The 57,671-nt window shown below is 39.1% G+C and carries 51 protein-coding genes and 1 tRNA gene (1 of these 52 running past the window's edge); 29 read left to right on the forward strand and 23 right to left on the reverse strand.

The window, feature by feature from the left end; translation table 11 throughout:
- Positions 1-15: 15 nt before the first annotated feature.
- From AB8M93_RS08725 to mce, 3 genes are all read right to left on the reverse strand, one after another.
- On the reverse strand, positions 16-258 hold the full coding sequence (locus AB8M93_RS08725; RefSeq protein WP_373057189.1) for a helix-turn-helix domain-containing protein: 243 nt from the start codon (positions 256-258) through the stop codon (positions 16-18).
- A gap of 93 nt (positions 259-351) precedes the next feature.
- The gene (locus AB8M93_RS08730) at positions 352-1,182 is read right to left on the reverse strand and encodes a hypothetical protein (protein WP_373057190.1); all 831 of its coding nucleotides are present in this window, start codon (positions 1,180-1,182) and stop codon (positions 352-354) included.
- Positions 1,183-1,495: 313 nt separating this feature from the next.
- Positions 1,496-1,903: a methylmalonyl-CoA epimerase gene (mce, locus tag AB8M93_RS08735; protein WP_373057191.1), complete on the reverse strand. Its 408-nt coding sequence runs from the start codon at positions 1,901-1,903 to the stop codon at positions 1,496-1,498.
- Between the two features lie 69 nt (positions 1,904-1,972).
- Here mce and rbfA point away from each other — a divergent pair, with 69 nt between their 5' ends.
- Together rbfA and AB8M93_RS08745 are read left to right on the forward strand one after the other, a co-directional pair.
- Positions 1,973-2,368, forward strand: a complete 396-nt coding sequence (gene rbfA, locus AB8M93_RS08740; protein WP_373057192.1) for a 30S ribosome-binding factor RbfA — start codon at positions 1,973-1,975, stop codon at positions 2,366-2,368.
- A 1-nt stretch (position 2,369) separates the two neighbouring features.
- A complete protein-coding gene (locus AB8M93_RS08745) occupies positions 2,370-3,569 on the forward strand; it encodes an ABC transporter permease (protein ID WP_373057193.1) in 1,200 nt (399 codons plus the stop codon).
- Here AB8M93_RS08745 and dusB read toward each other — a convergent pair.
- From dusB to AB8M93_RS08760, 3 genes are all read right to left on the reverse strand, one after another.
- Complete coding sequence (gene dusB / locus AB8M93_RS08750) at positions 3,566-4,558, reverse strand: tRNA dihydrouridine synthase DusB (protein WP_373057194.1); 993 nt, start codon at positions 4,556-4,558, stop codon at positions 3,566-3,568. The genes AB8M93_RS08745 and dusB overlap by 4 nt on opposite strands.
- A 119-nt stretch (positions 4,559-4,677) precedes the next feature.
- Positions 4,678-7,119: an outer membrane beta-barrel protein gene (locus AB8M93_RS08755; RefSeq protein WP_373057195.1), complete on the reverse strand. Its 2,442-nt coding sequence runs from the start codon at positions 7,117-7,119 to the stop codon at positions 4,678-4,680.
- 305 nt (positions 7,120-7,424) lie between these two features.
- Positions 7,425-9,221 (reverse strand): glycoside hydrolase family 3 protein, encoded by a 1,797-nt coding sequence (locus tag AB8M93_RS08760; RefSeq protein WP_373057196.1) that lies wholly within the window; start codon positions 9,219-9,221, stop codon positions 7,425-7,427.
- Between the two features lie 369 nt (positions 9,222-9,590).
- Between AB8M93_RS08760 and nagB the strand changes: the two genes are divergently transcribed.
- Positions 9,591-11,510, forward strand: a complete 1,920-nt coding sequence (nagB, locus tag AB8M93_RS08765) for a glucosamine-6-phosphate deaminase (RefSeq protein WP_373057197.1) — start codon at positions 9,591-9,593, stop codon at positions 11,508-11,510.
- Between the two features lie 94 nt (positions 11,511-11,604).
- On the forward strand, positions 11,605-12,543 hold the full coding sequence (locus AB8M93_RS08770) for an N-acetylmuramoyl-L-alanine amidase (RefSeq protein ID WP_373057198.1): 939 nt from the start codon (positions 11,605-11,607) through the stop codon (positions 12,541-12,543).
- Positions 12,544-12,812: 269 nt separating this feature from the next.
- Here the strand turns inward: AB8M93_RS08770 and AB8M93_RS08775 are convergent, their stop codons facing one another.
- The 7 genes from AB8M93_RS08775 to AB8M93_RS08805 all read right to left on the reverse strand — a co-directional run bounded on the left by AB8M93_RS08775 (position 12,813) and on the right by AB8M93_RS08805 (position 21,483).
- Positions 12,813-14,042 carry a C40 family peptidase gene (locus AB8M93_RS08775; protein ID WP_373057199.1) on the reverse strand — a complete coding sequence of 410 codons (1,230 nt, stop codon included), beginning with the start codon at positions 14,040-14,042 and terminating at the stop codon, positions 12,813-12,815.
- A 14-nt stretch (positions 14,043-14,056) separates the two neighbouring features.
- Positions 14,057-15,082 carry a dipeptide epimerase gene (locus AB8M93_RS08780; RefSeq protein WP_373057200.1) on the reverse strand — a complete coding sequence of 342 codons (1,026 nt, stop codon included), beginning with the start codon at positions 15,080-15,082 and terminating at the stop codon, positions 14,057-14,059.
- Between the two features lie 15 nt (positions 15,083-15,097).
- On the reverse strand, positions 15,098-16,717 hold the full coding sequence (locus AB8M93_RS08785) for a glycoside hydrolase family 10-like protein (protein WP_373057201.1): 1,620 nt from the start codon (positions 16,715-16,717) through the stop codon (positions 15,098-15,100).
- Positions 16,704-17,516, reverse strand: a complete 813-nt coding sequence (gene murQ, locus AB8M93_RS08790; RefSeq protein WP_373057202.1) for an N-acetylmuramic acid 6-phosphate etherase — start codon at positions 17,514-17,516, stop codon at positions 16,704-16,706. Before murQ ends, AB8M93_RS08785 begins: the two co-directional genes overlap by 14 nt.
- Positions 17,517-17,688: 172 nt before the next feature.
- Positions 17,689-19,323, reverse strand: coding sequence for a beta-N-acetylhexosaminidase (locus AB8M93_RS08795; RefSeq protein ID WP_373057203.1), 1,635 nt, complete (start codon positions 19,321-19,323; stop codon positions 17,689-17,691).
- A 97-nt stretch (positions 19,324-19,420) separates the two neighbouring features.
- The gene (locus AB8M93_RS08800; RefSeq protein WP_373057204.1) at positions 19,421-20,194 is read right to left on the reverse strand and encodes a creatininase family protein; all 774 of its coding nucleotides are present in this window, start codon (positions 20,192-20,194) and stop codon (positions 19,421-19,423) included.
- Entirely contained in the window at positions 20,191-21,483 is a 1,293-nt protein-coding gene (locus AB8M93_RS08805; RefSeq protein ID WP_373057205.1) for a sugar MFS transporter, read from the reverse strand. Before AB8M93_RS08805 ends, AB8M93_RS08800 begins: the two co-directional genes overlap by 4 nt.
- A gap of 482 nt (positions 21,484-21,965) precedes the next feature.
- On the opposite strand from AB8M93_RS08805, the gene lepA reads away from it, so the two are divergent.
- Entirely contained in the window at positions 21,966-23,762 is a 1,797-nt protein-coding gene (lepA, locus tag AB8M93_RS08810) for a translation elongation factor 4 (protein ID WP_373057206.1), read from the forward strand.
- Between the two features lie 121 nt (positions 23,763-23,883).
- Here lepA and AB8M93_RS08815 read toward each other — a convergent pair whose 3' ends face one another.
- Positions 23,884-24,261, reverse strand: a complete 378-nt coding sequence (locus AB8M93_RS08815; RefSeq protein ID WP_373057207.1) for a four helix bundle protein — start codon at positions 24,259-24,261, stop codon at positions 23,884-23,886.
- Between the two features lie 143 nt (positions 24,262-24,404).
- On the opposite strand from AB8M93_RS08815, the gene AB8M93_RS08820 reads away from it, so the two are divergent.
- The gene (locus tag AB8M93_RS08820; RefSeq protein WP_373057208.1) at positions 24,405-25,166 is read left to right on the forward strand and encodes a YebC/PmpR family DNA-binding transcriptional regulator; all 762 of its coding nucleotides are present in this window, start codon (positions 24,405-24,407) and stop codon (positions 25,164-25,166) included.
- Here the strand turns inward: AB8M93_RS08820 and AB8M93_RS08825 are convergent.
- On the reverse strand, positions 25,163-27,037 hold the full coding sequence (locus tag AB8M93_RS08825; RefSeq protein WP_373057209.1) for a cation:proton antiporter domain-containing protein: 1,875 nt from the start codon (positions 27,035-27,037) through the stop codon (positions 25,163-25,165). The two genes, AB8M93_RS08820 and AB8M93_RS08825, sit on opposite strands and share 4 nt — an antisense overlap.
- 158 nt (positions 27,038-27,195) lie before the next feature.
- Here AB8M93_RS08825 and AB8M93_RS08830 point away from each other — a divergent pair, with 158 nt between their 5' ends.
- The 5 genes from AB8M93_RS08830 (at position 27,196) to AB8M93_RS08850 (ending at position 33,866) form a co-directional block, all read left to right on the forward strand.
- The gene (locus AB8M93_RS08830; RefSeq protein ID WP_373057210.1) at positions 27,196-28,062 is read left to right on the forward strand and encodes an MBL fold metallo-hydrolase; all 867 of its coding nucleotides are present in this window, start codon (positions 27,196-27,198) and stop codon (positions 28,060-28,062) included.
- A gap of 9 nt (positions 28,063-28,071) precedes the next feature.
- Positions 28,072-29,766: a S8 family peptidase gene (locus tag AB8M93_RS08835; protein WP_373057211.1), complete on the forward strand. Its 1,695-nt coding sequence runs from the start codon at positions 28,072-28,074 to the stop codon at positions 29,764-29,766.
- A gap of 39 nt (positions 29,767-29,805) precedes the next feature.
- Entirely contained in the window at positions 29,806-31,713 is a 1,908-nt protein-coding gene (locus AB8M93_RS08840; protein WP_373057212.1) for a M1 family metallopeptidase, read from the forward strand.
- A gap of 153 nt (positions 31,714-31,866) precedes the next feature.
- Entirely contained in the window at positions 31,867-32,259 is a 393-nt protein-coding gene (gene rnpA / locus AB8M93_RS08845) for a ribonuclease P protein component (protein WP_373057213.1), read from the forward strand.
- On the forward strand, positions 32,235-33,866 hold the full coding sequence (locus AB8M93_RS08850; protein ID WP_373057214.1) for a S41 family peptidase: 1,632 nt from the start codon (positions 32,235-32,237) through the stop codon (positions 33,864-33,866). Before rnpA ends, AB8M93_RS08850 begins: the two co-directional genes overlap by 25 nt.
- Here the strand turns inward: AB8M93_RS08850 and AB8M93_RS08855 are convergent, their stop codons facing one another.
- The 3 genes from AB8M93_RS08855 to AB8M93_RS08865 form a co-directional block, all read right to left on the reverse strand.
- Positions 33,867-34,310: a GNAT family N-acetyltransferase gene (locus AB8M93_RS08855; RefSeq protein WP_373057215.1), complete on the reverse strand. Its 444-nt coding sequence runs from the start codon at positions 34,308-34,310 to the stop codon at positions 33,867-33,869.
- A 39-nt stretch (positions 34,311-34,349) separates the two neighbouring features.
- Entirely contained in the window at positions 34,350-34,790 is a 441-nt protein-coding gene (gene rpiB, locus AB8M93_RS08860; protein WP_373057216.1) for a ribose 5-phosphate isomerase B, read from the reverse strand.
- 516 nt (positions 34,791-35,306) lie between these two features.
- Positions 35,307-35,549 carry a DUF2007 domain-containing protein gene (locus AB8M93_RS08865; protein WP_373057217.1) on the reverse strand — a complete coding sequence of 81 codons (243 nt, stop codon included), beginning with the start codon at positions 35,547-35,549 and terminating at the stop codon, positions 35,307-35,309.
- Between the two features lie 444 nt (positions 35,550-35,993).
- Between AB8M93_RS08865 and rnr the strand changes: the two genes are divergently transcribed.
- From rnr to AB8M93_RS08885, 4 genes are all read left to right on the forward strand, one after another.
- Positions 35,994-38,195, forward strand: a complete 2,202-nt coding sequence (rnr, locus tag AB8M93_RS08870) for a ribonuclease R (protein WP_373057218.1) — start codon at positions 35,994-35,996, stop codon at positions 38,193-38,195.
- Positions 38,196-38,203: 8 nt separating this feature from the next.
- Positions 38,204-38,875: a head GIN domain-containing protein gene (locus AB8M93_RS08875; protein WP_373057219.1), complete on the forward strand. Its 672-nt coding sequence runs from the start codon at positions 38,204-38,206 to the stop codon at positions 38,873-38,875.
- A 30-nt stretch (positions 38,876-38,905) separates the two neighbouring features.
- Positions 38,906-39,625: a LysE family translocator gene (locus AB8M93_RS08880; RefSeq protein ID WP_373057220.1), complete on the forward strand. Its 720-nt coding sequence runs from the start codon at positions 38,906-38,908 to the stop codon at positions 39,623-39,625.
- Positions 39,626-39,843: 218 nt separating this feature from the next.
- Positions 39,844-40,617 (forward strand): hypothetical protein, encoded by a 774-nt coding sequence (locus AB8M93_RS08885; RefSeq protein WP_373057221.1) that lies wholly within the window; start codon positions 39,844-39,846, stop codon positions 40,615-40,617.
- 191 nt (positions 40,618-40,808) lie between these two features.
- Here AB8M93_RS08885 and AB8M93_RS08890 read toward each other — a convergent pair.
- Together AB8M93_RS08890 and folB are read right to left on the reverse strand one after the other, a co-directional pair.
- Positions 40,809-40,879 (reverse strand) — tRNA-Cys (locus AB8M93_RS08890).
- Between the two features lie 48 nt (positions 40,880-40,927).
- A complete protein-coding gene (gene folB / locus AB8M93_RS08895) occupies positions 40,928-41,284 on the reverse strand; it encodes a dihydroneopterin aldolase (RefSeq protein ID WP_373057222.1) in 357 nt (118 codons plus the stop codon).
- A 138-nt stretch (positions 41,285-41,422) separates the two neighbouring features.
- Between folB and AB8M93_RS08900 the strand changes: the two genes are divergently transcribed.
- The 5 genes from AB8M93_RS08900 to AB8M93_RS08920 all read left to right on the forward strand — a co-directional run bounded on the left by AB8M93_RS08900 (position 41,423) and on the right by AB8M93_RS08920 (position 44,421).
- Positions 41,423-43,105: a glutamine--tRNA ligase/YqeY domain fusion protein gene (locus AB8M93_RS08900; protein ID WP_373057223.1), complete on the forward strand. Its 1,683-nt coding sequence runs from the start codon at positions 41,423-41,425 to the stop codon at positions 43,103-43,105.
- A 132-nt stretch (positions 43,106-43,237) separates the two neighbouring features.
- The gene (locus tag AB8M93_RS08905; RefSeq protein WP_373057224.1) at positions 43,238-43,612 is read left to right on the forward strand and encodes a YtxH domain-containing protein; all 375 of its coding nucleotides are present in this window, start codon (positions 43,238-43,240) and stop codon (positions 43,610-43,612) included.
- An 8-nt stretch (positions 43,613-43,620) separates the two neighbouring features.
- Positions 43,621-43,965 carry a phage holin family protein gene (locus tag AB8M93_RS08910; RefSeq protein ID WP_373057225.1) on the forward strand — a complete coding sequence of 115 codons (345 nt, stop codon included), beginning with the start codon at positions 43,621-43,623 and terminating at the stop codon, positions 43,963-43,965.
- A gap of 6 nt (positions 43,966-43,971) precedes the next feature.
- Positions 43,972-44,205: a DUF6327 family protein gene (locus AB8M93_RS08915; protein ID WP_373057226.1), complete on the forward strand. Its 234-nt coding sequence runs from the start codon at positions 43,972-43,974 to the stop codon at positions 44,203-44,205.
- Between the two features lie 30 nt (positions 44,206-44,235).
- Positions 44,236-44,421 (forward strand): hypothetical protein, encoded by a 186-nt coding sequence (locus AB8M93_RS08920; protein WP_373057227.1) that lies wholly within the window; start codon positions 44,236-44,238, stop codon positions 44,419-44,421.
- 39 nt (positions 44,422-44,460) lie between these two features.
- Here the strand turns inward: AB8M93_RS08920 and gltX are convergent, their stop codons facing one another.
- Positions 44,461-45,975, reverse strand: coding sequence for a glutamate--tRNA ligase (gltX, locus tag AB8M93_RS08925; protein WP_373057228.1), 1,515 nt, complete (start codon positions 45,973-45,975; stop codon positions 44,461-44,463).
- Between the two features lie 149 nt (positions 45,976-46,124).
- Between gltX and AB8M93_RS08930 the strand changes: the two genes are divergently transcribed.
- The 7 genes from AB8M93_RS08930 (at position 46,125) to AB8M93_RS08960 (ending at position 54,091) form a co-directional block, all read left to right on the forward strand.
- The gene (locus AB8M93_RS08930; protein ID WP_373057229.1) at positions 46,125-49,361 is read left to right on the forward strand and encodes a hypothetical protein; all 3,237 of its coding nucleotides are present in this window, start codon (positions 46,125-46,127) and stop codon (positions 49,359-49,361) included.
- On the forward strand, positions 49,345-49,773 hold the full coding sequence (gene ybeY, locus AB8M93_RS08935) for an rRNA maturation RNase YbeY (RefSeq protein WP_373057230.1): 429 nt from the start codon (positions 49,345-49,347) through the stop codon (positions 49,771-49,773). The genes AB8M93_RS08930 and ybeY overlap by 17 nt, the downstream gene beginning before the upstream one ends.
- 17 nt (positions 49,774-49,790) lie before the next feature.
- Positions 49,791-51,662 (forward strand): tRNA uridine-5-carboxymethylaminomethyl(34) synthesis enzyme MnmG, encoded by a 1,872-nt coding sequence (mnmG, locus tag AB8M93_RS08940; protein ID WP_373057231.1) that lies wholly within the window; start codon positions 49,791-49,793, stop codon positions 51,660-51,662.
- A gap of 37 nt (positions 51,663-51,699) precedes the next feature.
- Positions 51,700-52,215 (forward strand): hypothetical protein, encoded by a 516-nt coding sequence (locus AB8M93_RS08945; protein ID WP_373057232.1) that lies wholly within the window; start codon positions 51,700-51,702, stop codon positions 52,213-52,215.
- Positions 52,169-53,038 carry a class I SAM-dependent methyltransferase gene (locus AB8M93_RS08950; RefSeq protein ID WP_373057233.1) on the forward strand — a complete coding sequence of 290 codons (870 nt, stop codon included), beginning with the start codon at positions 52,169-52,171 and terminating at the stop codon, positions 53,036-53,038. The genes AB8M93_RS08945 and AB8M93_RS08950 overlap by 47 nt, the downstream gene beginning before the upstream one ends.
- 239 nt (positions 53,039-53,277) lie before the next feature.
- Positions 53,278-53,790 (forward strand): OmpH/Skp family outer membrane protein, encoded by a 513-nt coding sequence (locus AB8M93_RS08955; RefSeq protein WP_373057234.1) that lies wholly within the window; start codon positions 53,278-53,280, stop codon positions 53,788-53,790.
- A gap of 151 nt (positions 53,791-53,941) precedes the next feature.
- Complete coding sequence (locus AB8M93_RS08960) at positions 53,942-54,091, forward strand: hypothetical protein (protein ID WP_373057235.1); 150 nt, start codon at positions 53,942-53,944, stop codon at positions 54,089-54,091.
- Between the two features lie 33 nt (positions 54,092-54,124).
- Here AB8M93_RS08960 and AB8M93_RS08965 read toward each other — a convergent pair whose 3' ends face one another.
- Together AB8M93_RS08965 and AB8M93_RS08970 are read right to left on the reverse strand one after the other, a co-directional pair.
- Positions 54,125-54,520, reverse strand: coding sequence for a DoxX family protein (locus AB8M93_RS08965; RefSeq protein ID WP_373057236.1), 396 nt, complete (start codon positions 54,518-54,520; stop codon positions 54,125-54,127).
- Between the two features lie 3 nt (positions 54,521-54,523).
- Positions 54,524-55,678 carry a DNA polymerase III subunit gene (locus AB8M93_RS08970; RefSeq protein ID WP_373057237.1) on the reverse strand — a complete coding sequence of 385 codons (1,155 nt, stop codon included), beginning with the start codon at positions 55,676-55,678 and terminating at the stop codon, positions 54,524-54,526.
- A 135-nt stretch (positions 55,679-55,813) separates the two neighbouring features.
- On the opposite strand from AB8M93_RS08970, the gene AB8M93_RS08975 reads away from it, so the two are divergent.
- A complete protein-coding gene (locus AB8M93_RS08975) occupies positions 55,814-56,998 on the forward strand; it encodes a phosphoglycerate kinase (RefSeq protein WP_373057238.1) in 1,185 nt (394 codons plus the stop codon).
- A 46-nt stretch (positions 56,999-57,044) separates the two neighbouring features.
- Positions 57,045-57,671: the 5' end (the start) of a LysM peptidoglycan-binding domain-containing protein gene (locus tag AB8M93_RS08980; protein WP_373057239.1), read on the forward strand. The gene runs 960 nt beyond the window's last position; only the first 627 of its 1,587 coding nucleotides appear in the window; the start codon lies at positions 57,045-57,047; its stop codon lies off the right edge, out of view.

Raw genomic sequence — 57,671 nt, forward strand, 5'->3', positions numbered from 1 at the left:
GGATACCGTTGTTAATTAATTTAAAATGGTATACTTTTGAAATGAAATAGTGGTATACTTTTCAGTTGAAATAAACATTCTATTTGGTTTATAAAATTTGATTTTGCGCTGAGAAGTCAGCTTATAAAGGGTAGATGCTCCTAATCCAAGAAACTTTTGGGCTTGATTAAAATCCAAGAATTCTCTTTGATTGACCTCAAGTTTAGTAAGAAGTTCTACTATTTTGAATAGGGACCTTTCAATTCTTTCTGTCTCCATAATTTCTTTATTTACAATTATGAAGCAAAGGAGAAAATTGATTTAATGTAGAAAAAGTCTAATTTTGTTGATTTAATGTTGATTTAAAAAAAGCTATTTAGAAAGGTGCTTTTTTATAATCGGAGGCAAATAAGAAAGGTCATGATTAAACCTTGTATTTCTAAAACTACTATTCAGAGATTCAAGAGAATTCTCCTTTAAAGCATCAAATACATTTCGAAGAAATTCTAAAATGTCACTCCTTTTAGGCTTAGAGGTTTTAAGCTCTTTATGAAAAACCCAGAAGGTAAATTGGAGAAGACCTGAAGGGATATTTAGCCTTAATTTTTTTTTAAGCTCAGGAATCTTTTTTTCCTCTATTAACTGAATTATCATTTTTATCATCTCAGCATGATCTTCATGATTCATTATTGGTTGCCCTTTTTCATTTTCCTCTTTTAAATAGAGGAAAGTTGCATTGATGATATCGTTATTAGATAAAAGAGATGTATCAAAATAATCTTCCTTATCTGTTGATTGAGTTAAATGAATTAAATGGTTTTCACATTTTTGAAGATACTTATAGATTAAAGGATAAGTTGAAATTGTTTTAGCATAGTCATTTTTTAAATCATAAAGAATTTTTTTTTGAACTGTAGAAAAATTAATGTTGTCTATGCTGTTTTGTTGAAAGAGATCAGCTAATTCTTTCTTGTAAAACAGCAATGCCTTATCCAGTTCTCGTTTTAAACTATCATTAAGTTCAAACTTGATTTCTACTGTCCTCCCTTCTTCATCTGGTGCTAAATAACTTAAATATTCTTCAGACTTATTTATAACTGAAATATCATATTCCTCCCTAATATTGGCATAAAAAGAATTTCTCCATTCAGGAAAAGAAGAAAGAAATGTCCTGAAGTATAAAGTTGGCTTATAGGAATCCATAGTAATTTCTCATTCCCGAAAATTAAACAATTCTGAAGAATGGTACCAAAAGCAGTACCATACAAATGAAAAAACCTCCCAGAATTGTGGGAGGTCAAGTTATATAAGGCTCTTCAAAGATATCTTCTAATTTCTGGTTGTTGATTATGAGTCAAGTGCTCTAACCAGCTGAGCTATAGGACCCTTCAGGTAAAATGGAATTTAAAAAATTCCTCACCCGAAATAGGAGTGCAATATTAGTACAATTTTTCAATCCCTGCAAGGACGAAAAAGCAAATTTCTCAAATGGATTTTCCTCCTCCTTCTTTTAGGGTTAGGAGGGGATTATCTCCTGGCATAATTCTACCAGTACCCCATTAGAACTTTTTGGATGTAGAAATGCCACAAGCTTATTATCTGCGCCTTTCCTGGGTTCTTTGCTTATCAATTGAAAACCTTCAGTTTCCAATCTTTTTATTTCAGCTTCAATATCATCTACCGCAAAAGCTATATGATGCATGCCTTCTCCCCTTTTTGCGATAAATTTTGCGACCGGGCTATCATCATTTGTTGCCGCCAACAATTCAATTTTACTTTCTCCAATCTTAAAGAAGGAAGTAGCTACGCCTTCGGTTTCTACTGTTTCGGTTTTATAATTTTCGGCACCCAGCAAGGCGGCGTATGTTTTATTGGCTTCATTTAAATCCTTAACGGCTATGCCTATATGTTCAATTTTTTTCATTTTTTCCTTCTCATTGTAATTTTAAGTAGATAAAAATACTATAATCTTTAAATATGCTATTTTTGCATTATGGAAGAAACTAACAGACAAAAGAAAATAGGAGGTGTATTGCAGAAAGATTTAGCTGATATCCTTCAGAATAACCTAAGGGATGCAGGTAAAACAGGAATTCTGATCTCTGTTTCCAAAGTAAAGGTCACTACAGATCTTTCTGTGGCAAAGGCCTACCTGAGTATTTTCCCGCCAAAACATGCCAAAGAGATCCTGCAGGATATCGATGCCGTAAAGCCACAAATTAAACATGAGCTGGCACAACGCACCAGGAACCAGCTGCGCAAAATGCCCGATATTAATTATTATATAGATGACTCGCTGGAATATATTGAAGGCATTGAAAAATCTATAAAAGGGACTGAAGACCCTATTTCTAATCCGGATTTACTGGAACGAAGGAAAAAATCCTAATTTGAAGTTCTCGCTCTACATCGCCAGGCGGTATCTGTTTACCAAAAGCAGCAATAATGCCATAAATATTATCACCATAATTGCCGCGATTGGAGTATTTGCAGGGGCTTTTTCGCTTTTTATAGTACTTTCAGGTTTTTCAGGATTGCGCGATTTCAGCCTTTCCTTTACCAATGCCTTTGATCCTGATCTAAAGGTGCTGCCGGCAAGTGGCAAGACGCTTCAGGTTTCAGAAGAAGAAACGTCTGAGCTTCAAAAAATGCAGGGCGTAGCCCAGTTTTCCAAAGTTATTGAGGAACGGATTTTCCTGGATTACCGCTCCAAGAACCATACTGCCTTTATAAAAGGGGTAGATGAAAATTATCCCCGGGTAAATGATATTGAAAGCACTATTTATGATGGTACCTGGCTCAATAAAAATGAACCACAGGTGGTGGTGGGCGCGGGAATAAGCCGTTTGCTGGGCCTTAGTATTTTTAATTATAACGACCTGCTGAGCATTCTTGTTCCTAAACCCGGGAAAGGCCAGATTACCAATCCCGCTGATGCTTTTAACCGTAAACAGGTAATCATCAGCGGGATTTATAGTGTAAATGAAGACCTGGACAGCAAATATGTGTTTTCCAACATCAGCTTTGCGCAAAGCCTGCTCAATTTAGAACCGGATACCTATACCGGCTTGGAACTAAAACTCGCCCCCGGCACCGACCCAGATGTGCTTTCCAAAAAGATCAAATCGGTTTTTTCCGAAGAAATAATAATAAAGAACCGTGCCCAGCTAAACGAAGTGCTTTATAAAATGCTGAATACCGAAAACCTGGCGGTGTACCTGATTTTTACCCTGGTGCTCATCATTGCCTTATTTAATGTAGTGGGCTCCATTATTATGGTGATCCTGGATAAGCGGGAAAATGTGAAAACATTATTCAGCCTGGGGGCAACCCCGAACCAAATTAAGAATATCTTCTTTTTACAGGGAATGCTCATGTGCTTTATAGGCGGAATAATTGGCCTGGGTTGTTCTATAGTTCTCATTTACCTGCAACTGCAGTATGACCTGGTAATGATAACGCCAACACTCCCTTATCCCGTAAGCATTACTGCGGAAAATATACTGCTTGTAATTCTAACAATAGGAATATTAGGAGTTATAGCCTCATATATTGCGGCAGGCCGAAGCAAAAAGGCACTCGCGCATTAGGCAAATTCGTAGCCGGCAAATTCCTTCTCCACCTCATCAAAAGCGGCAAAAACATCGGCAGCGTCATCACTGGTCACCATCTTCATCCGGTATTCCTTAAAGTGCGGAATGCCTTTAAAATAATTGGTATAATGGCGGCGGGTCTCAAAAACCCCCAGTTTATCCCCTTTCCAGTCAATTGCCATTTGTAGATGCCTCCTGGCGGCATCCACTCTTTCCTGAAGCGTTGGCGGCGCAAGGTGTTCCCCGGTTTCAAAATAATGCTTTACTTCCCTGAAGAACCATGGATATCCTATACTTGCACGGCCAATCATTGCGCCATCAAGCCCAAATTTATCACGCATTTCCACCGCTCTTTCTGGAGAATCTACATCGCCATTCCCAAAAACAGGAATATGCATCCGTGGATTATTTTTAACCTCTGCAATAGGTCTCCAGTCGGCTTCGCCTTTATACATTTGTGCCCTGGTACGACCGTGTATGGCAATTGCCTGGCAGCCTACATCCTGTAACCTCTCGGCTACCTCTACAATTTTTATAGAATCATGGTCCCAGCCCAAACGGGTTTTTACCGTTACGGGCAGCTTGGTATGTTTTACCATGGCTTCGGTAAGGGAAACCATAAGGTCTATATCTTTAAGTATCCCGGCTCCTGCACCTTTGGAAACTACTTTTTTTACGGGACATCCAAAGTTGATATCAATAATATCCGGGCCAGATTTTTCAACAATTTCAACAGATTGCAGCATAGATTCCAGGTTGGCCCCAAAAATCTGAATACCCACCGGGCGTTCCTTTTCGTAAATATCCAGCTTCATCACGCTTTTGGCCGCATCGCGAATAAGGCCTTCAGAAGAAATAAATTCAGTATATACCACATCTGCGCCCTGCTCTTTGCAAAGTGCACGAAAAGGCGGATCGCTCACATCTTCCATTGGCGCTAAAAGCAATGGAAATTCTCCAACATTTATGTCTCCTATTTTTGCCACAATATTTTTGTTTGGGACTGCAAAATTAAGAAAAAGCAAACTAACCCGCTAAAAGGAAGAATAATATCTTTTGGGAAAGCTTTTCAGAAAAAACGAAACTGAAAGAGATGATGAAAAAATTATAAAGCGCTTTCTTCTTCCAGGCGTATACTTTCTTCAGCGTCTATAGCTCGTTTGTTATCCCTTAATTTGAAATTTCCGAATTTATAGATTAGCCCAAATCTTATTTGCCGGGATTCCGGCTTGGCGAAAAAGGTATAATTCTGATTTAAATAATCTGAAGTTAACGGAATATTCATCGTGTTGAAGATGTCTTCAGCATTTATTGTTACTGTTAGCCGACTGTCAAAAAAGGTTTTTCTCAGTCCTATATCCAATCCATATTGCTGTTCGTCATAAGTATAAGATCCTGCAATAAAATCGGGGTTATATGTTGCCGTAAGATCTCCAATAAAAGTACCATCTTTAGAGAGGGTAAACTGATTGAACATTTGTATGTAAGTACTAAAAACATCGTTATTCACCTCCTGATTACTACTCTCGTATGCGATAAATTCATTTTCCATATAATATAAGGAACCGTAAAGATACAGATACCACCAGTCTTTAAGATAGCCATAATACATCACATCCAGGCTAAACTGTTGTTCATAATTCATATTCGCGTTTACAGAGCGCAGCACATGTTCTTCATTATCCTGAAATGGAAGCACGGCAGTGGCATTATCTATCCTGTCCCAGTACACGTCAAACGACAACTGGTTTTTATAGGTATAGTTGAAGTTGATCTTATTTGAAATGGACGGCCTGAGATTAGGATTCCCCTGGTTCACCAGATTCTCGTTTAGGAAATACAGGTACGGATTAAGGCTTTGAAACCTGGGACGCGCAATCCGCCGACTGTAATCTATACTGAAGGAATTGTTCTCACTTTGATTATACATCAAGTAAAACGTGGGGAACAATTGAAAGTATTCCTGGGTATTCACAGCACCAAGACTGTTCGAAATTCCCTGAATATCTGTATATTCTCCTCGTAATCCCCCTTTTACGCTCCACTTCTCCCAGTCTTTGGAAATGCTGGCGTAAGCGGCATAAATATTCTCATCATAACTAAATTCATCAGAAAGTCCATCTATAAAAGCCTGTGTTCCTGAATTTGTGTCAAAAAAATCCAAACCGCTATCTGATGTTATTCCTGAATATTTTACTCCGGTTTCAAAATTTGTACTTCCCAGGAAGGGGGTGGTTACATCTACCTGGCCGGTATAAATATGACTCTGCTGGCCGGAAAGCGTATAAAAAGAATTATCATGAAGCAGGTCTCCCTCCGGAGAAAGGTATCTCGTCATCAGGTCCTGCGTTTGGTCATCATTGTAATAAATATAATTAGCCACAGCTGAAAGAGAAGCCCCTTTCACGCCAATAGAAGTATTGTAGTTTGCGCTTAAGAGCACGTTATCCTGCTCATTTTCAAGCCTGCTATCGGTTGTAAAAAGAGAATCCAGCTGTTGCTGTGGATTATATATTTCGGTACGACCACCAATATCTGAATTTCTTTTTGGGGTAATTTGAACATTGGCGCTAAGGCTAAGAGAACTAATTTCACTAAGCGTAAAATCCATAATAGTATTAAAACTATGCGAAATAGTGCGGGTATCCCTTTCAAAATCGGTATACCATCTGGAATCCACAAGGCCGGAAGGCTCATAAAATTCTATCCTGCTATCATCGTTTTTGTAATCGAACCTGGAGTTAAGGTTATAGCTCGCAAAAACATTGAGCCAGTCATTTTTATAATACTGGCTGGTTCCTACGTTATATTTGGGAACAATGGCTATGGTATTGGAAGCATTTATGCTGCCTTTATACCCTATAGAAATATTTTTGCTGGTTTGGATGTTAAGAATAGCGCCACCTTCAGCATCATATTTGGCCGGTGGATTGGTGATTACCTCAACAGATTTTACATTTCCGCCGGAAAAACCTTCGAGCAATTGTTGCAGTTCCTGGCTGGAAAGGTATACCTTCCGGTCATTTATATAAACTGTGGCAGGACGGTTTTTTACCAGAAGCTGGCCCTGACTCACTATTACACCAGGTGTTCGTTTTAGTATATCATAAGTGTTCCCGGTAGAGAGGGTTGAATTTTCAACACTAAAAGTTATACGGTCTACACTTCTGGTCACTTTAGGCCGCCTTGCATTAACGGTTACTTCATCAAGATTATCCAGATTTTCTTCCAGCTGAATGGGTTCCAGCCGAGTATCTCCATCTACCTCTATATTTTTAAAATATTCCTTATATCCAATAAAGCTCACCTTTAGTAAGTATGCATTATCCTCTATATCCTGCAATAGAAACATTCCATTTTCATCGGAAACAGCGCCTTTGTAAACAGTGGTGGAGTCTTCGGCATTGAGTAAGATCACATTGGCAAAGGCAACGGGCTCATCTGCATTAAGCAGTTTACCACTTACATTACTTTGAGAAAATAAACTATTATTTATAAACAGGAAAAAAAGTAGGGTAAAGACGGGGGCGACATTTATCTTGAGCATACAGCAACTGGCTTTCTTAATTGGAAATTTGAAGCAAATATAGTATTTCCTAAATAACTGTTAATATTTTTATTCTTCCTATGCGGATTTTAACCTGAAAATTGAATAAAATATAATTATAGTTACTTATAATGCTTATTTGCTAAAAATCACCTGTCTCAAATTTTAATATTTCAGAATGCAATAATTCAAGACCCAGAATTTCACGTAATGAGGCATATTATCTTCCACCTGTAGCAATCACTATGTAACCAAATCCCTGCTCCCGGAAATTGCTTAGATGTTATGCTCTCGCTCGTCAAAATTCACTCTCCTAATAACCTTCCGGGATCCATACTTGCTTCTTTAGGGGTGGTATATTTAAACCTGATCCCTCCTTTTATATATACGCCATCCCCTGCTTTAAACTTTTCCCCCACACTTACGGGGAGTTTACCATTGGCGCCCACCCCACCAAAGATTACCTGTGCGGCAATTTCTTCTGTAATTTTTGAATCCTGGTAAGTTTCAATTAACACTGGCGCCTGCTCGATATTATCAATCTTATTAAGCGCATAAGGATTCTTAAAAAAGCTAATGACCGTATTTTTTTCTGCGGAAAGTTCACCTATAAATTCCTGTACTTCTTCAGAAAATTTCATGGTATTCCGCGGATATTTACTGTCATCATGAACTCCTATAATTGTTAAATTAAAATCTCCCATTGCTTCTTTAATTTTATTTATTTCTGAAGTTTTCGCATCGGCGTCCAGCTGAAAATGCCTGACTTTAGTATAAAGGCTTAAAGCTTTTTGAAATTCAGTTTTATCTGAAGCGCCTATAGAAATAGAAGCAATTTTTAGGGTATCCAGCCTTTTTAGTGGGATTATTTCTTCTTCATTTTTAAGAACAGTCATGGAAGCCTCCACTAATTTTTGTTGTAAATAAAGGGCTTTTGGTGTATTGAGCTGTTTCAGGATATCCTTAACCGGGACAGGTTTATAGTGGTTAAGCCCCACCCATTGTTTTACCGCCAGGATCTTGCGGCATCTTTTGTCAATTTCCGCCTGGCTAATAATTCCCTGCGCTATGGCTTTGCGTACTTCAGCAATGGCTTTAGGCACATCTTCAGTAAATTCCAAAAGATCATTTCCGGCTAAAACTGCCATTTTATCTACCACGCCGGGTTCATTCCCTTTAGTAACCCCTTTCATATTCATGGCGTCTGTAACAATAAGGCCTTCAAAACCCAAACTATCTTTTAAAATTCCGGTAATAATGGCCTTTGATAATGTGGAAGGCACCCCTGTGGAATCCAGCGCCGGAATATTTAAATGGGCAACCATTACGCCTCCAATTCCGGCATTTATCAATTCTTTAAAAGGGTACATTTCCAGGGTATCCAGCCGTTCAAAAGGATGGTTTATTTGCGGCAGGGCAAGATGGGAATCGGTATCGGTATCTCCATGTCCGGGAAAATGCTTTGCAGTGGTGAGAATTCCTGCATCCTGCATGCCTTTCATGTAAGCAATACCTTTTTGGGCAACGTTCAATTTATCTTCGCCGAACGAGCGGTAATTGATCACAGGATTATTAGGATTATTGTTCACGTCTACCACGGGTGCAAAATTAAGATGAAGCCCGGTTCTTTTAATTTGCCTGGCCACCTCCTGCCCCATTTCGTAGAGTAGTTTATCCTCCTGAATGGCACCCAGTGGCATTTGATATGGAAAACTTATCGTATTGTCCAGCCGCATCCCAAGGCCCCATTCAGCATCTATAGCGCCAAGCAAAGGAACTTTTGAAGCCTGCTGATAATCGTTCATCAATTCCACCTGGGTTTTTGGGTCTCCCTGGAAGAAAATGAGTCCGCCAATTTTTTGCTTTTTTATAAGTTCCAGGATTTCCTGCTTATGTTTTTTTCCCCTGTTAGAATATGCTGCCACCATAATAAGCTGGGCAATACGTTCATTGGGAGTGAGCTCCTGCATTACAGAATCTACCCATTTGCTGTTTTGATACTGAAGGAATTCAGGTTTAACGGCATTACTTTCCTGAGCAAATAGCTTGAAGCTCAAACCAAAAACAGTCAATAAAAAAGCCAGGGATATTCTTATTTTCATGGGTGATAATTATGGATTGAATAGGTTCTTTTACAGCATCTATTAAACGTCAAAGGCCTGCAAATATTAGTAGATTTTGCCAAGCTTTCTGTGAAAAATAAAAATATAGTTTTAATTGCAAAGCAGGAGTTATAATTGCATACTTATTATTTAGGATATTTTCCTGGAAAGTTTTGCTATTGGCATATTTACTAAAGCCAATTAAAGAGCTACTGCGAATGGTTTTATATTAAGCTTTTATAAATATTTAATCATTATAAACATTCTGCATATTTTTATAGGAGTAATATGCCAAAAGATTTCATAATTTAATGATCAAAAAAAAATTCACAATAGAAATACGGTAGCTAATTAAACTAACAGAAACTTATGGCAAGATTAAACCTTCTTGAAGAAACCCGCTTTGAAAAAGTTCCCGTAACGGTTTACAAGGATCAGCATATCGCTTCAAAGAATGTCGCAACGCGTATTGCCAATCTTATTAAGAGAAAAAGGGAGCAGGGAAAAAATGCTGTACTTGGCCTTGCCACCGGGGCCACTCCAGTAGAAGTGTATGCAGAACTGGTAAGGTTGCACAGGGAAGAAGGTTTGAGCTTCAGCAATGTGATTACCTTTAATCTGGATGAATATTACCCCATGGCACCAACCTCACCGCAGAGCTATGTCACCTTTATGTATGAGAATCTTTTTGATCATATTGATATTAAAAAGGAGAACATTCATATTCCCGACGGAACGCTAAAAAAGGAAGACATCGCCGAATACTGCATTGGCTACGAAAATAAAATTGGCCAACTGGGAGGGCTGGACCTTCAAATTCTTGGAATAGGTAGAACGGGACATATAGGCTTTAATGAACCGGGTTCTGCGCCCAATTCAGGAACCAGGCTGGTAACCCTGGACGATCTTACCCGGCGCGATGCTTCCCGTGATTTTGGCGGCAAGGAAAATGTTCCTACTAAAGCCATAACCATGGGTATTGGTACTATTTTTAAGGCAAGGGAAATTATCCTGATGGCCTGGAATACCAAAAAAGCTTCTATCATTAAAAAAGCGGTGGAAGGGGAAACTTCGGGAGAGGTTCCGGCAACCTATTTACAACTTTCAGATAATACTGAATTTGTTTTGGATGAAGATGCCGCTTCAGAACTCACCCGCTTTAATACACCCTGGCTGGTGAAGGATTGTGTGTGGGACAAACACCTTATTAAAAAAGCAGTGATCTGGTTATCTCATGCGGTAAATAAACCTATCCTGAAATTAACCGATGAAGATTACAACAATAACGGGATGGCGCAGCTTGCCACCGAAAAAGGACCCGCCTATAACATAAATATTGATGTTTTTAATCAGTTACAACACAGCATTACCGGCTGGCCGGGAGGAAAACCCAATGCTGATGATTCGCAGCGACCAGAACGGGCAGAACCGGCAAGAAAAAGAGCGGTAATCTTTTCCCCGCATCCCGATGATGACGTTATTTCTATGGGAGGCACCTTTATACGGCTGGTAGACCAGGGACATGATGTACACGTTGCGTATCAAACTTCTGGAAATACTGCTGTTTGGGACACCGATGTACTTAGGTATGTGGAATTTGCCATAGACTTTAACAAAAGTATCGGGGAAGACATTTCAAAACTGGAAAAAACTTATGAAGACATGCGTGCTTTTATTAAGCAGAAACAACCCAATGAAATTGACCTGCCGGAAGTGCGTAATGTAAAAGCTTTTATCCGTAAAACCGAAGCGATCGCAGGAGCGCGTTATGCCGGCCTTCAGGATAAAAACATTCATTTTATGGCATTGCCTTTCTATGAAACCGGGAAAATGGTTAAAAATCCCGTGACTCATGAAGATGTAAAACTCACCGTAGAACTTCTTCAGAAGATAAAACCACACCAGATTTTTGCTGCAGGAGATTTTGCCGATCCACATGGAACACACCTGGTATGCTTTAAAATTGTATTGGCCGCTATGGAAGAATTACGTAAAACCGAAGATTGGGCAAGGAAAGCCTGGCTTTGGATGTACCGGGGTGCGTGGCATGAATTTGAAACCCATGAAATTGAAATGGCCGTGCCGCTTTCCCCACAGGAAGTGGAACGTAAAAAAATTGCCATTTTTCAGCATCAATCCCAAAAGGACCGTCCTGTATTTCCCGGGGATGATGAGCGGGAATTCTGGATGAGGGCACAGGAAAGGAACAGGGAAACAGCCGCCGATTATCATAAACTGGGGCTCGCGAATTATGAAGCTATGGAAGCCTTTGTAAAATGGAAATTTTAAAGCTATAACTCCCAAAAAATAGTTCGGCCTCCCTGGAAAAGGTAAATTGCGACCCTCCGGGCAGAATTGCCGGGATTTAAATACTAAAATAAACATGAACAAAATATTTGCCGCTTTTCTTCTTACCTGCATGTGCATTATGTTTTCCTGCAGTTCCAATCCCTACTCCAAAACCAACAGGGTTTACAAAAAGCAAACAAAAGCCTATGCGAAAGAATTGCGTATTTCTCCTGAAGAAGAACTTTCTGACACTTCAAAGATACAATACGCGCCCGCATGGGTGGGAACTACAAATTTTAACCTTAGAAGGCCCAATTTTGTAGTGATTCACCATACTGCGCAGGATTCGGTGGCGCAAACCTTAACCACTTTTACGTTGCCGCGTACACAGGTGAGCGCACATTATGTTATTGGGCGCGATGGGGAGGTGTATCACATGCTCAACGATTATTACCGGGCATGGCATGGCGGCGTGGGCTCCTGGGGCACTACCAACGACCTTAATTCGGCTTCTATTGGGATAGAGCTGGATAATAATGGTTTTGAAGAATTTCCTGAAGCACAAATAAACAGCCTGCTGGATGTTTTAGAAATGCTTAAAAAGAAATATAAAATCCCTGAGCAAAACTTTATAGGCCATTCTGATATCGCTCCTACCCGAAAAGTTGATCCCAGCGTATTTTTTCCGTGGAAAAAACTGGCCGAAGAAGGCTACGGAATCTGGTATGATGAAGAAGTGGTAGAAAACCTTCAGATGGAAGCAGCGTTTTTTAATACTGATAATCAACTGATCATGGCAAAATTAAATCCGCTTACCCAAAAACTGCCTTTTTTAGACCGCCTCCTTTTCCCGAATATCGTTCCTTCAGATTTTAATTATGCAGATGCTCTTAAAATTATTGGATATGATACCTCTAATTTATCATCGGCTATCCAGGCCTTTGAGCTGCATTTTATCCAGGAAGATATCAACGGGATTTTAAGTGAACACGAGCTGAAGGTACTTTATGATCTCTATAAAAAATCTCTTTAAAATTACTTATACTTGTCTGGTGATGCTCCTCTCCTTTTTCAAAGGAGGCGGCAAAGGACGGATGGCTTTTTTATTTCCTGTTTTCAATAAAGCATCTATTGTTTTTTTTAGATGCCTTAGACATGGTTTAGCCTTCCGTCTTAATCTTCTGCCGAAGATTAATCCACCTTCCCTTAAAGGGAAGGAGCTTTTTACATTCCTACTATTCAGGCATCTCTAGACTTCTTCGCTCGAGGAAACACCTTTTTTTAAGCGACAGAAGCTCTTAATTATTCTGAAGCTTCCGCGGAAGCAGCATCTGTGGTAAAAATATCTTTTTTCCGAAGATAAGTAAGCCCTTCGCCTTGCTGATTCAGCAACCGCTTGGTTCTTAAATACCGGTCATAATTCCCCTGGTCAAAATTTTCAGCATTTTTATCCATACTGCTAATATGCACCCTTCCGGAAGAGTGGATAAATTCGTTGTTTCCTATCCACATTCCCACGTGCACCACTCTTTCTGAAGTAGAATCTGTAGCCGGCCGGCCGAAGAAAAGCAGATCTCCGGGCACCAGGTTTTCAAAATTTCGGGTGGAATCCACCAGTTTTCCGGTATGTACCTGCTGCGAAGCATCCCGTGGGATCACTATTCCGTTTAAAAAATAAATAGTTTTGGTGTAGCCGCTGCAATCCACTCCTTTTGGAGAAGTGCCGCCCCATAAATAAGGTAAACCCATTAATTTTCTGGAAGTGGCGATAAGATCCTCCCCTTCCGGATCAAGATTTTGGAGCCATTCTTTATATTTTTTTCCTTCCTTTTGCTGAATATAAGCGGTTCTTCCATCGGGATATTCCACCTTAAAAAAGCCATTTTCGGTACCTGTTAATTCCAGAATATCTCCCGCAACAAGATCAGACACCACTTCGGAATTCGTATTTGCCTCAGCAAAAGAATTTCCGGAGGGCTGAAGGTAAATGAGTTTTTCTGAAGCTTTCCAGTCTTTAAATTCTTCTTCGGAATAAATTTGCACTCCACCGCCATCTACCCATGCCAGGTAATCGTCCGGCGTCTGGATTAAATACCAGTTACTGTTTTTCTTGTACACATTTACGGGCATTCCCAAGGTAGCCTGGGTAACCAGCTCTGAGGAATGTGCCGCGTCTCCCCTTAAGTTCGCCACCGAAATTTTAATTACACCCTTGCTATTTGCCATTTCTTCCTCCGGCAAAATTTGAATGCTGTCCTTAAAATTGATGTTTTGAGACTTGAGTTTTTCCTTTAGATTTTCCACCGCTTCAGGAAGATTGGATTCTCCTTTTAGAATATAAGTATCCTTATTTTCTTCTGCCTCAATATCAAAAAGTGCCACCCGTTTGTCTGGCGCATATTCCTGCCGCACTTCAGCAATAAGGTTTTCGGCTTCATTTGGGGTGTCAGAAGCCGTATTCTTTTCGTTATTACAACTGCTCAGCATTAATAATGCAAGAGCCAGAAATGCAGAATTTAGTATCTTTTTCATCTTCATTTTATATTTCATGTAAATTTAATCAATTTTGCCCCGGTGCCGTTTCTTTCAGGGAAATGTACTGCTCCATCCTTTAATTTTACACCATCGGCAATATCATTTTTAATAAGCAACCCGCCATCCATATCTACATAATCCAGTAAAGGCAGTAAATGTGCAATAGCCGAAATTCCCACGGTGGACTCTGTCATACACCCTACCATTACCTTAAGTCCGAGCGATTTTGCTTCGGCAATCATTCGCCTGGCGGGGGTTAAGCCGCCGCATTTGGTCAATTTGATATTGATGCCGTGAAAATATCCGGCGCATTGTTTCACATCGGCTTCAGTGATACAACTTTCATCGGCAATTACCGGCAGAACAGAGTTTTTGAAGACCTTTTTCATTCCCTCAAAATCTTCTTTGGGCAAAGGCTGCTCCAAAAATTCCACATTTAAATCCTTCAGCAAAACAGCATTTTTTATAGCCTCGTCTGCATTCCAGCCACCATTGGCATCTACCCTGAAGATGGAATTGGTATGCTTTCTAAGCTCCCGGATAATTTCAACATCTTCATTGGTGCCCAGTTTAATCTTATAGAGCGGCCAGGGAAAATTCTTCATTTTCTGTACCATTTCTTCTATGGAACCAATGCCAATGGTATAATTGGAAAGAGGCAGGTTTTCCAACTCCAGCCCCCAAATTTTGTAAAGCGGCAAATTTTTAGCCTTCCCGTAGCGATCATGCACCGCGATATCCAAAGCGCACTGGGCAAAAGAATTTCCCTTAAAATACGGGGCCGTAATTTGCCAGATTTCCTCAGGAGATTTTTTTATATTTTCAGAAACTACCGGGGAAATTTCTTCTATTAACTGGCTCATTTTTTCTACGGAAACTCCATAATAGGAAGTGGCTGCTGCCTCTCCAAATCCAGTAAACCCGCCATAGGAGAGTTCTACCACCAATGTAGGCTGAACTTCACGGGAGCTGTGGCTAATCCTGAAAGGATCTTTTAATTCGAGCTCATATATATAGGTTTTCAACTCAAACGGCATCCTCTTGATTTTAGGTTACTTCAGGTCAATTTTCTTAAAGCTGCTTTCATTTCCTGTACGATCTACAGCGGTAACTCCAATTTCGCTAAAATTGGCTGCATTGCCTAAATTAAATTCCCTGGTTTCCCTGTTAAAAATCTTAAAATCCCATCCGGCATTCTCATATTTGAAATAAAGTACCCACCTAAAAACATCATCTTCCACGGGATGTTCCCAGGTAATATGGAGTTCACCATTGCTCCTGGTAATCTTTACTTCCGGGGCCTCCGGGGGCTGGTTGTCCAGCCAGGGACTTGCGGGAACCAAAGCATTTTTATGGTAAGGCCCTTCCAGTAACGCCGTTGCCAATTCAGGGTTTTTCATCACAGGCCCAACATTCCAGTGTACCGCACCTCTGCTGGCGGAGAGTCCACGGGTAATCATGATCTGATTTGTAATTTCACCGGTGTCCTTTTCCTTTTCCTCTCCAATTAGGCCGTCATTGATGCCTGCCCATAAATGCCTGTTTTTGGTATTCTCATTGCTCCACCAGCCCAGCAACACCGGGAAACTTTGGGGCACCTGGCTTATTTTCCAATAAAGCTGTGGCGTAAAATAATCTACCCAACCTTCATTAAGCCATAATTTTGCATCTGCATACAATTCGTTATACTGGTCCATTCCTTTGATGGAGGCAGGATGCCCGGGACGCCAGATACCAAACGGACTGATGCCGAATTTTACATAAGGTTTTTCAGCTTTAATTTCTGAATAAATACGTTTTACAAATTTGTTTACATTGTCCCTTCTCCAGTCCTCCCTGGATAATTCACCACCTGCAGCCTTGTATTTATTCCAGCTCTCTTCATCTGGAAAGGGCTTGTTCCCGTTGTAGGAAGCATAAGGATAGAAATAATCATCAAAATGAACCCCGTCTATATCATAACGCTTAACAATATCCATAACCACCCTGGAAACATGATCCCGGGTTTCCTGTTTTGCCGGGTCCATCCACCAAAATTTGTTTTTTAGTTCCACCATAAAGCCGGGCATGGTTTTTACCAGCGCATTTTCTGTTATTTCCCCTCCTGTAGTGTGATATGCCCTGTAAGGGTTGAGCCAAACATGCAATTCCAAACCACGATTATGAGCGGCCTCTATCCAGAATTTCAAAGGGTCATAATAAGGGTTGGGAGCCTTCCCCGTTTCGCCGGTAAGGAAGTAAGACCAGGGTTCTAATTCGCTACTGTAAAGGGCATCTGCCTGTGGCCGCACCTGTAAAATCACGGCATTAAAATGATGCGCTTCCAGAAAATCCAGGATCTGCAGGGCTTCCCTTTGTTGCTCGCTGGTGGAAAGGTTTCTTTTGCTTGGCCAGTTAATGTTGGCGACTGTAGCCACCCAGGCAGCACGAAATTCGGCTATACGCAGAGGAGGCGGGATCCTGAGGGTCTCCTTCTTTATCCTATCAGTCTCTTCCAAAGCAGGCGGAACCTGGGTTTCGCCAGGTTTTTCACCGGATTGGGTATGAGAGGCTGTGGGTTTATTTTTTACAACCGGCTGGCTGGTCTTGCAGGAATTTAGAAAGAAGAAACTGCAAAATAATACAAGACCAAAAATAATTCTGCAGGGCCTCCTTTTCTCAGCTTTTTCCATAAACCACTATCACTTTTCTTACGCTGCCATATTCCTGAAGCAGCTTTCCTGCTCTCTCTTCACTTACCCCAAGTTCCTCCATGATCATTTTTACACCACGGTTCACCAGTTTTTTGTTGGAAAGCTGCATATCTACCATTTTGTTTCCCTTTACCCTTCCCATTCTTATCATCGCGCCTGTGGAAATCATATTGAGAATTAGCTTTTGGGCCGTACCGGCCTTCATTCTTGTGCTCCCGGTTACAAACTCCGGTCCTACCACACATTCTACAGGAAATTCCGCAGCATTGCCCAGCGGGCTATTGGTATTACAGGTAATACATCCGGTGGCAATACCCTGTTCCCTTGCTTTTTTTATACCGCCAATTACATAAGGGGTAGTACCGGAAGCCGCAATCCCCACCAGGACATCTTTCTCACTTATATGAAATTGCTGAAGATCCAGCCAGGCCTGTTCGGTATTGTCTTCAGCATTTTCCACGGCATTTCTTAAGGCCGTGTCTCCCCCTGCAATAAGCCCAATTACCCAGTCTCCTGAAACGCCAAAAGTTGGAGGTACTTCTGAAGCATCCAAAACTCCCAGGCGGCCGCTGGTTCCGGCTCCTATGTAAAAAAGCCTCCCTCCCTTTTTCATTTTTTCAACCACTACTTCCAGCAGCTTTTCTATGTTGGGGATTATTTTTTCCACCGCCAGGGGCACGCTTTGATCTTCTTTATTAATATCCCTTAGCAACTCTCCTGTACTCTTATTTTCAAGATTATCGTAGTGTGAGGATTGCTCGGTAATTGGTTTATTCATGTCAATTTTTTTCGATATTTATTTGTTGTACTGGTTTTGTTGCCACCGCGAATAAAAAGACAGGAGACAAAAAGCATTACCAACGTTTAATAATTTGTATAAAAAGTTCATTCCCTAAAAACTTTACTTTTAAATACTTGCCCTGTGTACGCTTAACGGAGGAGAATGGCTTTTATTCTTCCTGCCCTGCGGCATAATTTTCAGGCATAAGGCCTGAAAAAACAGAACCGGCGGCTGGTGAAGTTTTATTTTCAGACCAATTAACACCGGGCGTTTTAAAATGATGAATTCCCATATTTTTTATCCGGTCACTTTGTGCTGCCAACCTTACCTTAAAATCATTAAAATCCAGGTGATCTTCCAGGCTCCAGGCAACTTCAGCAACGGCAATTAATCTTGGCCATAACCTGTTGTCCAGCATTTGATCGTTTAACACATATTCTGTCCATACCGCGGCCTCCACTCCTATCGCATTTGGATTCTTAGATCTGTATGTATAAACGTCTTCAATAGAAACTCCATCTTCTTTACACCAGTTATTGGTATTTTCCTGGCCGGGAACATTTGCATGATCCAGGTAAAAACTGGAACAAATAGATTCTATGGTCTTAAGGTTTTTTACCACGCTTTCCACCTCGCCGTGCCATTCCTGACTAATTAAAGAATTGCTCACCTTTCCTTTGGTGACTTCTTCCCAACCAATAGAGGTTTTTCCATAATGCTGAACAATAGAATCGGCTTTTACCACAAATTCTTCGTAGAGCGGATCTTCAATCTCGTCCCCTCCAATATGTATCCAGGGACCTTTGGTGATGCCCACCAGTTCGCCTATCACCTCAGAGACAAAATTATAAACCACCTCTGGTTTTTCAAGGCAGAATTTACTCCAGCCTACCTGAGGCCCGGTATAAGGTTCGGGTGGCATCGCTCTGGCGGGAGAAAGGTTGGAGTAATCTTCACAGTTTATTTCAGGGATAGAACGTAATGCCGCATAGATGTGCCCGGGCATATCAATTTCTGGAATTAAAATAATGTTCCTGGCCAGCGCGTATTCCTGTAATTCTTTATATTCCTGCTGGGTTAAAAATCCGGAATTTCCTCCTTCTGTAGCACTTTTAGAACCAATTTGGGTCAATGCAGGTTTAGATTTTATTTCTATACGCCAACCCTGGTCATCGCTAAGATGAAGATGAAGCCGGTTAAGTTTGTACAAGGCCATGCGGTCTACATGGTTTTTGAGATATTCCAGCCCAAAAAAGCTTCGGGCCACATCCACCATACTTCCGCGCCAGGAATATTCTGGTTTGTCTGTTATTTCAACATAACGTAAAACTACTTTTCTACTTAATTTTCCTTTTTCTATTTCTGGCGGAAAGAACTGCCGCAGGGTTTGTATTCCGTAGAATAATCCTGCTTCTGCAGCGGCCTGGAGATGTATTCCGGATGAATTAATAGCAAGTTTATAACCTTCTTCTCCCAATTCCCGCTCCAGAGAATTGTTTAAAGTGAGGTTCCAGTTTCCGCAATTTTCTCCTTCAGTTACTTCTGAAGCTATATTTGCCGCAGATAAAAGTTGTTCTACCCATTGTACAGATCCTTCGGCTTCTTTATTATAGCAAATGATATTTTTCTGCGGAATACTGTACTGATTGGTGCCCCAATCCACCATCTGAGGTGAAGGAATTAAAGAAGGCTGTTCTTCTTCAACTGAAGTAGTCCCGGGAGTATTTTTTGTGCCTGAGCAGGAAAATGCAATCATCAGCATGAAGAGAAAATAGGTAGAGGATTTTGGAAGTTTTGCTTTCATAGGATAATTATTGTGTTTTATTTTTAAGGGCATACCTTCATCGAGTTATACAATTTTCCCCTTTTGTGCCTTTCATATTTAAAATTTTTAAAGGCAGTTATTCTTCCGTAGAATCATATCGTTTATCTATTTCAACTTCAGAAACCTCCACGAACAATTCTGCTAATTTGTTACAAACAGCATTAAAAAACTGTGCTCCCTTTTCTTTGGTGGCTTTTTTAGGATTCCCTATTCCGGTATCCTCGCTCACCATGGACCATTGCCGTTCTGCCCAGGCCCAGCCTTCTCTTATTCCCGTAATTTTGGATTTTCGCTCCTTTCCACTCCCCGCTTCCTTTAAATCTGAAACCAGTCCCGGCATAAGGTGAAGCATCAGGCTGGTTTCCATTTCATCTGCATGATCCCCTTTTTCTTCAAAAAATTGATATTTATCTACTACCTCAAAGAAATTGGTCGTGATGAGCAACATCTTCGGAAACTTTAAGCCCAGTTCCCTAAGAATGGGTTTAAAGGTATTGCCTCCGTGGCCATTCAGCAGAATAAATTTATAAATCCCCTGCCGGTTTAAGACCTGGAGGATGTCTGAGAGTATGGCCAGTTGGGTACTGGGGAATAAGTTGATGTCCAGCTTAATATCTGCCTGCCCTGTATTTACCCCAAAAGGGATGTTGGGTAGGATCTTCAGTTTTATGCCTTTTTCCCAGGCAATTTTCCCGGCTTCTGCAGCAATGGCATCAATTTGATAATTATCTGTGGCGTAGGGCAAATGATAATTATGAGCTTCTGTGGCTCCCCATGGCAAAACGGCTACTTCCGTTTCTTCCTCCTTAACCGTTTGCCAGTTACTTTCCGCTAAAATATAAGGCCTCATGTTTTTCTGATTTTATATCCTGAAACAGCAAAATACAATATGAATAAATAGCAGGGAATTAAAATCCAGTACGCCTGCTGCGGATTCCAATTTTCAGCCAGAGCCCCGTAAGCAAGTGGCACAATTGCCCCGCCGGCAATTCCCATAACCAGTAAAGAAGAGGCTGCTTTTGTAAATCTTCCAACATCGGCCAGCGCCATGGGCCAGATTGCCGGCCACATTAAGGAATTTGCCAGGCCTAAAAGCGCAATAAAGGCGAGTGAAACATAGCCGGACGAAAAAATGGCGACCAGCGCGAACAAAATCCCTAATACTGCTGAAACCCGTAATGCATTTTCCTGTTTTATAATCTTGGGAATGCTAATTATGCCAATGATATAGCCCAAAACCATGGCAGCCATGGTTCCGGTTGCAAAGTACTTGGCCGTAGTTAGGGCAATTCCCTGGGAAGAGCCATAACTTATAATACTATCGGCTGCAATTACCTCTACTCCAACATATAGAAATAAAGTGATCACTCCCAAAATCACATGCGGGAAATCGAAAACACTCTTTTTGCCCAAGTTAGATGCGGTTAAATTTTCATCTTCCTCATCGGCATCTACTTCGGGTAAACCGGATTTATACACCCAGAACGCGAGTAGCAATAAAACCACAATAATGCCTATATAAGGCGGTATAACGCGCATTGCCATCTGGTCCAGTTCTGCAATTCTTTCGGAAGCAGATAAATTGGCAATTTCAGACTTAAGTTCATCTGCTTTTTCCAGCTGTAAAAAGAAACCAATCAAAATAGGTGCGATTGCTCCTGCCAGTTTGTTACAAATTCCCATTATACTGATGCGTTTTGCAGCACTTTCAGCAGGGCCAATGATAGTTACATAAGGATTGGAAGCGGTTTGCAGAATGGCCAGCCCGCTGCCCATAATAAAAAGTCCTCCCAGAAAAATAATGTAGGTACGGCTAATGGCTGCCGGTATGAATAATAGCGCGCCAATTGCCATAATTCCTAATGCTACGGACATTCCTTTTTTGAAACCCAATTTATTAAGCGTTCTTGCAGAAACCGGTGCCATTACCACATAAGCGATATAAAAAGCAAAGGTGACAAAAAAGGCCTGAAATTTGGTTAATTCGCAGGCAATTTCCAGATACGGGATTAAAAGGGAATTAAGCCAGGTAACAAACCCGAAAATGAAAAATAAAGCACCAATAATAATGATAGAACGGGTAGTACTACCGCTCTCTTGTAGAGACTTCTCCCTTTTTGTTGCAACTGAATTTGCCATATTCTAGGAATAATTTTTTGTAAACAACCTTAGCGATAATTTTTAAAGAAGATTTTACAGCCATAACTTTATTCCCTTTAGTTAACTCATAAAGGCTAAGAAAGCTGCTGTTCCAATTTTCTTCAAAAATCGCTTTAAACAGGAAAAGTACTAATAGATTTTTAAAAATCTTCTGCAAAAAATAAAAACCCTTAGTTCTTTTCTTTATAAATATCAAAACTCTGCAAAGTTTTTGTTTAAGCTGGGCTGCAAAATGTGCTTCGCTTAAAAATACAAATCTAAATCTTGCATCTGCTATCCCTCTGCAGATTTTAAAAACCTTTTATTCCACAGGTATTTTGAAATTATATAAAGCCGGTAAAGGAGTTAAATCCTGATTCTTCAGCAATCCTATAAAAATTCTTTGATAACTTGTAAATAAACTATATTTGTCAACTTAATTATTGTTGATTATTTTATAAGATCAGCTACGAAAAAGAGACATGAAGCACATACGTAACTTTTGCATTATCGCCCATATTGATCACGGGAAAAGTACCCTGGCGGACAGGCTGTTAGACTTCACAGGTTCGGTTACCGATCGTGAAAAACAGGAGCAGCTCCTGGACAATATGGACCTGGAAAGAGAGCGTGGAATTACCATTAAAAGCCACGCCATACAAATGGATTATATTTATGAAGGGGAGAAATATGTGCTGAATCTTATAGATACTCCCGGCCATGTAGATTTTTCTTATGAAGTTTCCAGATCTATTGCAGCTTGTGAAGGTGCGTTGCTGGTGGTAGATGCCGCACAAAGCATCCAGGCACAAACCATTTCTAATCTCTACCTCGCCCTGGAAAATGATCTCGAAATTATTCCTGTTCTTAATAAAATAGATCTTCCCAGCGCCAATCCTGAGGAAGTAACCGATGATATTGTGGATTTACTGGGTTGTGATGCTTCAGATATTATTCCGGCAAGCGCCAAAACAGGATTGGGGATTGAAGAAATACTTTCAGCAATTATTACCAGGATTCCTCCTCCAAGCGGCAAGGTTGATGCGCCTTTAAGAGCCCTTATTTTTGATTCAGTCTATAATCCCTTCCGTGGAGTAGAAACCTTTTTCAGGGTAATTAATGGTTCTATAAAAAAGGGTCAAAACATTAAATTTGTAGCTACAGATAAAAATTACTCGGCAGATGAGGTAGGCACCTTAAGACTGAAACAACAACCCAAAAATGAGATTAAAACCGGGGATGTAGGCTACCTTATCACCGGGATCAAGGAAGCAAAAGAAGTAAAAGTTGGGGATACTATTACCGATGCCAAAAATCCTACTACTGAAGCTGTTCCTGGGTTTGAAGATGTAAAACCAATGGTTTTTGCCGGAATTTACCCTGTGGATACTGAAGATTATGAAGAATTGAGAGCTTCTATGGAGAAACTTCAGCTAAATGATGCTTCCCTGGTATTTACTCCTGAAAGTTCGGCCGCGCTTGGCTTTGGTTTCCGATGTGGTTTTCTTGGAATGCTTCACCTGGAAATTATCCAGGAAAGGCTGGAAAGGGAGTTTGATATGACGGTGATCACTACCGTTCCAAACGTATCTTACCAGGCGTATACCAATAAAAATCCCGATGAGGTGATCCTGGTAAATAATCCATCAGACCTGCCTGAGCCTTCCACTTTAAACCGGGTGGAAGAACCTTTTATTAAAGCAACCATCATTACCAAATCAGATTATGTAGGGAACGTAATGTCCCTTTGTATCGAAAAAAGGGGAGAAATTACTAACCAAACCTACCTGACTACAGAAAGGGTGGAATTGTCTTTTGATATGCCTTTAGCTGAAATTGTCTTCGATTTTTATGATCGCCTAAAAACAGTTTCCCGCGGATATGCTTCTTTTGACTATTCTCCCATTGGAATGCGCCAGTCTAAACTGGTAAAAGTAGATGTATTGCTGAACGGAAATACTGTAGACGCACTTTCAGCATTATTGCACGTAGATAACGCCTATGATATCGGGAAGAAAATGTGTGAAAAGCTGAAGGAACTTATCCCCAGGCAACAATTCGACATTCCTATCCAGGCGGCAATAGGTGCAAAAATTATTGCCCGCGAAACCGTAAAAGCTTTACGTAAGGACGTTACCGCAAAATGTTATGGCGGGGATATTTCCCGTAAACGTAAACTTCTGGAAAAGCAGAAAAAAGGTAAAAAACGTATGCGCCAGGTTGGAAATGTTGAAATCCCCCAGGAGGCCTTTATGGCAGTTTTGAAGTTAAATGACTAAAAATAGTCTTTAGACTTTAGACTATAGACGGTAGGAGCATCTTCCGCATAACCAACAAAGCTTAGGAATTTCAATTTTAGAAAGAAAAATCTTTACTAAAGTTAATCGAGTCTTTAGAGGGTTAGTTTTTCTTTTGATTGTTGTTAAGATATTTCATTAAAGATGTGAGCATTTTAGATAATTCTGCCAGATCTTGTCTATAATCCTCATACTCGTTTAACTGAAAATAGGTTTGACGTTTTGCAATTTCTACACACACCACGCATTCTTTAACTGAATTTAAAGAAATTTGAAGATAACGCCGAAATTCAGGATTTGAACTTCCAGCTCCTTCAGCTATATTCAATGCTATTGAAGTAGCAGCTCTTCGAAATTGAGAAGTTAATCCATAAGCTTCTCCCCTTGGAAATTTCCTGGTTTGCTCATAAATCTTATCAACAAATAATAATGACTTTTGATAAACATTGAGTTCCTCAAAATTAAATTTTTCGGTTTTCAAATTCAGCTATATAAAATTTTTACATTGAAGATACATATTCATATGATTTCTTAACTCCTATTTCATTTTTTAAATTTGTAATGACATAAAATTTAGTTCGGTATAAAATCTATCGACTACAAACTAAAGACTACAGACAAATCATGGCCGGACACAGTAAATGGGCAAATATAAAGCACCGTAAGGGAGCGCAGGATAAACGAAGAGCGAAACAATTTACCAGGGCAATTAAAGATATTAGTGTTGCCGTAAAAGAAGGCGGAGGGCCAGATCCCGAAGCTAATCCTGCCCTTAGAAATGCCATCTCCAATGCCAAGGGCGTAAACATGCCTAAAGACACCATTGAGCGTGCCGTAAAAAAAGCCAGCGGTGCCGATGCCGATAATTATGAACTGGTGACTTTTGAAGGTTACGGCCCCAATGGAATTGCTTTTTTTGTGGAATGTACCACAGATAATACCAATCGTACGGTAGCCTCGGTAAGATCTATTTTTTCCAAGAATGGCGGCAGCCTTGGAACCAATGGTTCCCTAGAATTCCTGTTTGATAAAAAAGGAGTGTTTGTACTGGAAAAAGAAAAGATTAAACGGGATATGGAAGAGCTGGAACTGGAATTAATTGAGGGCGGTGCTTCCAGCATTGACAAAGAAGATGATTATATAACTGTTTATACTGAATTTACCGACTTCGGCTTAATGTCTTCTAAATTAGAAGAATTGGGCATAGAGCCAAAAAATTCTGAAGTGCAGCGAATTCCTTTAAATACCATTGAACTTCCGCTGGAAGACGCTAAAAAAATTCTTGCCCTGGTAGATAAATTTGAGGAAGATGATGATGTGCAGAATGTGTATCACAACCTCGAAATTAATGATGAACTTATAGCGGCAATGGAAGATGAAGATTAATCTTCATCTTCTTCCACACTTTCCCTGGATTCGATTTTTTCTTCATTTTCTGCCACTTCCATTTCTTTTCCAAGATACACCAGCTTATAGCCTTCTTCAATATCTACAGAGGTGCTGTTGGAAGGGATTATGCTTAGATCTCCTTCGTTATTTTTAACAAATAGAGGGATAATATCATTATCGGTTTTAGTGATCTCAATAAGCCCCTCATAATGTTCTTTAGAATTAAGTTCTATTTCCTGTATAGAGGGATATTTACGGGCAAGATTGGTAAGCTTCACGTAATCATCGGTTTGAGAAAATAAGCCTTCTTTTGGATTTTTTTCCGGGTCCTGCATTTCATCAGGAGAAACTACCCTGAAGGATCCGTTCTCACCAAAATGTTTTCTGAATTTCTTAATGGCATTGTCATTTACCTCGCTGTTACTGGTCATGGCCATTAAATAACCAATATCGTTGAGTTCTATATTATTGATAAGATCATCAGAATAAACATTATCCTGAATAGCATCAATCCCCAGTTCTTTAGATTTCCTGATGTTGCTGGCATTGTTATCTACCAGCACTACATGCCGGTTATTTTTCTTTAAATAAGCCGCGATAAGCCGTGGCATGGAGGAAGCCCCTATAATTAATATTCCTGAAGAATTTTTAAGAAAAACACCTACCAATTGTGCAAATAATCGTGCTGTGGTGGCATTAAGCAGCACGGTTCCTAGTACAATCATAAATACCAGAGGTGTAATATACTCTGCCCCTTCCACCCCCTGGCTTTGTAATTTTATTCCAAATAGGGAGGCGATACCTGCAGCTACGATTCCGCGTGGGCCTACCCAGCTTATAAATAATTTTTCATTAAATTGTAAAGAAGAATTTATACTACTCACAAATACACCCAGAGGCCGAACCAGGAAAACCACTGCAGCAAAGAGGATAAGGGCATTTATATTAAAAATGAGGTAAAGATCTTCCATATTCATATTTGCGGCGAGCAGGATAAATAGGATAGAAATAAGCAGAACGCTAAGAGACTCCTTGAAATATAGTAATTCCTTTAAATTGGGAAGATTCATATTTCCCATTACCATTCCCATTACCACTACCGCCAGCAGTCCGCTTTCATGAGCAAATTGATCACTAAGCACAAAAACTCCCAATACTGCGGCAAGGGTAAAAACGTTTAAAAGATAATGTGGAATTACGTTCTTTTTAATTGCAAAAGCAAGTGCATGGGCAAAGGTAAAACCAAAGGTAAAACCAAAAAGTACAATTTTACCAAATTCCACCAGTGCAGTACGGGTATATTCCCGCCCTTCGCCGGCAGCTATAAACTCAAAAACAAGTACGGCCACCAGGGCACCAATAGGATCAATTAATATTCCCTCCCATTTTAAGATTGCTGAAACATCTTTTTTTAGAGGAATATTTCTTAAAATAGGAGTTATCACGGTGGGTCCGGTCACAATAATAAGCGCTGCAAAAAGAAAGGCGATCTGCCAGGATAAATTAAAAATAAGATATGCGGCGATGCCTGCTCCAACAAATGTAACCACTACTGCTATAGTGATTAGTTTTACAATTACAGGGCCTACATTTAAAATTTCCCCTTTTCGCAGCGTCAAACCACCTTCAAAAAGAATGATTCCAATTGCCAGAGATACAAAGTAAAAAAGGCTTTCGCCGGGGAAAAGGCCGTGCTCTCCGTTCCAGATAGGTTCAATTAATTTATTTCCATCTTCAGTAAATAGGGTCGCAATTGGCCCTACTGCAAGTCCTATGAGGATAAGTGGTAAAATAGCAGGAATTTTAAATTTCCAGGCTACCCACTGCGCCAGTATACCAAGTATAATTATTCCAGCTAATTCTAACATTCGTTTTTAATTTAAGTGCTAAATGTAATAAAAAAGGCTTATTAACCACTTTGTTCTACTTATGATAACAACTTGTTAAAAGCTTACTTTAGCATTTTAGTGAAATTTTGTTTTTCTATTTTGCATAGTAATTCCTAAGAATAAGAAAAAAAAATAACATGAAGCTATATCCAATTGAAGCAGGAAATTTTAAACTGGATGGAGGTGCTATGTTTGGAGTGGTTCCAAAAAGCCTCTGGTCCCGCACAAATCCTGCAGATTCTAACAATATGATTGATATTGCCGCCCGTTGTTTACTTATTGAGGAGGGTGAAAAACTTATTCTCATAGATACCGGTATGGGGGATAAGCAGGATGAAAAATTCTTTGGTTTTTATTATCCCTGGGGAGAACACTCTATAGACAAATCCTTAAAAAAATATGGTTTTCACCGCGATGACATTACCGATGTGTTCCTGACACACCTGCATTTTGACCATTGCGGCGGAAGCATTAAATGGAATAAAGACCATACCGGCTACGAACCAGCTTTTAAAAATGCCCGTTTCTGGAGCAATGAAGACCATTGGCTATGGGCAACACAACCCAACGCACGGGAAAAGGCTTCCTTCCTGAAAGAAAACATCCTTCCCATGGAAGAAAGCGGCAAACTTCACTTTTTAGAACGTAACGGCGACAAGCAAAACTATACCGATTCTGAATATTTTGGCTTTGGCGTGTTATTTGTGGATGGACACACCGATAAACAAATGATCCCGCACATTAAATATAAAGATAAAACCCTTGTATTTATGGCAGATTTGCTGCCAACCGCGGGACATATTCCTTTGCCGTACGTGATGGGATTTGATACAAGGCCGCTGCTTACGCTTCCGGAGAAAAAAATATTTTTGAATAAGGCAGCAGATGAGAAATTTTATTTGTTCCTGGAACACGATGCCCATAATGAAATAATCACCGTTAAACATACAGAAAAAGGAGTAAGGTTAGACGAAAAATTTACATTCAACCAAGTTTTTAATTAGAAATAAAATATGAGAATACCAGTTTTTAAGCCGCTGCTTTCCGTAACCGCAGCCGCAATGCTTGCCGCCTGTGGCAGTACCGCCCCAAGTTTAGTTTCCACACCAATAGAACAAATAGATTCCATCCCTCTAAAGGTGCAGCCGCTTACAGAGGTGCAGCTTAAAGACTGGAGCGGTGCCGATCTCCAGAGTGACACGATCCCGGGAATGTCTGTTCGTAAGGCCTATGATGAGATTATAAAAAACAGGAAAGGTGAAACCGTGATTGTTGGAGTGGTAGATAGTGGGGTAGATATTGAACATGAAGACCTGGATGGGGTAATTTGGACCAATACCGATGAAATCCCTGGAAATAATAAAGATGATGATAATAATGGTTATGTAGACGATATCCATGGCTGGAATTTTCTTGGGGACGCTGTAAAGGAAAACCTGGAATATGTAAGAATTTACAAGCGCCTTAAACCTAAATATGAAGGCAAAACCGCCAGCTCCATCAGCACTGCAGACAGGGAAGAATTTATCATGTACCAGCGTGCAAAGGATGAATATCAAAAAGAACTGAGTGAAGTTCAGCAAAATCTTCAGCAATACCAGCAAATACAGGAACAATTAGTGGCTGCTCATGCCGCGGTTTCCAGCCAGTTAGGGAAAGAAGATTATACCAAAGAAGAGCTTTCTGGCATGCAGGCTTCTTCCCAGCAAATGGCTCAGTATAAAGCCATGCTTACCCAAATTCAAAATAATGTAGATGAAAATATTCCTGATGCTCTTCAGGAACTGGCAGATACCATAGATTATTTTCAAAACCGGCTCGACACGCATTTCAACCTTGACCTCAACGGCAGGGCCATAGTTGGGGACGATCCTTACGACATCAACGATACAGATTATGGTAACAACGATGTTGACGGGCCTACCCAAGATAAGGAAGATGTAAAACACGGTACCCACGTGGCGGGAATTATTGCTGCGGAAAGAAATAACAATATCGGGATTAACGGCATTGCCAATAATGTAAAAATTATGCCTGTTCGTGCGGTTCCCGATGGAGATGAATATGATAAGGATATTGCCCTGGCTATTCGATACGCCGTAGATAATGGCGCCAAGGTGATCAATACCAGTTTTGGAAAGTATTTTTCTCCAAATCCGGAATGGGTGATAGACGCCATTAAATATGCTGCTGAACACGATGTTTTAATCGTAAATGCGGCAGGAAACGAGAGCCTGGACCTTGACCAAAACCGGGTGTATCCAAACGACCAGTATCCTGAAGCACCTGAAGAAATAAGCGACAGCTTTTTAACTGTGGGCGCATTAAACTATGAATACGGTTCTGGACTGGTTTCCGGATTCTCGAATTACGGTAAGAAAAACGTAGATGTTTTCGCGCCTGGAAGCAAGATCTGGTCTACCACCCCCAATAACGAATATGAATTTCTCCAGGGAACTTCTATGGCTTCTCCTGCCGTAGCAGGGGTTGCAGCCATGATTCGTTCATATTATCCAAAATTAAGTGCTGCACAGGTAAAACATATAATTATGAACAGTGGACTTTCCACCGGGACCATGGTAATGGTTGGGGAACAGGGCCAAAGCACCAAAAACTTTAGAGAACTTTCCACTTCCGGAAAAATGGTTAATTTATACAACGCCCTTATCCTTGCAGATAAAGTTGCACACGGAGATATAAATTTGTAATAACTTCTGAAACTCCAAAAATCAATAAAAACAGAATAAATGAAGAAACTATTTTTAAGCCTTTCTTTTCTTGCGGTAAGCCTGGGATATGCCCAGAATAATTCCACCTACTGGCAGCAACATGTTAATTACAACATGGATGTGGATATGAATGTGGAAAACTATCAATACACAGGAACCCAGAAACTGGTATATACCAATAACTCCCCGGATACGCTGCAAAAAGTGTTCTATCATCTTTATTTTAATGCTTTCCAGCCGGGAAGTGAAATGGATATGAGGCTTCAGAACATTGCCGATCCTGATGGGCGTATGGTAAATAACCTGGGAACAAGAGAAAATCCTGAATACCAAAGCCGAATAGCTATACTTAAACCTGACGAAATTGGTTATTTACGCGTAAATTCTTTAATTCAAAACGGGAATCCATTAGATTATAAAGAAGTGGGAACCATCCTGGAAGTAAAGCTGGCAGAGCCAGTTCTACCTGGGGAAAAAACCACTTTTAAGATGGATTTTAAAGGACAGGTGCCGCTACAGATACGCCGTTCAGGAAGGAACAGTGCCGAGGGGGTTGCGCTTTCCATGAGCCAGTGGTATCCCAAATTAGCCGAATATGATTTTGAAGGCTGGCATGCAGATCCTTACATCGCCCGGGAATTCCATGGAGTTTGGGGAGATTTTGATGTAAAAATCAGCATTGATAAAGATTATATTTTAGGAAGCACCGGCTATCTACAAAATCCGCAGGAGATTGGTTATGGTTATGAGGAAGAAGGAACTAAGGTAAAACGCAAAAAAGGAGACAAATTAACCTGGCATTTTGTTGCGCCAAAAGTGCACGATTTTACCTGGGCGGCAGATCCTGACTATATACATGATAAGCTTACCGCCAAAGATGGCACGGTTCTCCATTTTCTCTATAAAAACAATCCCCAAATTGTAGAAAACTGGAAAAAGCTTCAGCCAAAAACTGAAGAACTCTTGTTGTTCTATAACGAGCATATTGGCCCTTATCCATGGGATAAATATTCTGTGATTCAAGGTGGTGACGGAGGTATGGAATATGCCATGCTTACCCTTATCACCGGGGAAAGGAGTTATGAAAGCCTGGTTGGGGTTACCGCACACGAATTTGCCCATGCCTGGTTTCAGCATTTATTGGCCACTAATGAGTCTGAAAATGAATGGATGGACGAAGGTTTCACTTCATACATTTCAGATGAAGCCATGAAAGCCGTGATGGATTCTGAAAATGATAATCCCCATACAGGTTCCTACAGAGGCTACAACCAGTTGGTGAGAAGCGGGGTAGAACAGCCGCAAACCACTCATGCAGATAGATATGATTATAATTTTGCCTATGGCGCGGCCGCGTATTCCAAAGGAGCGGTTTTTCTTGCCCAGTTAGGCTATGTTATTGGGAAAGAAAACCTGGATAAAACCCTTAATCGCTATTATGATGAATGGAAATTTAAACATCCCACTCCCAATGATTTTATAAGAGTTGCTGAAAAAGTTTCCGGGGCAGAGCTGGGCTGGTATTTAAATGACTGGACCAGGACTACCAACACCATAGATTACGCTATAGAATCTATTGAAGCTGAAGGAGATTCCACCCAGATAAAACTTCACAGGATAGGAAATATGCCTATGCCCGTAGAAGTAACAGTAACCTATAATGATGGGGAAAAACAATTATTTTATATGCCCCTGCAAATGATGCGTTGGGAAAAACCGGCTTCAGGAGAAGAAAATAGAACGATAAAAGAAGACTGGTCCTGGGCCAATCCCACTTATAATTTAATGATTGATGCTCCAAAATCCCAAATTCAGTCTGTAGTTATAGATGACTCGCAGCTAATGGCAGATGTAGACCGAAGCAACAATACGTATCCGGCTGCTTCAGGAACAAATTCATCAGAAGAAAACAGCGAGGGGAGATAAAAATCTCTTCCGAAGAAGCTTTTAAAACCCTTTTCTACGGAAGAGGGTTTTTTATATCCTCTTTTTCAGTTTAAGCAAAGCCGAAATTTATTTATTAGGACACAATTTTAAATCTGGCAGATTCAAATCCAATACTATGTTTACTTTTGAACCATGGAACAAAACTTCGGAAAAAAAGAAAAGCTGAAAAGCAAAAAAATCATAGAACAGCTTTTTCAGGAGGGGAAATCGGTTAAAAATTATCCAATTCGCCTTATCTATATTAAACTTCCTGAAGATCAAAAAACAAAATTTCAGGCCGGGGTTTCAGTTCCCAAGAGAATAGTAAAAACCGCTGTGCAGCGCAACCGGATAAAACGTTTGCTGCGTGAGGTTTATAGAAAAAATAAGTATCTTGTGAGCAACAGCCTTTCTTCTTCTTACGCGTTCATGTTTATTTATATTTCTCCTGAGGAATTGCGATATGAGGCACTTTTTGCGAAGATGGAGAAGTTGCTGGAAAAATTTAAGGAGAAAGAAAAATGGGAAATTCAGCAAGAAAAATAGCAGTTTTGATAATTGGCGCGGGAATCTTCTTTGGTACCGTTTCTTTTAAGTCAGATTTTTTTGCCATTGCCAAACAAATTGAAATTTTTACCACACTTTTTAAGGAAATCAACATGAATTATGTTGATGAAACCAATCCTGCGGAACTTATGGATACGGCCATTAAAGCCATGCTGCAGGATCTGGACCCTTACACTAACTACTGGAATGAGCAGGATGTGGAAGCTGCCCGTATAAATAATTCCGGAGAATATACGGGAATAGGCGCAACCATTAAAATGGGTAAAGATGCCATTACCATCTTGGAGCCTTATAAGGGATATCCTGCCGATAAGGCGGGATTAAAAGCCGGAGATGAAATTATTAAGATTGGGAATATAAACGTGTCCGATTTCCAGGAAGATGCCGGAGAACTGCTCAATGGAGCTGACAATTCTACGGTGGAGTTTACTTACCGGAGACAGGGAGAGATAAAAACAACCACTTTAACCAGGGAATCTGTTACTTTAAAAGCGGTGCCTTATCACAGTTTACTGGAGGATGGCAGCGGTTACATTGTACTTTCAAGGTTTAATGCCAGGGCTTCTTCAGAAACCGCAAGGGCCTTAAAAGACCTTAAAAACCAGGGTGCTAAAAAAATTATTCTGGATCTTAGAGGCAATCCCGGCGGATTGTTGGCTGAAGCGATTAATGTGAGCAATATTTTTGTTCCAAAAGACGAATTAATTGTAACCACAAAATCTGTTATAGAAAAATACAACCGGGAATATTTTACGCAAAAAGAGCCTATTGATACCAAAATCCCTTTGGTGGTGCTCGTTGATGGCAGAAGCGCTTCTGCCAGTGAAATTGTAGCCGGCGCAATCCAGGACCTGGACAGGGGAGTAGTGGTGGGTGCCAGAAGCTTTGGTAAAGGGCTGGTACAGCGTCCCAAAGAACTCGCTTATGGCACTCAGCTTAAAATTACCATTTCCAGGTATTACACCCCCAGCGGCAGGTGCATACAGGCACTGGATTATCGTACCAGGGATGAAGAAGGAAATGCTATTAGAACAAGGACCGAGGATTATAACGAATTTAAGACCCGTAACGGCAGAAAGGTTTATGACGGCGGCGGAATTTTACCCGATGTAAGATTACAAACTTCAGAATATAGCGGGATCACCCAAGCCTTGCTTATGGATGACGCTATTTTTGATTTTGCTACCAAATATTACTATTCCCACGAAAAACCAGATTTACAGGAATTCAGTTTAAGTGACAGGGAGTATGAAAATTTTAAAAATTACTTACAAACTTCAGATTTCCAATATCAAACCACTACTGAAAAGGAGCTGGAAGAGGTGCTGATTACTGCGGAAAAGGAAGGATTTGAAGAAAAAATCCTGCAGGATTACAAGGCTATTTCCGCAGAAATTGAACAGCATAAAAAGAAAGAACTCGAGGAGAAAAAAGCTGAAATAACCAGTTTAATTACCGATGAGATCATAAAACGCTATTTTTACAAAGAAGGGCTTTACGACTATTATGTTGTTCATAACCCGGAAATTAATAAGGCGCAGGAAATATTAAACAATCCTTCTCAATACACTGCGATCCTGGAGTAATCAGGGCGTTTTTACCATCGCGATGTGTGGAATCCCATCTTCTAAATACCCCTCACCAATTGTTGAAAAGCCGTGACTTTCATAGAATTCGATAAGGTACTGCTGGGCAGATAATTTTATATTCTCGGTTTTAAAGTGGTCTTTAATAGCTTTTACTGAAGCCTGCATAATTTGGTGACCATAACCATATTTTCGCTCTTCCATCTTTACCAGCACCCGTCCTATAGCAGCTTCTTCAAAATAAAATCCGCTATTAAAACAGCGGGTATAAGCAACAAGCTTAGCTTCTTTTTTACCTAAAATATGCAAAGCTTTTTGGTCTTTTCCATCAATATCCTGGTACACACAATCCTGTTCCACCACAAAAATTTCTGATCGCAACTGTAGGATTTGATATAGTTCTTCTGTGGAAAGCTCAGAAAATTGCTTTATTTCTATTTCCATTTAATATTTATTGATTCCGTTAAAAAATTAAACGCAGCCTTAACAGGACTTATTAACAGGAATTTTATCAATTCTTTTCTGATGGCGCCCACCTTCAAATTTGGTATTAAGAAAAGTTTCCACCATATCTACAGCCTGATGAACCGATACAAAACGTGCCGGAATACTTAAGATATTCGCATTGTTATGGCTGCGGGCAAGAGCAGCGATTTCTGAAGTCCAGCAAAGGGCAGACCGTATTTCCTGGTGTTTATTGGCGGTCATGTTTGCGCCATTCCCGCTTCCACAAATTATAATGCCAAAATCCACAGTTTCGTCAGCCACATCTTTGGCAACAGGATGTACGAAATCTGGATAATCCACACTGTCTTCAGTATTTGTACCGTAGTTAATAACTTCTATTCCTTTATTTTCAAGGGATTCCACCACTTTCTCTTTATAAGTAGTACCGGCATGATCATTTCCAATTGCTATTTTCATCTTATTTCATTTAGAGAAACAAAGGTAAAAAAAGGGCTTATTAACCCCATGTTTTTCAATTGTTAATTACTTTTTGAAAAGCCTTTATTTTCAAGGTATTATAATTGACAATAACCTGTGGATAAACGTTGATGAGAAAAGCACAAACTAATTTGCAGAAATGCTATTTAATTCCAATACCAAAATACATTGCTAAAATTCAAATTTTTAAGTAACGATTTTTTACCAAGTTATGAGCACCAAAATCTCTATTGTGAACATCTCCAATCAGGAAAAGAATTAAGAAAATATCTTAACATCAAATAGTATGAAATTGTTAAGTAAACCTTAAAATAGCAATGCAATCAGATAGTTAGGATTTTAACCAGCTGTTGATAAACTGTTACAAAAAGATAATAACTGATATTCCAAAAATTCTAACCTTTTTTTATTGTACAAATTAACAGCCTATAATAACATCCATTTTTAATTTTTTAAAAAAGAAGAAATAAATAAATATAATATAGCTGTTAATAACTAAACGATTCTAAGATTGGAAGAACGATCCTGAAAAGAGTCCAGGATTTTTTGTGCTGCCTTAATATCTTCCAAATGAACCATAAGTTTAATACCACCAAAGGCATTGGAATAATAGGGAAAAAGGCCTATAAGAGTTTCATTTTCAAATTGATATCTGATATTTTCCTGATTCAGGATTAGCTGAATAACTACGTATTCGTGTGGGTAGGTGAAAGTGGCTAAACAAGTATAATTCTTCATAAAGGCTTATATTCAGCCTTTTAAAGATACTGTTTATTCCTGAATTGTTAAAGAGGTACTTTGCAGATCTTCAGAAGAAAAAAGAGACTCTGCATTTGTTTTTCTATTTAGCGAAATATTGATGTAGGCAATAAATCCTATTACCCCCAAAAGAAAGATAAAAAAGAACAAAACTGAAATTTTATTCGGTTTACTTAAGCCCATAATTATCTATTTTTACTCTTGTATGGGGAAATACAAAGACAAACAAATTTATGAAAATTTTAAGTTTTTAATAACGTTTTAAGAATTTTTTTTATACCAGGACGTAAGGCATAAAAAAATAAATTGGAAGAAGAGAGGATAGCGCAGCTATCCTAAAAAAATGTTTCCTCATTTAAAACTTTACATTCAAAGATCTATAATGTAACTTTTAAGCTGTAATTTTATCATTTATACATTGAAATGAAGAAAAAGAAAAGAAAGAACTCCTCAACACAAATTGGAAATCTCTCCAAGAAAATATTAGATATTTTAAGAAAAAACTCAGGGAAAACCTATAATTATAAACAAATCGCTTCTGTCCTAGGAGTTGATGATCCCGGTAGCCGGAATCAAATTACCCGAAACCTTGCCCAACTGGCGGCCAAAAAGGAAATTACCCAGGTGGAGCGGGGAAAATTTAAAATTGAAGCAAGCGCCAGTTATTATAAAGGTAAGTTGGATATGACCAGTAAAGGCTATGGGTATGTACTGGTAGATGATCTTGAAGATGATGTCTTTATCCCGCAAAACTGTTTGAATACCGCTTTTCATGGCGATGAAGTGGAGATTTATATCTACAATAAGCGCAGGAGAAAAAAGTCTGAAGGGGAAGTAACAAAAATCTTAAATAGAAAAAGAACACAGTTTGTAGGCATCCTGGACCTTAAAAAGGATTTTGGTTTTGTAAAGGTTGATGATCCAAAAATGTATACGGACATTTTTGTACAGCGCAATAAAATTGCAGAGGCGAAAGACGGGGATAAAGTAGTGGTTGAATTTGAAGAATGGCCGGAAAAAGCAGATTCTCCGTTTGGAAAAATTATCCAGGTTTTGGGAACCCCAGGGGAGCATCATACCGAAATTCATGGAATTCTTGCCCAGTATGGGCTTCCACATGAGTTTCCAAAAGAAGTGGAAGAATTTGCCAATAAACTGGATACTTCCATTCAGGAGTCTGAAATTAGTAAAAGAAGAGACATGCGTAAAGATCTTACTTTTACCATAGATCCCAAAGACGCCAAAGATTTTGATGACGCTTTAAGCTTTACAAAACTTGAAAATGGCAATTATGAAATTGGAATTCACATTGCAGACGTTTCCCATTATCTTCAAAAGGATACCATTTTAGATGAAGAAGCCTATGAAAGGGCAACTTCAGTTTATCTTGTAGACCGGGTAGTGCCAATGCTTCCTGAAATTCTTTCCAATAATGCCTGTTCTTTAAGGCCTCATGAGGAAAAATATACTTTTTCAGCGGTGTTTGAAATTGATAAAAAAGCTAATGTTAAAAAGCAGTGGTTTGGAAGAACGGTAACTTATTCAGACGCGCGTTTTGCCTATGAGGAGGCGCAGCACATCATAGAAACCAAAGGCGGGGAAATACCTGAAGAAATCTCTATACAGGATAAAGCTTATAGTACAAGCAGTGAAATTGTGGAAGCCATTCTTCAGTTAAATGATCTGGCGGTAATCATGAGATCCAGGCGTATGAGGGAAGGTGCAATTTCTTTTGATAAAGTGGAGGTAAAGTTTAAACTGGATGAAGAAAATGAACCGGTAGGGGTTTTCTTTAAAACTGCCAAAGAAGCCAATAAATTAATTGAAGAGTTTATGTTACTGGCAAACAGGAAAGTGGCCGAATTTATAGGGAAAAAGCAACCGAAAAAAACCTTTGTTTACCGCTGCCATGATGAGCCCGATGATACTAAACTAGCCTCTCTTCAAACCCTCGTGGCCAAATTTGGGCATAAACTGAATTTAAAGGACAGGAAAAGTGTTTCTTCCTCATTAAATTCCCTACTGGAAGATATTCAGGGTAAAAAAGAGCAAAACCTGGTAGATACCCTTACCATACGTACGATGAGCAAAGCCTATTACGGGACAGAGAATATTGGTCATTATGGCCTCGCTTTTGATTATTATACGCATTTTACTTCTCCAATTAGGCGTTATCCAGATGTGATGGTACATCGTTTGCTGCAGCGTTACCTGGATGAACAGCCTTCAGCAAATGAAGAGGAATATGATGAAAAGTGCCACCATAGCAGTGAAATGGAAAATCTTGCCACCAATGCGGAAAGGGATTCTATTAAATACATGCAGGTGAAGTTTATGCAGGATCATCAAAATGAGGATTTTCTGGGGGTAATTTCCGGAGTGACCGAGTGGGGAATATTTGTAGAAATTGAAGAAAATAAATGTGAAGGAATGGTTAGGCTAAGGGATTTGAAAGATGATCATTATGAATTTGATGCGGAGCAATATGCGGTAACAGGACGAAAATCTAAAAAGTCTTACCAGCTGGGGGATGAGGTTTATGTGCGGGTAAAAAATGCCGATTTGCTTAAAAGGCAACTGGACCTAACATTCCTGGGATCCCGGGAAGAATATGAAAATAAATAAATGCTAAAATGAAAAAAATCTTTATAGTACTGCTCTGTTTCTATGGTTCCCTTGGATTTGCACAGGAAGTAGTGCATAATCTGGAGAATTTTGATGAAATAAAGGTATCCAACGGGCTGCAGGTTAGCCTTACCAAAGCCAGTACCAGTAAAGCAGTAGTTACCGGCCAAAATAGGGAAGAAGTGGAGTTTAAAGTTGAGAATGGCGTGCTGAAAATAAAACAAAGTATTGATAATATCTGGAAAGAAGAAGATGTAAGAATAAAGGTATATTATACTCAGGTCCATAAATTGACTGCCGTTCAAAATGCCACAATCAAGGTTCAAAATTTGTTAAAACAGGGAGACCTTGAAATGGAAGTCCAGGAGGGAGCAGAAATCTATGCCGGTATAGAAGTAAACCATTTAACAGCTAAAGCTTTGACTGGTGGAGAAATTGATGTGGAGGGAACTTCTAATCATCAGGATATTACCGTTAGGGCCGGTGGTAAATTTTATGGAGGTAATTTACGTAGCCACAATACAAGTGTTGATATTAGCATGGGAGGCGTGGCAGATGTTCATGCATCTAAGGAAGTCGTTGCAAAAGTAAAAGCTGGTGGCGTGGTAAATGTTTATGGAGATCCAGAGGTTATTGATAAACAAACGGTTTTTGGCGGGAAAGTGATCAGCAAAAACTAAAGTTTTACCTTTGCAGTACATACTTAATTTATGTTACAGGATATTTTAGCGGGAGTACCATTAGGCTTATTTCTTGCCTTTTTGTTTGGACCTGTTTTTTTTGTCTTACTGGAAACGGCTGCCATTAAAGGTTTTCGAGCTGCCTTTGCTCTGGATTTAGGAGTTATCCTTGCAGATATCATCTTTTTGATCATTGCATACTTTAGTACTAATAAACTTTTAGATTCCATTAAAGACGATCCGGGTCTATTTATATTTGGAGGTGCAATTCTTACCACTTATGGCCTTATGAGTTTTATCCAGACTAAGAAAGTGTTTAAAAGGGAAGAAGAGGAAACACCCGAAATAAGGAAGTTTAGCAAAAGCGATTATTTTGGACTTTCTGCTAAAGGCTTTCTGCTAAACTTTATAAATGTAGGGGTTCTTGGATTCTGGCTAGGCCTGGTGATTGTTTTCACTCCTAAAATGAATATGCAAACCGATAGGATTTTGCTGTTTTTTGCTTCGGTTATAGGGACCTACCTGGTAGTGGATATTGTAAAAATACTCTTAGCCAAAAAATTAAACCGTAAATTAACCCCTACCCGAATCTATAAAATGAAAAAAGGTATTAGTATTCTTCTGATATTTTTTGGATGTATCTTAATGTTTCAGGGCGCTTTTCCTAATCAGGCCAGTGAAATTAAAGACCAGATAGAGACCATTACGCCTAACGACAGTGTTGGAAAAATAGAGAACTACTTAGATTGAATAAGCTTGGAAAAGGCATGGACTACTTGAGTTACATGAAACAGTAAATAGCGCATAGAAAACCTTAAAGTAAAGGTAATATTAAAACTAACATGGGATCAAAAGAGTTTCTGGCATCTGTTATTATTAGTCTTACATTTTTATCCCTCGGGTTTATTTTACTGCATTATGAACTAATAGGATATGGCTACTCCTTCTTTGTATTTCTGCCGTTTGTTTTGGGATATACTTTAGGAAAATCAACCATTAAAACATTAAGCCTGTGGGGATTAATTTTATCCCTGGTGATCTTTTTTACTTTACTATTAGCAGGCGGACTGGAAGGAATGGTGTGTATTTTATTGGCTATGCCTTTAATTTTATGTGCAGTTGCAATTGGAGTCCTAATCAAGTATTTACTTATAAAATTCGGCGAAAGTTCAAAAAAAGAGAATCTTGGGAAGAATGCTCTTTTTCCATTATGCTTATTTTTAGCAATTGGATTTGGAGAAAATCAGGCTATGGGAGATCAAAAGGATGAAATTGAAGTAAAGTCTTCCATAGTTCTGCCATATTCCCCAATGCAGGTTTATAATATGATAAAATCTGTTGATACCCTAAATGCTGAAAAGCCATTTTTAATGAAACTTGATTTACCAGTTCCTCAAAAATGTGTTTTAGATGAAGAAAAAGTGGGAGGAATAAGGACATGTTATTTTGAAGGTGGGCAAATAATAGAAAGAATTACTGCGTTGCAAAAAGGTAAAATTCTAAAAATGGATGTTATAGATTATCAGTTAACCGGGAGAAAATGGCTTGGATTTAAAGAAGCAATTTATTTATTTGAAGAATTGGAAAGCGGGGAAACAAAAATGACAAGAATAACCACCTATACCTCCAAATTATATCCCAGAATTTATTGGGAGAGCCTAGAAAAGATAGGAATAGAACAGGAACACGAATATGTTTTTAAAAATTTAGAAAAAGATTTAAAAAATGCATATCATCATTAGCCGTTAAGCCAACTAAAAGCACTGCTCCAAGCTAGTGATATACGACCATTTACTGCATAAAACCAAAAAAAGTGCTGGTTTACTGAAGAACTTTTCTGGCCTTTTTACCTCCTGGACTGGGTATGAACACTGGAATTTTGGCAGTGATTAGTGAATATTAAAAAAGCTCCCGTTTAAAAGGAAGCTTTTTGAGGCATCGAGCGGATTCGAACCGCTGTACAAGCTTTTGCAGAGCTCTGCCTAGCCACTCGGCCACGATGCCATTTTGGTTGGCAAATGTAATAAAATTTTATAATCTGCCATCAAAAAACTAGCGGGATTTCTTACGGCGAACCGTAACCATGGCAACATTGCCACCAATAGGCGGGTTTATTTTTGAAACATCCACCTTTACCTTTTTTACCAGCTCGATTTCTTCAAGCGTCCTGTTGATAATCCTTTCGGCTACATTTTCAAGAAGTTTGGAGCGAATAGCCATCTCCTCCTTTACGATTTTATTAAGGTGAACGTAGTCTATAGTATCGGTGAGGGCATCTGTTTTAGAAGAGTGAGATAAGTCTCCCTTTACACTAAGGTCCACACGGTAATCACTACCTATTTTTCCCTCTTCATCCAGGCAACCATGATAGGCAAAAACCCTTATATTTTTTAATTTTATTGTTCCCAATGCTCAACTTTTTGGCAAAGATAGCTTCTGCTGCCAAGAGAATCAATCCTGCGGCTTTAAAATTAACGATTCTTATAAGCCGGGAATATTTAAAGCGATCTTATTTTTGATAACTTTGCGCTTTATTTAATTATTGTTATGTCTGAAGTAAAAAGATCACTCAATTTTATTGAGCAAATTATAGAAGAAGACCTTAAAGCCGGTTACAGCAGGGAAGAATTGAAATTTAGGTTTCCTCCTGAGCCTAACGGATACCTGCATATTGGCCACGCTTCTTCCATCTGCCTGAATTTTGGATTAGGAGAGAAGTATGATGCCCCCGTTAATTTGAGGTTTGATGACACCAACCCCATAAAAGAAGAACGTGCATACGTAGAAGCTATTAAACGAGATGTGGAGTGGCTGGGATATAAATGGGCCAAGGAATGCTATGCTTCAGATTATTTTCAGCAGTTGTATGCCTGGGCGGTGGAAATGATTAAAAACGGGGATGCTTATGTAGATAGCCAGACTTCAGAGCAAATAGCAGAACAAAAAGGCACTCCTACAGAACCGGGCAAGGAAAGTCCTTACCGCAATCGTTCCGTAGAAGAAAACCTGGAGCTTTTTGAAAAAATGAAGAATGGGGAAACTGCTGAAGGCGCACATGTTCTTAGGGCAAAAATAGATATGGCTTCTCCCAATATGCTTATGAGGGATCCCGTGATGTACCGGTGCCTGCACAAAAAGCATCACAGGACCAATGATGAATGGAAAATTTATCCCATGTACGACTGGGCGCATGGCGAAAGTGATTTTATTGAACATATCTCCCATTCCTTCTGTACCTTAGAATTTTTGCCACACCGGGAGCTGTATAACTGGTTTGTGGAAAAAGTAAGCAAACCTGAAGATTTTAAACCCAAGCAAAGGGAGTTTGCCAGGAGAAATTTAAGCCACACCGTTGTAAGTAAAAGAAAACTGCTTCAGTTAGTCGAAAAAGGCATTGTTACAGCTTGGGACGATCCCAGGATGCCAACAATTTCAGGTTTGCGCAGGAGAGGCTATACCCCGGCTTCTATTCGGAATTTTGCCGAATCTATTGGAGTAGGAAAACGCGAGAATGTAATAGATGTGTCTCATCTGGAATTCTGCATTAGGGAAGATCTAAATAAGACAGCTCCCAGGGTGATGGGTGTTTTAGATCCGGTAAAAGTTATTATTACCAATTATGAAGAGGGAAAAGAGGAGTGGTTGGAAGCAGAGAACAATCCTGAAGATGAAAGTGCAGGTTTCCGGGAAGTACCTTTTGCAAGAGAAATATATATTGAAAGGGAAGACTTTAAAGAAAGTGCGAACCGTAAATTTTTCAGGCTTACCCTGGGAAAAGAGGTAAGGCTTAAAAATGCTTATATCATAAAAGGGGAAGATGTTGTTAAGGATGAACATGGCAATATTGTGGAAATTCATTGTAGCTACGATCCAAAAAGTAAAAGCGGAAGCGGGACTCCGGAATCCCTGCGGAAGGTGAAAGGTACCCTGCACTGGGTTTCAATAAAACATGCTTTTAAAGCTGAAGTGAGGCTCTATGACAGGCTTTTTTCTGAAGAAGTACCCGATGGCGATAAAGAAAAGGATTTTGTTGATGTAATTAATCCGGAATCGCTCAAAGTGATTACGGGATATCTCGAGCCTGGCCTTAAAGATGCTAAAGTTATGGAACATTTCCAGTTTCAGAGAATAGGCTACTTTTGTGTGGATAAAGATTCCACAGCAGAGAAAATAGTCTTTAACCGTACAGTGACGCTGCGTGATTCCTGGGGTAAAAAGAGCAAAAACTAAGATATTTTTCCTAACTTCCTTTTTAAGAATATTTTAGCAAAGGATTTTAACATATTAACCGGTTATTAACAGGCATAGAAGCAGTGTTCGGTTATCTTTGCTAGAAGTATAAACTTTAAACAACTAACTATTATGGCAAATACAGGAAGCACTTTAATGGCATTAATAACTGGTGCTGCTATTGGAGCAGGTCTAGGAATGTTATATGCTCCGGAGAGCGGGGAACAAACCAGAAAGAAGATTAGAGAAGAATCAGATAAGGCTCAGAAAAATTTCAATAAGAAATATAAAGAAACTTCTTCAAATTTATCTGAAAAGGCTAAAAAGGCGCGCCTGGATTTTGAAGCCCGACTTGAAGAAACATTATCCTCAGCAAGTTATAAGGCAGATGATATTTTATCTGCAATGGAATCTAAGCTGGAGGAGCTTAGAAAGCAAAATGCAAAATTACAAAAGGACACCAAAACTGAAGAAGTTAAAGCCACAGCTAATAAGGCGGTAGTATAAGATAATATATGGCATTTGAGAAACTGAGCAACAGTATAACAGAATTAAATGAAAATATCCAGACGCTTACTAAAAGCAATGCTGAATATTTCAAATTAAAATTCTTCAAGCAGGGTATCAAAGGTGCCATTGGATTGGTGAATGCTTTACTCCTGTTTTTCTTTGGGGTATTTGCATTGCTGTTTATTTCCTTTGCGGCTGCCGTAGCTATCAGTACAGCATTGGATAGTCCCAGTGCAGGTTTCTGGATAGTGGCAGGTTTCTATATTTTAATCTTAATTCTCATATTGCTATTTAGAAAGAAATTAGGAAAAGTAATCCTAACTAAGGCTTCTGAAGCTTTTTTCAATTAAAAATAGATGATGAAAAAGAGATATACCAACTTTAAGGAAATAGACAGGGATTTGAAAATCCTGAAACTACAAACCGAAATTGATAAGGAAGAAGTAAAACTAAGTATAGATCAGGTTAAAGCCAACATGTCTCCTGCATCTTTGGTAAGCAGCCTTTTTGGAAGTATGGTACAACGTGCCTTGGTGATGAAAGCAGCTTCTAAAATTTTCGGCCTTAAAAAACTTGTTTCTTCTAAATAATTTTTCAGATAGATTTATAAGCACAGGCCTTTGAAATCTTCAAAGGCTTTTTTTATTAAAACTATCTCCTTTATAACAATTTACTATCACAAAAGGCTTTGTTTAAGCGCCTCTGTGAAACAAAAAATACATATTGATATAGAAGTTCCTGAAGAAATAAAAACGGCTTTTAAAGCTACTGAAATAGCAATAACTCTTGAAGAAGATAAATATTAAAAAACCCGAAACTTTGTAGTTCCGGGCCTTTGAAAATTTTTATAAAGTCTCTATAGCTTTTTTTATTCTGGCCAGCGTTTCGTTTTTGCCTATAAGTTCAGCTATCTTGTATAGGTCTGGTCCCTGTAGTGCTCCCACTAATGCCAGGCGCAGGGGCTGCATTACTTTTCCAAAACCAACTTCCTTTTTACCAATCCATGCCTTTACTTTGCCTTGAATATTTTCAGCATCCCAGTTTTCCACTGTTTCCAGTTCCTGTTTTAATTCTTCCATTAAAGCTGAAGTATCTTCCTTCCATGCCTTTTTGCTGTTTTTAGGATCGTATGAAGTAGGGGAGAGGAAAAAGAAATAAGCCTGCTCCCATAAATCCTGTACAAAAACCGCGCGCTCTTTTACCAGTTCCACTATGCCGCTAACATAACTTTGATCTGGAGTAAAGCCTTTACTTTCCAGAAGCTTCATGAAGCTGGAAGATAATAATTTATTGTCTGCTTCTTGAAAATAATGTTGCTGGAACCATTTTGTTTTTTCCGGATCAAATTTAGCCCCTCCTTTGTGAACACGAGTAAGCTCAAATTCCCGGATTAATTCTTCAATATTAAAAAATTCCTGTTCTGTACCGGGGTTCCATCCAAGAAATGCTAACATGTTAGTAACCGCCTCCGGAAAATATCCTTCCTCACGATAACCACTAGATACTTCTCCCGTTTTAGGATCCTTCCATTCCAGAGGGAAAACAGGAAATCCTAATTTATCCCCGTCGCGTTTACTTAATTTCCCTTTTCCCTGGGGCTTGAGAATTAGTGGTAAATGGGCGAATTCCGGCGCCTTCCATCCAAAGGCCCTATATAGCATTATATGAAGTGCAAGTGAAGGCAACCACTCCTCACCCCTAATAACATGTGTAATTTGCATTAGATGGTCATCTACGATATTCGCGAGATGATAGGTGGGCATTCCGTCACTTTTATATAACACCTTATCATCTAAAATGCTGGTATCTATTTGCATATCTCCCCTTATTTCATCCTTAATATGGAGCATTTCTTTAGGAGGAGATTTAAATCGTACCACATAAGGTTCCCCCCCCTCAATTCTCTTAGAAACCTCTTCCTGGGAAAGAGACAGGGAATTCTTCAGCTTTTCCCTATTGTGCCAATTATAAATAAAGGTTTTTCCATTGGCCTCATGCTCTTTTCGATGCTCGTCTAATTCTTCTGCAGTATCAAAAGCAAAATAAGCTGCCTTAGATGCGATAAGCTTATCTGCAAATTTCTTATATTTTTCTTTTCTTTCACTTTGGCGATAAGGACCAAAGTTTCCTTCCTTTCCTGGACCTTCGTCAAAGGGTATTCCACACCAGTTAAGGGATTCTATTATATAAGCTTCAGCACCTTCCACATAACGGTTTTGGTCTGTATCTTCTATTCTTAATATAAAATCTCCATTATGTTTTTTAGCAAAAAGATAATTAAATAAGGCTGTTCTTACCCCTCCTATATGTAAAGGGCCGGTAGGGCTGGGGGCAAAACGTACTCGTACTTTAGCGGGCATAATCTTAAAATTTTGCCTCAAAGATACAACCTTATTAAAGTAATCCTAAATCTATTGCAAAGGCATTTTATCATCTTAACGCAGCCATTCAGGCTAATACAAAGAGATCTAAAAATATTGTATTTTTAAGGGCAAACTAATGGAGAAGAATGGATAGTTTCAGGATTGTACAGGATAAGCTGGAAGCTTTTATCCGTAAATATTATTTAAATCGGTTGTTGCGGGGGCTTATTTTGTTCCTGGCGGTGGGTTTGCTTTATTTCCTCTTAACCCTTGGGATTGAATATTTCTTTTGGCTTAGTAGTAAAGGAAGAGCTATATTATTTTGGTTGTTCATTTTTGCAGAAGTGATACTTCTAATAAAGCTTATCATTATTCCACTGGTGAAACTTTTTAAGTTATCTAAAGGATTGAATGAAGTGGAAGCCTCCAGGATTATTGGTCGGCATTTTCCCAAGGTTAATGATAAACTTTTGAATGTACTTCAGCTTAAGAAGGATAAAAATCAATCAGATTTGTTGCTTGCAGGGATAGAGCAAAAAGCAAAACAACTGCAACCTGTTCCATTTTCTGCGGCTATTAATTTCCGCGAAAATTTAAAGTATCTCAAGTTTGCCGCATTTCCTGTGGTAATCATCGCTGCCTTGCTGTTTACCGGTAATTCTTCTTTCTTTTCTGATAGTTATGAGCGTGTATCTCACTATAATAAGGTTTATCAACCACCAGCGCCTTTTAACTTTATTATACTTAATGACTCTCTGGTTGTAAAGGAAAATGAAGATTTTAAATTAAGGGTTTCTACTACAGGAAGAATAGCCCCGGCTCAAATCTCCTTGAGTTACGACGGAAAGGTTTATGTAATGAAAAATGAAGAACCTGGAATTTTTGGTTATACATTTAAAAACCCACAAGAAAATTTTTCCTTTTACCTGGAAAGTAACCAGGTGAATTCTGGCCCTTATCATGTAACCGTGAAGAAGGTCCCAAAACTGATAAATTTTGTGATGAATCTGGATTACCCAGCCTACACAAAAAAGAAGGATGCCCGTATAAGTGGTACTGGAAATGCCCAAATTCCTGAAGGAACCATAGTGCACTGGCTTTTTCAAACCAGGCAAACCAAAAATATCAATTTTACCAGCGAAGATACTGTAGTGAAGTTGAGCTCTGCCGGAGGAAATTTTAAATATAGCCTGCCCGTATTTTCAAATATGAATTATAAAGTTGGAACTTCTAATGATGAGGTATCCAATTATGAGCAGCTGTCTTATCAACTTAAGGTTAAACAAGATGAGTATCCTAAAATTTTGGTTACTCAAAAAATAGATACCCTGGAGGTTGGGACCAGATACTTCAGGGGGAAAGTTTCAGATGATTATGGCTTAAGCAGGCTTAAAATAATTTATTATCCTGAAGGAAGTAAGGAGCAGGCCCAGCAAGTTCCCATTGCTGAAACTGGGGGCCTTGTAGATGAATTCCTCTTTGTTTTTCCAGGGGAATTAAATTTGGAAAGAGGGGTAAATTATAACTTCTATTTTCAGGTGTTTGATAATGATGGAATAAATGGTGCTAAATCATCAAATAGTGAAGTATTTTCTTACAAGAAGAAGACCTATGAGGAAATAAAGGAAGAGCATCTGGAACAGCAGGCCGAATCTATCAACCAGATGAACAATTCTCTGAAGGAGATCAATCTCAATGAAATACAACTTGAGGAACTTTTAAAAATTCAAAAAGAAAATCCAGAACTTAGTTATAGTCAACGCAAAGAGCTGGAAGATTTTATTAAGCGGCAGAAAAGGCAGAATGAAATAATGCAAAATTATTCTGAAAAATTAAAAAATAGTCTGGAGAATCCTGGAGAGGAAAAAGATTCATCTTCTAAGGAATTGCAAAGAAGAGTACGTGCCAATGAAGAACAATTGACTAAAAATGAGACAATGCTGGAAGAATTGCAACGTATGACTGAAAAAATAAGCAGGGAAGAATTGGGTGAAAAACTGGAGCAGATGGGAAGGAAGAGTAAGACGGATAAAAGAAATCTCGAGCAGTTGTTGGAATTGACCAAGCGTTATTATGTAGAAGAAAAAAAACAAAAACTTGCCAGAGATCTGAGCAGGTTATCAGAGAAACAGGAACAATTAAGCGGGCAGGAAAATCAGAGCGTTCAGGATCAGGAAAAACTGACCCAAGAATATGAGGATTTTGGGGAGCAAATGAATGAATTGGAAAAAGCTAATGAAGCTTTAAAATCCCCGAAGGATCTGGGTAGAGAAAAGGCTGATGAGGAAGATATAAAATGGGATCAGCAGGGAGCTGAACAAGAGCTTAAGGAAGGTAATGCAAAGAAGGCAGAAGGAAAACAAAAAAGTGCCGCAGAAAAGATGCAGGGAATGAGCAAACGAATGCAGCAGCAGAGTGCACAACAGCAAGGGGATCAATTAAATGCTGATATTGAAACCCTGAGGCAGATATTGGATAATCTTTTAAATTTTTCGTTTGAACAGGAAGACCTCCTAAAACAATTTAGGAATATTGAGGAGTCAAATCCCATTTATGCCAACAAATTAAGAAAACAAAATGTGCTAAAAGAACATTTTCAGCATATAGATGACAGTCTTTATACCCTGGCCTTGAGCAACCAGATGATTAATGAGGAAATAACCCAGAACCTTACCAATATTGAGTATGATCTTGATAAGGCGTTGGAAAGATTATCAGAAAATGAAATTCCCCAGGGAACAGCTAGTCAGCAATATGTGGTAACCCGGTCTAACAACCTGGCTTATCTCTTAGACAGAATATTAGAAACTATGCAACAAATGGCTAATCCGCAAATGGGAGACGGTGCCGCGGGAGAAGAAATGCAGCTTATGGATATTATCCAAAAGCAGGAAAGTTTGCAGGAACAAATGCAGGAAGGAATAAAGAAAAGCCAGGGTAGGGGTGAAAATAATAAGCAATCTGAAGAAGGCCTTAATGGAGTTTTATTTGAAATTTATAAAGAGCAGCAAAGGCTTAGAGAAGAACTGGAACGGATTATGGAGCAAGAAGGAGCGGGTAAAAATGGAAACCCTATTCAACGAAAAATGGAAGAGCTGGAAAAGGAGTTGCTGGATAAAAAATTTAATGCTCAAAATTTGGAAAAAATGCTCGATCTTCAGCATGAATTAATGAAGTTTAAAGATGCTAAAATTGAGCAGGGAGAGGATAATAAAAGAATTTCAACTACAAATATAAAGGCATATTCCAACAAGAAGGAAGCAGATATTTCCCGTGCTAAAGAATATTTTAATACTACAGAAATTTTAAACAGACAAATATTACCTTTGCGGCAAATATATAAGCTTAAAGTAAAGGAGTATTTTGATGGAGCAAAAGATTAATTTTTATTCCGAGAATAATTTTATCCTAGAGGAAGAGGAGGAGTATGAAAAATGGATTAAGAGCCTCATAGTATCGGAGGGAAAAAAAACTGGGGAAATTAGCTATATTTTTTGCGATGATGCTTACCTGCATAAGATAAATCAGGAATATTTAAATCACGACACGTATACGGATATTATCAGTTTTGATGATTCTATAGGTAATATAGTACAGGGAGATATTTTTATAAGTACAGAGCGAGTTGCAGAAAATGCCATGGAATATAATGTTAGTTTTAATGAGGAGCTAAGGCGCGTTATGGCCCATGGGATACTTCATTTTTGCGGGTACAAGGATAAAACTGAAAGTGAAACTGCTTTAATGCGACAGAAGGAAGACGAGAAGATTAAATTGTTCCACGTGGAACAATAAAAAAAAAGAAGGTTTATATGTTCGAAAAGAGATATGATGTCATAGTTGTGGGAGCCGGCCATGCCGGTAGCGAAGCAGCCGCGGCTGCAGCCAATATGGGATGTAAAACGCTTCTGGTTACTATGAACTTGCAGAATATCGCTAAAATGAGCTGTAATCCTGCTATGGGGGGAATTGCAAAGGGACAGATTTTGCGTGAGATTGATGCCATGGGAGGTTATAGCGGTTTAGTTAGTGATACCAGCGCTATCCAGTTTAAAATGCTTAATAAATCAAAAGGGCCAGCTATGTGGAGCCCACGTGTGCAGAGTGATCGAATGCGTTTTTCTGAAGATTGGAGGCTAAGGCTGGAGCAAACTTATAATCTTGATTTCTATCAGGAAATGGTGGCTGGCTTAATAATTGAAAATAATAAAATTACCGGGGTAAAGACTTCTTTAGGCCTGGAAATTAAGGCTAAAAGCGTTGTGTGTACTAACGGAACTTTTTTAAACGGCCTTATACATATAGGAGATAAAAACTTTGGCGGGGGTAGGGCAGGAGAAAAGGCTGCTACGGGAATTACCAAAGATCTTATTGATGCTGGTTTTGAAGTGGGAAGGATGAAAACGGGTACCCCTCCAAGGGTAGATGGGAGGTCCCTTGACTATTCCAAAATGACGGAACAGCCCGGGGATGAAAATCCCGGTAAATTCTCATATTCTGATGAAACAAAACCTCTGAAAAAGCAGCGTTCCTGTTATATGACATATACCTCTAATGAGGTCCATGAAATTTTAAAGGAGGGTTTTGACAGGTCTCCTATGTTTAATGGCAGGATTAAAAGCATAGGTCCAAGATACTGCCCTTCAATAGAAGATAAAATAAATCGTTTTGCCGATAAGGACCGGCACCAGCTTTTTGTAGAGCCTGAGGGCTGGAACACGGTAGAAGTTTACGTAAACGGTTTTTCAACTTCCCTACCGGAAGATGTTCAGTTTAAAGCATTGCGATCTGTGGCTGGTTTTGAAAATGTAAAGTTCTTTCGTCCCGGGTATGCTATAGAATATGATTATTTTCCTCCTACTCAGTTAAAACATACGTTAGAAACTAAGCTAGTGAAGGGTCTTTATTTTGCGGGACAAATTAATGGAACCACCGGTTATGAGGAAGCGGCCTGCCAGGGATTAATGGCTGGAATTAATGCCGCGCTTAAAGTGCAGGAGAAGGATGAATTTGTTCTAAAGAGAAATGAGGCATATATAGGGGTTTTAATCGATGATTTAATTACTAAAGGAACTGAGGAGCCCTATAGGATGTTTACTTCCCGTGCGGAATATCGAACGCTCCTACGCCAGGATAATGCCGATTTCAGGTTGACTGAACGTTCTTATAAATTAGGTTTGGCTTCTGAAGGGCGCATGAGGCGAATGGAGGAGAAGAAAGAAAAGTCCCTGGGTTTTGTCAAGTTTCTAAAAGATAAAAGTGTGACGCCTGAATACTCAAATCCTGTTCTAAAAGATAATAATTCAGCTTTGGTGAAGCAGAGTGATAAAATTTTCAAAATCTTTTCGCGTCCCAATATTACTATGGAAGATATCAGGAATTTTCCCGGCGTGGAAGAATATATCCTGCAGAATGATCTGGATGAAGAAATGCTGGAACAAACCGAAATTCAGGTGAAATATTCTGGGTATATTGAAAAGGAAAAAAATAATGCAGATAAATTGAATCGCCTGGAAGAGGTTAAAATTCCTTTAAATTTTGACTACTCTAAAATAAAATCCATGTCCTTTGAGGCCAGGGAGAAATTAAATAAAGTGCAACCTACTTCAGTTTCCCAGGCTTCAAGAATTAGTGGGGTGAGTCCAAATGATATCTCCGTTTTATTGGTCTATATGGGTAGATAATCCTAAATTGTTCCACGTGGAACTAATGCCGTTTTAAATGCGTAACAAACCTTTGCTCATCTTTATAATTCTACTTCAAAGTGCTTGTATTACCACCCATAGTGTACCAGATATGGGGCACTCCCAGGTAATCGCTTCTAATAAAGAGAATGGCAGCAACGTATTTAAATTTCAAAGTAAATTAAAAAAAGAAAAAACACGTAACTGGATTAGAAACTACCTGGGGCTTCCTAAGAATAATGATCTTGTAAATACTGAGGTGAAGTTATTTCCAGATGTGGACTATATTTTTATCATTACTGTAAATCTTGCTCATGACCGCGAAGAAACTCTTTATCTCCACGAGTTTTTTGATAAGGACCGGAAGCTGGAAACCGAAGAGGGGCCTGTAAAATTTTTTGTGTCTATTCAGGTGATAGATCAATTTGGAGTAGATCATTTAAGCAGTAGCTCTATTTTCCAGGAAAAAGTGCACCAGTATCTTTTAAATCTTGAAAAAGAATTCAATGATTTTTCCCGAAAATATCCTGAACAAAATTACTTTAATGGCTAATTCTCCATATATTTCCTGCAAAGATTATTTGGTTTCAGGCGAAACATTTGAGCTATTTCGGCATCCGGAATATGAAATTTTAGAAACCAAACCCATACCCGTAAACTTGCCCTCCTACTATTCCAGTGAGGAGTATATTTCCCATACCGATTCAAAAAAAACGATTATCGAAAAGATATATCAGCAAGTGAAAGAATATATGCTGAAGAAGAAGCTTGGTTGGATCAAAAAGTATAAAAAATCAGGAAGAATTTTAGATGTGGGAGCGGGAACGGGAGATTTTTTAAATACTGCCCGAAAGAATGGATTTAGTGCATTGGGCATAGAACCAAACAAAATGGCAAGATTTAAAGCGCAATCAAAAGGCATTTCCCTGGTTCGGGATTATGAGCAGCTTGAAATTAATAAATTTGATGTTATTAGCTTATGGCATGTTCTGGAGCATTTAAAAGATCCTGTAGCCGAAATAAATATTCTTTATAATTTATTAGCGGAAGATGGAATTCTAATTATTGCGGTACCAAATTTTAAAAGTTTTGATGCCATCCATTATGAAGAATTTTGGGCTGCTTACGATGTGCCCAGGCATCTTTTTCATTTTTCACAGGAAGGCATGAAAGCGATATTTTTAAAAGGAGGATTTTCATTAATAGAAACAAAACCGCTGCTTTTTGATTCCTATTACGTGAGCCTGCTTTCGGAGAAAAACCGCACAGGATCTGCTAATTTTTTAAGAGCTTTTAAAACCGGATTAAGATCTAATTTAAAAGCAAAATCTTCCACAGAATATTCTTCCCTTACCTATTTCTTCAAAAAAACCTGAAAAAATTGCTCATCTTCTTCAGAAGGAAGAATATTATTTTAGATGATTCATTATATGTACTTCTAAAGAAAATGCCTTACAGGGCTTTATTTTAGTTCACATTTCATAGAGAATATTTATTTTTATTAAGTACATTATAGATATTTTTGAATGAATCTTAGTTTATGTAATTCCAAATCCAATCCCCTTTTTATAATTTAACTTTCTTACATTTGCGCAAAATTTAATTAAAATAGGTTATGAAAAAATTTTTAGCAGTTTTAGTTCTTGGAGTTTTGTTTACTTCCTGTAACCAAGAAAAAACAGCGTATGTAGACACTACAAAACTGATTAAGGAGTATAAGGAGATGGAAGAAGTGCAGGCAGAATTTACCTCAAAATCAGATTCTGTAAGAGCGCAGTTAGATTCTGCAGCCAGGGCTTTCCAGCAGGAAGTGCAGGCATACCAGTCTGAGATGAATTCTCTTAGCCAGGGCCAGCGTCAGGAAAAGGAGCAGGAACTAATGAGAAAGCAGCAAATGTTGCAACAGCAACAACAAATGCAGGGTGGCCAGCTACGGGAGCAAAGCGATGCAGTGATAGATTCTATTGTTACCAAAGTAAAAGATTATGTGAGGAATTATGGTGAAGAAAACAACTACACCTATATTTTTGGTTCAAACGAATCTGCAAATATAATGTACGCTAAGGATGGAAAAGATTTAACAGAGGAGATTCTTGAAAAATTAAATTCAGAATATAGCGCTGAATAATCCTTTAGATTTTTAGAAAGATAAGGCTGCCATTATGGTAGCCTTTTTTTATGTTCATAAATTTGTGTTAAAGCAATTTTATTGCTACATTAATAAAAAATGCTCATGAAAAGTATCAAAGATGTAATAATTGAACTAAACATTAAAGGAGATGAGCACATACAAAAATCACCATGTAGAAAGAAAAAGAAGAAAACCTAATTTAAAATATCCAAGAAAGGATACCAGATATGATAACCTGGTGGTGGTGTTGTTTTTTATTTTCCTGGTATCTTTATTCTTCCTGCACAGGCTGGCTTAATAAAGCTGGGTTTAGCGCTACGGGATAATGGATTTATGACAACAGAAAAACCCCAAAGATAACCACCATAAAATATCCTGTGATGGTAAATGCCCCGGCATAATCCTTAGCCACTCTTTGTCCAAAAAGGAGCATAAGCAGTACAATGGCTGCAAGAATGCAGGTATACAATGCTAAGCGGGAATTGCCAGAAACAAGTATATTTATAATGCTTACGGCGGCAAGTAATCCTGTAGCTACTTCAAGAATTAAAATTACCGCAACCATAAAAGGAACCATACCTGATAAGAAGGTTTTTGAAAAATGGCCTTTTAACCATTCATTGTTACCATTCCAGTCTGTAGCTTTGTCTAATCCCGATTGGAGAAAAGTTATCAGGATGAACAAAAGTATAAGAATTTCTGTAGGATATAAGGTGAGATTCTCCATAGATTAAGCCGCTTTTTTGTGTAGAAACCTGGTGAGTTTAATGGAAAGATCTGTAAAGATAATTTTCGCATTCCCGTTTCTTTCAATGTGATAAATTGCTTCTTCAAGTGCGCCGGTAATTTGCATAATATTTCCTCCATGAATGAACGGTGCAAATTTTTCCAGTTTAAAACCTGAAGTATTGGGGGAAAGATAGACCAGGTTATCAGCTTTATAATTCATCATTAAAGCCTGCCTGAAAAAATCCATACAATACTGAAGGAAACTTTTTTGCATTTCCCTGCCCATTCCGGCAACTTCCTCGCTCCAGGAAATCAGTTCCAAAACGGTGGCTTTATTACCTTTGGCTTTAAAAGCGGTTCTTACCCATTGTATAAACCATTGCTCAAATTGTTCATCGCCAGAACTTTTTTGTAAAAGATGCAGGGCATTGGTATAGCTTCCATTGGCCTGGTGTGCAAGCTGCAGAGCTTCATTCCTGTCACAATTTTCATCTTTTACAAGACCTTCAGCAATATCGGCTTCTGCCAGTGGCGGAAAGTGTAAGGTCTGGCAGCGGGACCGGATGGTTTGGATAATTTGCTCCTCATCTTCAGTTATTAAAATAAACAGCGTCTTTGTAGGCGGTTCTTCTATAAGCTTCAGCAGTTTGTTGGCAGCCGCAGTATTTAGTTTTTCGGCCATCCATATCAGCATTACTTTAAAGCCTCCTTCATAAGATTTTAAGGAAAGGGATTTTACAATATCCTGCGCTTCATCCACTCCAATCTGCCCCTGTTTCTTTTCTATTCCAATTTCCTGGTACCAATCCAGTAAATCCCCGTAAGGATTTGAAAGTACAAATTTTCTCCATTCAACTAAAAAATTAGAAGAAACCGGATGGCTTTTTATTTTATCATTGGTAGCCACAGGAAATGCAAAATGCAAGTCCGGATGAGAGAGACTAGCAAATTTAAGGTTACAGGAGGCGTTCCCGCGCTCATCTTCAGCATTTAAATTCTTGCAAAGGATATATCGTGCGTATGCAATGGCCATAGGTAAAGTACCGCTGCCACTTTTGCCCACAAATAATTGCGCATGCGGAATCCTGTTCCTGTTAGCGGTGGTGGTAAGGTGATTTTTAAGATGCGGTAATCCTATGATATCTGAAAAAAGCATGAGCAAATATATAATTTATATGCACTTTTATATCTCAGGAAAAAATTATATTTGTAAAGAACCCGTCCTCTAAGGACCATTAACCAACCGGCCTTTAACAGTATTAATTAGCTTTGGGTCGAAAAAACATTTTTAATGAAAACATTAGACGATTACAATTTTAAAGATAAGCAGGCATTGATAAGGGTAGATTTTAATGTTCCCCTTAATGAAGATCTTGAAGTTACAGATGCTACCAGGATTGAAGCTGCAAAACCCACAATTCAAAAAATTCTTGAAGATGGTGGAAGTGTCGTGTTAATGTCACACCTGGGAAGGCCTAAAGGAAATGAAGAAAAATTCTCTCTTCGAAATATTATATCAAAGGTTACAGAAATTATTGGAGTGGAGCCAAAATTCATTGAAGATTGCGTGGGTCCTGATGTGAAAAAAGCTGCAGATGAGCTCAAACCAGGAGAAATCCTGCTATTGGAAAACCTGCGTTTCCATGAAGAAGAGCAGGAGGGAAATAAGGATTTTGCCAAAAAGCTTGCCCATCTTGGAGATATTTATGTTAATGATGCTTTTGGTACGGCTCACCGTGCGCATGCCTCTACGACCATAGTTGCAAAATATTTTAAGGAAAAATGTTTTGGATATCTGCTTGCCAAGGAAATTAAGAGCCTGGATAAAGTGCTGCACAGTAAAGAAAAGCCTGTAACCGCAGTGCTTGGTGGTGCTAAGGTGTCCTCAAAAATTACTGTTATCGAAAATATCCTGGACAAAATAGACCATTTAATCATTGGTGGCGGGATGACCTACACTTTCATTAAAGCACAGGGAGGAAATATTGGAGCCTCCCTTGTAGAGGAAGACAAGCAAAAACTTGCTCTTGAGATTTTAGAAAAAGCCAAACAAAAAGGAGTACAAATACATTTACCGGTAGATTCAGTAATTGCCGATAGTTTTTCTGAACAGGCAAGTACCCAAATTGAAAAAGTAGATCAAATTCCTGCCGGATGGATGGGATTAGATGTAGGGCCGGAAACCCTTCGTAATTTCTCCAAGGTAATTTCAGAATCTAAAATTATCCTTTGGAATGGCCCGCTTGGAGTTTTTGAAATGGATACTTTTGCAAATGGAACTATCGAGATAGGTAAAGCTATTGCAGATGCCACAGCTAAAGGAGCATTTTCACTGGTAGGCGGCGGAGATTCTGTGGCTGCGGTGAAAAAATTTGGGCTGGAAGATAAAGTAAGCTACGTTTCTACTGGTGGTGGTGCCATGTTGGAGATGCTGGAAGGAAAATCCCTTCCCGGTATTGAGGCTATTGGAAAATAAAGGAATGAATTTTGCGTTGATTTAGATCAACATTTAATATTAAACTATGATAAGAAGGGGAATTCTAGTGGTCTTTTCTCTTTTGGCATTTTCCGGATTTGCTCAGGAAAAAAACGCTAAGAAGCAGGTGGAGAAGGCCAATTTCAGGGTGCAGATATTTCAGAAATCAAGCGATACTGAAATAGAACTGGCTGAGCCTGACCCCGAATATAAAAACAGAATCCCTATCTCGGCCGTAGTTAGGGATTCTTCAGTTGTAGCCTTAAAGGATTTGCCCCGCGCAAAAGCTATAGATTCTGTATGGAAATCTGAATTGCTAAATTCCGATCTTTTTGAAACCATTCACCAGGGAATCCTGGAGCAGGATTATTCAGAAGTAGTATATAATGATTTACCTACAGATACGCTAAAAGCCAGGCTTAAAGACCTTAATTCCCGTACCCCTTTTAATATAGAATATAATCCTATTCTTGAGAGTGTTATAAAATCCTATCTTAAGCGAAACAAAAAAGCCATGGAACGTTTAATGGCTTTAAGCGATTATTATTTTCCGCTTTTTGAGCAGGAACTGGACAAATATGATATTCCGCTGGAAATTAAATACCTGGCCATTGTGGAATCTGCTCTTAACCCCAGAGCCCGTTCCCGCGTGGGCGCAACGGGTCTATGGCAA

The organism is Autumnicola aciditolerans, from assembly GCF_041679265.1.
Lineage (GTDB): Bacteria > Bacteroidota > Bacteroidia > Flavobacteriales > Flavobacteriaceae > Autumnicola.

Coding starts and splice junctions, on each gene's coding strand:
- AB8M93_RS08725 (WP_373057189.1), bottom strand. CDS start 258: ATGGAGACAGAAAGAATTGAAAGGTCCCTATTCAAAATAGTAGAACTT.
- AB8M93_RS08730 (WP_373057190.1), bottom strand. CDS start 1,182: ATGGATTCCTATAAGCCAACTTTATACTTCAGGACATTTCTTTCTTCT.
- mce (WP_373057191.1), bottom strand. CDS start 1,903: ATGAAAAAAATTGAACATATAGGCATAGCCGTTAAGGATTTAAATGAA.
- rbfA (WP_373057192.1), top strand. CDS start 1,973: ATGGAAGAAACTAACAGACAAAAGAAAATAGGAGGTGTATTGCAGAAA.
- AB8M93_RS08755 (WP_373057195.1), bottom strand. CDS start 7,119: ATGCTCAAGATAAATGTCGCCCCCGTCTTTACCCTACTTTTTTTCCTG.
- AB8M93_RS08760 (WP_373057196.1), bottom strand. CDS start 9,221: ATGAAAATAAGAATATCCCTGGCTTTTTTATTGACTGTTTTTGGTTTG.
- nagB (WP_373057197.1), top strand. CDS start 9,591: ATGGCAAGATTAAACCTTCTTGAAGAAACCCGCTTTGAAAAAGTTCCC.
- AB8M93_RS08770 (WP_373057198.1), top strand. CDS start 11,605: ATGAACAAAATATTTGCCGCTTTTCTTCTTACCTGCATGTGCATTATG.
- AB8M93_RS08775 (WP_373057199.1), bottom strand. CDS start 14,042: ATGAAAAAGATACTAAATTCTGCATTTCTGGCTCTTGCATTATTAATG.
- AB8M93_RS08780 (WP_373057200.1), bottom strand. CDS start 15,082: ATGCCGTTTGAGTTGAAAACCTATATATATGAGCTCGAATTAAAAGAT.
- AB8M93_RS08785 (WP_373057201.1), bottom strand. CDS start 16,717: ATGGAAAAAGCTGAGAAAAGGAGGCCCTGCAGAATTATTTTTGGTCTT.
- murQ (WP_373057202.1), bottom strand. CDS start 17,516: ATGAATAAACCAATTACCGAGCAATCCTCACACTACGATAATCTTGAA.
- AB8M93_RS08795 (WP_373057203.1), bottom strand. CDS start 19,323: ATGAAAGCAAAACTTCCAAAATCCTCTACCTATTTTCTCTTCATGCTG.
- AB8M93_RS08800 (WP_373057204.1), bottom strand. CDS start 20,194: ATGAGGCCTTATATTTTAGCGGAAAGTAACTGGCAAACGGTTAAGGAG.
- AB8M93_RS08805 (WP_373057205.1), bottom strand. CDS start 21,483: ATGGCAAATTCAGTTGCAACAAAAAGGGAGAAGTCTCTACAAGAGAGC.
- lepA (WP_373057206.1), top strand. CDS start 21,966: ATGAAGCACATACGTAACTTTTGCATTATCGCCCATATTGATCACGGG.
- AB8M93_RS08820 (WP_373057208.1), top strand. CDS start 24,405: ATGGCCGGACACAGTAAATGGGCAAATATAAAGCACCGTAAGGGAGCG.
- AB8M93_RS08825 (WP_373057209.1), bottom strand. CDS start 27,037: ATGTTAGAATTAGCTGGAATAATTATACTTGGTATACTGGCGCAGTGG.
- AB8M93_RS08830 (WP_373057210.1), top strand. CDS start 27,196: ATGAAGCTATATCCAATTGAAGCAGGAAATTTTAAACTGGATGGAGGT.
- AB8M93_RS08835 (WP_373057211.1), top strand. CDS start 28,072: ATGAGAATACCAGTTTTTAAGCCGCTGCTTTCCGTAACCGCAGCCGCA.
- AB8M93_RS08840 (WP_373057212.1), top strand. CDS start 29,806: ATGAAGAAACTATTTTTAAGCCTTTCTTTTCTTGCGGTAAGCCTGGGA.
- rnpA (WP_373057213.1), top strand. CDS start 31,867: ATGGAACAAAACTTCGGAAAAAAAGAAAAGCTGAAAAGCAAAAAAATC.
- AB8M93_RS08850 (WP_373057214.1), top strand. CDS start 32,235: ATGGGAAATTCAGCAAGAAAAATAGCAGTTTTGATAATTGGCGCGGGA.
- AB8M93_RS08855 (WP_373057215.1), bottom strand. CDS start 34,310: ATGGAAATAGAAATAAAGCAATTTTCTGAGCTTTCCACAGAAGAACTA.
- rpiB (WP_373057216.1), bottom strand. CDS start 34,790: ATGAAAATAGCAATTGGAAATGATCATGCCGGTACTACTTATAAAGAG.
- AB8M93_RS08865 (WP_373057217.1), bottom strand. CDS start 35,549: ATGAAGAATTATACTTGTTTAGCCACTTTCACCTACCCACACGAATAC.
- rnr (WP_373057218.1), top strand. CDS start 35,994: ATGAAGAAAAAGAAAAGAAAGAACTCCTCAACACAAATTGGAAATCTC.
- AB8M93_RS08875 (WP_373057219.1), top strand. CDS start 38,204: ATGAAAAAAATCTTTATAGTACTGCTCTGTTTCTATGGTTCCCTTGGA.
- AB8M93_RS08880 (WP_373057220.1), top strand. CDS start 38,906: ATGTTACAGGATATTTTAGCGGGAGTACCATTAGGCTTATTTCTTGCC.
- AB8M93_RS08900 (WP_373057223.1), top strand. CDS start 41,423: ATGTCTGAAGTAAAAAGATCACTCAATTTTATTGAGCAAATTATAGAA.
- AB8M93_RS08905 (WP_373057224.1), top strand. CDS start 43,238: ATGGCAAATACAGGAAGCACTTTAATGGCATTAATAACTGGTGCTGCT.
- AB8M93_RS08910 (WP_373057225.1), top strand. CDS start 43,621: ATGGCATTTGAGAAACTGAGCAACAGTATAACAGAATTAAATGAAAAT.
- AB8M93_RS08915 (WP_373057226.1), top strand. CDS start 43,972: ATGATGAAAAAGAGATATACCAACTTTAAGGAAATAGACAGGGATTTG.
- gltX (WP_373057228.1), bottom strand. CDS start 45,975: ATGCCCGCTAAAGTACGAGTACGTTTTGCCCCCAGCCCTACCGGCCCT.
- AB8M93_RS08930 (WP_373057229.1), top strand. CDS start 46,125: ATGGATAGTTTCAGGATTGTACAGGATAAGCTGGAAGCTTTTATCCGT.
- ybeY (WP_373057230.1), top strand. CDS start 49,345: ATGGAGCAAAAGATTAATTTTTATTCCGAGAATAATTTTATCCTAGAG.
- mnmG (WP_373057231.1), top strand. CDS start 49,791: ATGTTCGAAAAGAGATATGATGTCATAGTTGTGGGAGCCGGCCATGCC.
- AB8M93_RS08945 (WP_373057232.1), top strand. CDS start 51,700: ATGCGTAACAAACCTTTGCTCATCTTTATAATTCTACTTCAAAGTGCT.
- AB8M93_RS08950 (WP_373057233.1), top strand. CDS start 52,169: ATGATTTTTCCCGAAAATATCCTGAACAAAATTACTTTAATGGCTAAT.
- AB8M93_RS08955 (WP_373057234.1), top strand. CDS start 53,278: ATGAAAAAATTTTTAGCAGTTTTAGTTCTTGGAGTTTTGTTTACTTCC.
- AB8M93_RS08960 (WP_373057235.1), top strand. CDS start 53,942: ATGAGCACATACAAAAATCACCATGTAGAAAGAAAAAGAAGAAAACCT.
- AB8M93_RS08965 (WP_373057236.1), bottom strand. CDS start 54,520: ATGGAGAATCTCACCTTATATCCTACAGAAATTCTTATACTTTTGTTC.
- AB8M93_RS08970 (WP_373057237.1), bottom strand. CDS start 55,678: ATGCTTTTTTCAGATATCATAGGATTACCGCATCTTAAAAATCACCTT.
- AB8M93_RS08975 (WP_373057238.1), top strand. CDS start 55,814: ATGAAAACATTAGACGATTACAATTTTAAAGATAAGCAGGCATTGATA.